Source organism: Streptomyces lasalocidi, assembly GCF_005280215.1.
Lineage (GTDB): Bacteria > Actinomycetota > Actinomycetes > Streptomycetales > Streptomycetaceae > Streptomyces > Streptomyces longwoodensis.
This window is the reverse complement of the sequence record NZ_SZNQ01000001.1, coordinates 2873565-2931235: the sequence shown is the minus strand read 5'-3', so window position 1 is coordinate 2931235 and position 57671 is coordinate 2873565. Positions and strand designations below refer to the sequence as shown.

Genomic DNA, 57671 nt, shown 5'->3' with positions numbered 1-57671 from the left:
CGATTCCGCACATGTAAGGGTGTTCCTCTTCAGTTCTCGGCTCGGTCCCGGCCGCCCGGGAGGCGGCCCACGGCTGCGGCTCAGCCGTAGACGATGCGCCGCAGCTGACGGAGCGTGAGCTCCGGCGGCGCCACCGCGCGGTACTTCAGGTCCGCCTCGATCCGTTCGAAGATCGTCGCGTTCACCAGTCCCTGGGCCTGGAGTTCGCGGTGGCGGCGACGGACGTATTGCTCGGTCGTCTCGTCGAAATAGGCCAGCACGTCCTGGACCACCCGCAGCGCCTCGCCCCTGCTGAGGGGCGTGGTGCGGGTCAGGTGATCAACAAGCTCGTCGTGCACCCGGTAGATCCTGGGGTACCGGAGCGACTTTCGCAAGGAACCTGCCCGATTTCGGGCAAGCGCCTGGGAACAAGTCTTGGCGGAACATTGAGACTCTCATGAGCCCTTGTTCGGCGCCCGTCCACCCGGCGTCCCGCGAATGGTCGCCCGAGGAGACGATTTTCAGTCGTCATGGACATTCCTCGCATGGGCGTACCCGACCAGCTCGCCGACCGCATGAGCATGGCCGAGCAGCACGAGTACCTGCGCTCCCGCTTCTCCCGGCGCACGATGATGCGCGGCGGCGCGGTCACCCTCGGTGCCGTGGTCGGCGGCGCCTTCGTCCCGGGCGCCACCGCCCGGGCCGCCGTTCCCATCCGCTCCACCGCGCCCTCGGCCCAGAAGATCGACGGCCGCCTCGTCGCCCCCTTCGGCCGGCACCTCGCCTACGGCAACGACCCCCGCACCGAGATGACCGTCTCCTGGCAGGTGCCGGTCGCCGTCGACAAGCCCTTCCTGCGCATCGGCGCCCACCCCTGGGACCTCTCCCACCGGATCGGCGCCGAGGTCCGCACCCTGTACACCCCGGCCGGCGTCGGCGCGAGCGCAGACCACACCCAGTACTACGTCCACGCCAAGCTGGCCGGCCTCAAGCCCGGCCGCACCTACTACTACGGCGTCGGCCACGCGGGCTTCGACCCGGCCGAGCCCCACCTGCTGGGCACCCTCGGCACGTTCACCACCGCCCCCGCCCACAAGGCGCCGTTCACCTTCACCGCCTTCGGCGACCAGGGCGTCAGCTACCACGGCCTCGCCAACGACGCCCTGATCCTCGGCCAGAACCCGGCCTTCCACCTGCACGCCGGCGACATCGCCTACGCCGACCCCTCCGGCGCCGGCAAGACCGCCGACACGGGCTTCGACGCGCGCACCTGGGACCAGTTCCTCGCCCAGACCGAGTCGGTCGCCAAGTCCGTGCCGTGGATGGTCTCCTACGGCAACCACGACATGGAGGCCTGGTACTCGCCCAACGGCTACGGCGGCGAGGAGGCCCGCTTCACCCTCCCCGACAACGGGCCCGACAAGAAGAACCTGCCGGGCGTCTACTCCTTCGTCCACGGCAACACCGCGATCATCTCCCTCGACCCCAACGACGTCTCCTTCGAGATCCCAGCGAACCTGGGCATCTCCGGCGGAACCCAGACGAAGTGGTTCGAGACCCAGCTGAAGAAGTACCGCGCGGCCAAGGACATCGACTTCGTCGTCGTCTTCTTCCACCACTGCGCCTACTGCACCTCCACCGCCCACGCCTCCGAGGGCGGCGTGCGCCAGGAGTGGGTGCCGCTGTTCGAGAAGTACCAGGTCGACCTCGTCATCAACGGCCACAACCACCAGTACGAGCGCACCGACGTCATCAAGGGCGACACCGTCACCAAGAAGCTCCCCATCGGCGGCACCGCCTACCCCGAGACCGAGGGCGTCGTCTACGTCACCGCCGGCGCCGCGGGCCGCAGCCTGTACGCCTTCACCGCCCCCGACTCCTACGAGGGCCACGAGCACGAGGTCGACGCGGTCGCCTCGTTCGTCAACACCAAGGACGGCAAGGTCAACGAGACCGTCGCCTGGTCCCGGGTGCGCTACCTCAACTACTCGTTCCTGCGCGTGGACGTCACCCCCGCCCCCAAGGGGCACTACACCACCCTGACGGTCCAGGGCATCGCCGAGACCGGCGACCGCATCGACCACTTCACGGTGGCCCGCCGGGCCAAGTAGCCCCAGGGGGCGCCGATCACGCCGGGCGGGCGGTCCTCACATCCGGTCGAGGACCGCCCGCTTGGCGCGGGTGAACTCCTCGTCGGTCAGCACGCCCGAGCGGTGCAGATCGCCGAGCTCGCGCAGCCGCCGCAGCAGCACGTCGTGGTCCCCGTCGTCCGCGGCCGGGGCCACGGGCGGCGCCGGCTCCGCCCGCACCGCCGCCGGGTGCGGCAGCCGCGCCTGCACGGCCGCCGCCACCAGCGCCATCAGCGGGTCCTTGCGGAACCCCCACAGCTCCACCGCGTTCGGGTCGTACTTCGGCGGCACCTTGGCGGGCGCGCCGCGCACCGTGAAGCGCAGGAACCCGTTCTGCAGGCGCAGCGACGGCCACCACTCCACGCCGACCACGTCGGCCAGCGCCAGCGTGCGCGTCCCGACGGACGTCTTGGCCTCCTCCGCCTTCCAGTTCCACTCCAGCTGCACGCGCTCCCCGTCGAAGCTCACCTTGCCGTCCCCGGCGGCGACCGACAGCGGCACCGCGGGCCCCGGCAGCAGGTAGGCGTCCACCGGGTCGGCCGGCACCCGGTCCAGGGTCAGCGCGGTGCGCACCTCGTCCACCAGGTACTCGGCGACGCCGTACCGGTCCGGCTCGACGACCAGCCGGTACGGGTCGTGCGGCTCGGCCAGGCGGCCGCCCGTCGCCAGGAGGAGGGGGTCGGCGCCGTCGCGGAGCCGCAGCCGCAGCCGGCCCGCCCTGCGGCCCCGCTCGAACGAGATCCCCGCCAACGCCTCCAGCGGGACGACGAGTTCACCCAGGGTGCCGCGCAGGAGGCTGACCCCTTTGTCCCGTCCCGGGGTCAGCCGCAGGGCGTCGCCGTCGAACGCCCACGTGCCGTCCTTCTGGAGGATCTCCGCCATGGGGCGATCCTCCCAGCCGCCCGGCTCGGGGGGATCAGTACCCGGCGATCGGGTTCTCCAGGGTGCCGACCAGCTGGAGCGCGCCGGACGGGTCCGCCAGGTCCACCATCTGCCGGTTGTCGCGCAGTTGCAGCCGGTTCAGGCAGGACAGCGCGAACTCGGGCGCGAACAGGTCGTACCGGGCGAACTTCTCGGCGAGCTGCGGCGTCGCCTCCTGGTACTCCCGGGTGACCTCGGCGACCGTGCGCCAGAAGCCGTCCTCCGCCAGGACGCCGTCGGCGGCGAGCTGGGCCGCCAGGAAGCGGAAGAAGCAGTCGAAGACGTCCGTGAAGACCGACAGCAGCTTCTGGTCCTCGGGCACCTCCACCCGGATCCGCCGCACCTCCGGCGGCAGCACCGCGTCCGGGTCCAGCACCGCGATCTCCTCGGCGATGTCCTTGTAGACGGCCCGCTGCACCACCCCGTCCCGCAGCACCAGGATCACGTTCTCCCCGTGCGGCATGTACACCAGGTCGTAGGCGTAGAAGCTGTGCAGCAACGGCGTGTAGTACGCCCGCAGGTAGCGCCGCAGCCACTCCGCCGGCGCCAGCCCCGAGCGCTCGATCAGCGCGCCCGCGAACGACGCCCCCTCGTGGTCCACGTGCAGCAGCGACGCCATGGTCGCGAGCGACTCGCCCTGCGCGAGCGACGGCACCGGGCTCTCCCGCCACAGCGCCGCCAGCATCTTGCGGTACGGCGAGTAGCGGTCCGTCGCCTGCTCGTACTCCAGGTGCCGGTAGCCGACCGCCGCCCGCTCCCGGATGATCGTCAGGCCCGTCGCCTTCAGCACCGGGTCGCCCTCGACGAGCCGGGCCAGCCAGTCGTTGATGGCGGGCGTCGCCTCCATGTACGCGGCCGACAGACCGCGCATGAAGCCCATGTTGAGCACGGACAGCGCCGTCTTCACGTAGTGCTTCTCGGGGTGCGAGGTGTTGAAGAACGTCCGGATGGACTGCTGGGCCAGGTACTCGTCCTCGCCCTCGCCCAGGCACACCAGGTGGCGCCGGGCGACCTCCGCGGCGAAGGTCACCGACAGCTTGTTCCACCACTGCCAGGGGTGCACCGGGATCAGCAGGTAGTCGGCCGGGTCCAGGCCCTGCGCGGTCAGCTGCCCGTGGAACCGCTCGACAGTCCCCTCGCCCAGCTCCTGCCGCAGGAACGACTCGTGGTCGATGCCCGCCCCGGCCGTGAACGCGGCCCGCGAACGGTGCGCCGCCAGCCACACCAGCCGCACCGGGCTCGCCGTCTCCGGGGCGTACGACAGGTACTCGTGGACGCCGAAGCCGAGCCGCCCGTTGTTCGCCACGAAACAGGGGTGGCCCTCGGTCATCCCCGTCTCGATCGCCTGGAACCCGGCGTGGACCAGCTCCGCGACCGGGACCTGCGGCTTGGTGAGCTTGTAGCAGGTCCCCGAGAGCGTCGAGGAGATCTCCTCCAGGTACACCGGCAGGATCTCGTCGCTCAGCCCCAGCGACTGCCGCAGCTCGATGCAGAAGTCCAATGCTGCCAGGGGCAGTTCCTCCCCGGCGCGGGTGCGGGTGATCGAGCCGGCGTCGACCTGCCAGTGGTCCAGCGCCCGGCGCACGGCGGTGAACCGGTACGCGGTCAGCCCGTCGTCGCTGCGCACGACGTACCCCTCGCCCTCCGGCTCGGGCGTGATCAGCCGCTCGTGCGCGAACTCGGCGAGCGCCTTGCGCACCAGCAGGCGGTTGGCCGACTCCCAGCGCTCGGGGGAGAGGTGGGCCACGGCGTCGGCGGGGCTCATGCGGACACCCCCGTCGCCGCGAGGAACTGCTCCCGGGTGCAGAAGCTCAGCAGCGCCCGCTTCTCCGGCTTCCGCACCTCCCGCTCGGGCACGAAGCCGACGGCCTCGTTGAGGGCGTGCACGGCCGTGTTCGCCACGTCCGGCTCGACGACCACCCGCCGCACCGCCGGGTCCGCGAAGAGGTAGGCCATCACCGCGGTGATGACGGCCCGCGTGAACCCGTGCTCCGGCCGGTCCGTCGCCGGCGTCAGGAAGTGCATCCCGACGTCCCCCGGCCGCGCCTCGTACAGCCCGACCAGCTCGCGGTGGGCCGGGTCGTACCGCTCCATCAGGAACGCCGGCACCCCGTCCCGCTCCCCGAGGAACGCGTCGTGGTGCTCGTCGGCCGCGATCTCCCTGTAGGCCCGCTCGACGTCCTCCAGCCGGGCGTCCTGCATCATCCAGAACGCGGCCTTGGGATGCGTGACCCAGGAGTGCACGAGCCGTCCGTCGCTCAGGGGGTCCAGGGGGCGGAAGGTGAAGGTGTGGGGGGTGGTCATGCGGAGAACTCCTGGAAGGCGATCGTCTTCTCGACCGGGTAGTACTCGGTGCCGAGCAGTTCGCTGATGATGTAGCTGTTGCGGTACGCGCCCATGCCCAGGTCGGGGGACGTGATGCTGTGGGTGTGGACGCCGGCGTTCTGCAGGAAGACGCCCCGGCCGGTGACGTCGATCGCGTAGTTGCGGGCGACGTCGAAGTTGCCGTGGGAGTCGTACACCAGGCGGTCGCGGACGGGGGCGAGGAACGCGGGCTCGGTGTAGTGGTAGCCGGTGGCGAGGACCAGGCCGTCGCCGGACAGCTCGAAGTCCTTGCCCTGCTCCTCCTGGCGGAAGGTGAGGGTGTAGGTGCCGTTCTCGTGGCGGGCCCCGGTGAGCGCGGAGTTGGTGAGCAGGCGGGTGGGGACCGGGCCGGCCAGGTTCTTCTGGTAGAGCAGGTCGAAAATGTCGTTGATCAGGTCGCCGTCGATGCCCTTGAACAGGCCCTTGTGCTGCTGGGTGAGCCGGTAGCGGGTGGCCTCGGGCAGGGCGCGGTAGTAGTCGACGTACTCGGGGGACGTCATCTCCAGCGTCAGCTTGGTGTACTCCAGCGGGAAGAACCGCGGGGAGCGGGTCACCCAGTTCAGGCGGTAGCCGTGGACGTCGATTTCGCTGAGCAGGTCGTGGTAGATCTCGGCGGCGGACTGGCCGGAGCCGACCAGGGTGATCGACTCCTTCTGCCGGAGCGCGTCGCGGTGCTGCACGTAGCGGGAGGTGTGGAGAAAGTCGCCGTCCAGTCCGCGCACGGCCTCGGGCAGGTGGGGGGAGGTGCCGGTGCCGAGGACCAGGTGGCGGCCGCGGTAGGTGTCGCCGCCCTCGGTGCGCACGGCGTACACGGCGTCGTCCTCGTCGTACGTCACCTCGGTGACCGTCGTGCCGAAGCGGATGCTGCCGAGCTGGTGGGCGGCCCAGCGGCAGTAGTCGTCGTACTCGACCCGCAGCGGGTAGAAGTTCTCGCGGATGTAGAACGAGTACAGCCGGCCCTTGTCCTTCAGGTAGTTGAGGAAGGAGTAGGGCGACGTCGGGTCGGCGAGGGTGACCAGGTCCGACATGAACGGCGTCTGGAGGTGGGCGCCGTCGAGGAACATGCCGGCGTGCCACTCGAAGTCGGGCTTGGACTCCAGGAAGACGCCGTCGAGTTCGGCGATGGGCTCGGTGAGGCAGGCGAGGCCCAGGTTGAACGGGCCGAGCCCGATGCCCACGAAGTCGTAGGTCTTCCCCGTGGCGTCGGTGGACTCAGGAAGCGCGGTCAAGGGACTCTCCCAGGTACTGCTCGGCGTGGCCGGCGATCAGGTCGAGGACGGCGGCGATGTCGCCGGTCGTCGTCTCGGGGTTGAGCAGGGTGAACTTCAGGTAGTGGCGGCCGCCGACCTTGGTGCCCGCGACCACGGCGTCCCCGGAGGCGAACAGGGCCTTGCGGGCGTGGAGGTTGGCGCGGTCGATCCCGGCGGGGTCGGTGACGGCGGCGGGGACGTAGCGGAAGACCAGGGTGGACAGCGAGGGCGCGACGACGACGTCGAAGCGCGGGTCCGCGGCGAGCAGTTCCCAGCCCTCGGCGGCGAGGTCGCACACCTCGTCGAAGAGCTGTCCGATGCCGTCGGCGCCCATGACGCGCAGGGTCGTCCACAGCTTGAGGGCGTCGAAGCGGCGGGTGGTCTGCAGGGACTTGTCCACCTGGTTGGGGATGCGCTCGTGCACCATGCGGCGGGGGTTGAGGTACTCGGCGTGGTAGGTGGCGTGCCGCAGGGTGGCGGCGTCGCGGACCAGGACGGCCGAGGAACTCACCGGCTGGAAGAAGGACTTGTGGTAGTCGACGGTGACCGAGTCGGCGTGCTCGATGCCGTCGATGCGGTCCCGGTGCTTCAGGGAGGTGAGCAGTCCGCAGCCGTAGGCGGCGTCGACGTGCATCCAGGTGCCGTACCGGGCGCACAGGTCGGCGATCTCGGGCAGCGGGTCGATGGAGCCGAAGTCGGTGGTGCCGGCGGTGGCGACGACGGCCATGGGGACGAGGCCGTCGCGGCGGCAGCGCTCCAGTTCGCGGGCGAGGGCGACGGTGTGCAGGCGCTTGTCGTGGTCGACGGGGAGGGTGACGACGGCGTCCGGTCCGAGGCCCAGCAGTTTCGCGGACTTCTGCACGCTGAAGTGGCTGACCTCGGAGGCGAAGATGCGCAAGGAGGCGAGGTCGTCGGTCTTGGCCTCCTCGCGGGCCAGCAGCAGGGCCTGGAGGTTGGACTGGGTGCCGCCGGAGGTGAACACGCCGTCGGCGGCGGGGCCGAGGCCGATGCGGGCGGCCGTCCAGTCGATGAGCTTGCGCTCGATGAGGGTGCCGCCGGCCGACTGGTCCCAGGTGTCGAGGGAGGAGTTGACGGCGGTGAGGACCGCCTCGCCGAGGAGGGCCGGGATGACGACGGGGCAGTTGAGGTGGGCGAGGTAGCGGGGGTGGTGGAAGTGGACGGCGTCGCGGAGGTAGACCTCCTCCAACTCGTCGAGCACCGCCGCGGTGTCGTACAGGGGCCGGTCGAGGTCGATGCCGTCGATGCGGGGCGCGAGGGCGTCGACCGTGATGCCGGTGAACGGCCGGTCGGTGGCGGCGAGGTGGGCGGCCACCCGCTCGACTCCTTCGGTCACGGTGCGGCGGTACCGCTCCGCGGTCGTGTCATTGAGCAGGTGCGAGCGCATGGTGGGGCCCTCCGGGGGTGGGGACGGTCCGCTGGGGGACGGATCAGGGGCGGAGCCTCGGTTGAACTTAGGTAAGCCTAACCTAAGTTCGTTTACCGGGACACCGCCCCTGCGTGATCGTTCTCACGTTTCCAACTCCGCTGTCACCCACGGGAGTTGGCGTCCGTCACTCCACCTCGCGCAGCTGCTCCTCGGTGAGTCCCTCGCGCCAGTACCCGACGAACGTGACCCGCCGCCGGTCGATCCCGCGCTCCGCGGTGAAGTGCCGGCGCAGCGCCTTGACGGACCCCGACTCGCCCGCGATCCAGACGTACGGACGGTGCGCGGGCGGCAGGTGGGCGGCCCGTACGGCGTCGACGGCCATGGGGGAGCCGTCGCGCCGTACGAGCCGGGTGACCTCGGCGTCCGCCGGGGTCGTCAGGTCCTGGACCGTCCCGCGGTCGCGCACCTCCAGCCAGGCGCGCACGCGCCGGCCGGGCGGCAGGGACTCCAGGATCGCGGCGACGGCGGGCAGCGCCGTCTCGTCGCCCCACAGCAGCACCAGGTCGGTGTCCCCGGGCGGCCGGAACCGGATCGCCCGGTTGTCGGCGACCGCGGGCCCGAGCAGGACCACCGGGTCGCCGGCGCGCGCGCCCGCGGCCCACCGGGAGGCGTGCCCGGCGGGCTCGTGCAGGACGAAGTCGACGTCGATCTCGTCGGGGTCCCGGCGCAGCGCCCGCAGGGTGTACGACCGCATCACGGCCCGTACGCCGTCGGGGAGTTCACGCCACGCCTGCCACCAGCCGTCGCCCAGCTCGACGGGGACGCGCGGGGCGTCCTGCCCCGGGTGCGGCAGGAACAGCGACAGCGACTGGTCGCGGCCGTCGGAGCGGAAGTGCCGCAGGTCCCCGCCCCCGAAGGTGACCCGGACCAGGGACGGGCCGAGCCGCCTCGTCGTCACGACCCGCAGGGAGAAGAAGCGGAACGGGGCGGCCACGGCTGTGGTCATCGGTGCTCCTCGGTCGGGAGGGGGGGTGACCCGCCAGGTGGTGCTCAGCTGACCTTCTTGGCCTTCTCCAGGGCCTCGGCGAGGGCGGTGAGCAGCGGCACGCACTTGTCGTAGGAGAGGATCGGCTCCGGCGAGCGGGCGATGACCTGGCCGGCCTTGACCGCGGGCAGCTGCTTCCAGGTCGCCTCGGTGATGTCGGCCGGCTGGATGGCCGAGGTGCGGTCGTCCATCATGATGATGTCCGCCGGGTACTTGTCGACGTTCTCCCAGCTCAGCGACTCGTACCAGCCGCCGCCCTGCTTCTTCGCGCTCTCCGGCGGCTCGACGAAGTTCACGCCGAGGGCCTTGAAGTACTCCAGGTCGATGGAGAGGTCGGTGCCGGAGACGTAGAACAGCTCCTGGCTCGCCGAGCCGGCCATCACCTTGATCTCCGGCTTGGCCTTGGCGGCGGCGCGCAGCCGGGTCGCCGCCTCCTCGAAGCGCTTCTTGGCGTCGGTGGCCTTCGCCGCGGTCAGGTCGGCGCCCAGCGACTCGGCGAGCTCCCACATGCGCTGCAGCGGCGCGGTGAGCTGACGGTCGTACACGGAGACGCCGACGCTCGGGGCGAGCTTGGCGATCTTGTCCTTGGACGCCTCGGGGACGTACCAGAGGGTGCCGGTGGCGTCGAACATCGTGGAGATCAGCACGTCCGGCCGCAGGGCCGCGTACTTCTCGACGTTGAACTCGTCCCAGACGTTGCCGAGGATCTCGACCTTGCTGATGTCCATGTCGCCGGCCTGGACGTCGGCCTTGCCGGCGGAGGTCCTGGTCGGCCCGAAGACGCCCTTGACCTGGATGCCGTAGTCGTACAGGGCGGCGGCGACGCCGGTGAAGGCGACGATGGCCGACGGGGCCTTGCCCAGCTTCACGGTGGTGCCGCGGTCGTCCTTGAACGTCCAGGGACCGGACTTGGCCGCCGCGGACGCCGTCGAGTCCGAGCCACCGCCGCTTTTCCCGTCGTCGTCCCCGCAGGCCGCGAGGACGGCCCCGAGGCCGAGGGCGCCGCCGGCGGCGAGGATGCCGCGGCGGGTGAGGTGGCTGGCTCTGGCGTTGGACATGGTTCGCTGCTTTCGAACAGGGCGGATCACCCGCCGGACAAGTCGAAGATAGGTTAGCCTAACCTCAGATCTTGTCCAGGGGTGGCCCGCCCCGAGCCCCTCGCCGGAGCCGCCCGCGCCGGACGGGGCGTCAGCCCACGAGGCCCAACTCCCGTGCGATCAGCAGGCGCTGCACCTCGCTCGTGCCCTCACCGATCTCCAGGATCTTGGAGTCCCGCCACATCCGGGCCACCGGGTACTCGTTCATGAAGCCGTAGCCGCCGTGGATCTGGGTGGCCTCCCGGGCGTTGTCCACCGCCACCGTCGACGAGTACAGCTTGGCCAGCGCCGCCTCCTTCTTGAACGGCGCGCCCGACACCAGCCGGGCCGCCGCGTCCCGCCAGGCGAGCCGGGCGGTGTGGGCCTTCATCTCCATGTCGGCGACCTTGAACTGGATGGCCTGGTTGGCGCCGATCGGACGGCCGAAGGCGTGCCGCTCCTTGGCGTACTTGACCGACTCGTCCACACAGCCCTGCGCCAGACCCGTGGCGAGCGCCGCGATGGCGATGCGGCCCTCGTCCAGGATGCGCAGGAACTGCGCGTAGCCGCGGCCCTCCTCGCCCAGCAGGTTCGCCGCCGGGACCCGCACGTCGTCGAAGTGCAGCTCCCGGGTGTCCGAGGCGTTCCAGCCGACCTTCGAGTAGGGCGCGGCGACCGTGAAGCCGGGTGTGCCGGAGGGCACGATGATCGCGGAGATGCGCGGCCGGCCGTCGGGCTTGCGGCCGGTGACCGCGGTCACCGTGACCAGCCCGGTGATGTCCGTGCCGGAGTTGGTGATGAAGCACTTGGTGCCGTTGATCACCCATTCGTCGGTGTCCGGGTCCAGCCGGGCCGTCGTGCGGGTGGCGCCCGCGTCCGAGCCGCCGTCCGGCTCGGTCAGGCCGAAGGCACCGAGCATCTCGCCCGCGCACAGCCGGGGCAACCAGGTGCGCTTCTGCTCCTCGGTGCCGAACAGGTGCAGCGGCATCGCGCCCAGCGAGACGCCCGCCTCCAGGGTGATGGCCACCGAGGAGTCCACCCGGGCCAGTTCCTCCAGGGCCACGCCGAGCGCCAGGTAGTCGCCGCCCATGCCGCCGTACTCCTCGGGGAAGGGCAGCCCGAACAGGCCCATCCGGCCCATCTCCCGGACGATCTCGTACGGGAACTCGTGCCGCTCGTAGAAGTCGCCGATCTTCGGCGCGACCACGTCGTGCGCGAACGCCTCGACCGTGCGGCGGAGTTCTTCCAGTTCGGGGGAGAGCTTGAAGTCCATGGTGCTCAGTGCTCCTCGGTGTCCTCGTGGGACAGGGCTCGGACGGTGCGGGACGGGCTGGGTCGGCCCAGGTGGCCGGCCATCCACGTGCTGGTGGCGACGAGGCGGCCGAGATCGACTCCGGTGTCGATGCCGAGACCCCGCAGCATCCACACGAGGTCCTCCGTGGCGAGGTTGCCGGTGGCGGACTTGGCGTACGGGCAGCCGCCGAGGCCGCCGGCGGAGGCGTCGACGGTGCTCACGCCGTGCAGCAGCGCGGCGTGGGTGTTGGCTAGGGCCTGGCCGTAGGTGTCGTGGAAGTGCACACCGATGACGTCCGTCGGCACGCCCGCGGCGTTCAGCCCGGTCAGCAGCGCGCGCACGTGGCCGGGTGTGGCGACGCCGATGGTGTCGCCCAGGCTCAGCTCGTCGCAGCCCATGTCGCGCAGCGCGCGGCAGACCCGGACGACCTGGTCGAGCGGCACCGCGCCCTCCCAGGGGTCGCCGAAGCACATCGACACGTAGCCCCGCACGTGCGCGTCCGCGTCCTTGGCCTGCCGCACCACCGGCTCGAACACGCTGAGGGACTCGTCGAGGGTGCGGTTGAGGTTGGCCCGGGCGAAGGTCTCCGTGGCGCTGGCGAAGACGGCGACCTCGCGGGCGCCGAGGGCGAGCGCCCGGTCCAGTCCGCGCCGGTTGGGCACCAGCACGGGCAGCCGCACCCCGCCGAGTCCGCTGACCATCGGGAACAGCTGCTCGGCGTCGGCGAGCTGGGGCACCCACTTGGGGTGCACGAAGCTGGTCGCCTCGATGGTGGTCAGGCCCGCGTCGGCCAGTCGGCGGATGAACTCCGCCTTGACCTCCGTCGGCACGGCCGTCTTCTCGTTCTGCAGGCCGTCGCGCGCGCCGACCTCGTGGATCCGCACCCGTGCGGGCAGGCCCTCGGCCGGCACGGTCATGGGCAGCTGGTCGTGGCTCACCCGTCCGCCTCCTCCGTCGGTGCGATCACGGCCAGCACCTGGTCCATGGCGACCGTGGCACCGGGCGTGACGTCGAGCTCGGTGACCGTGCCGGCGTGCGGCGCGGAGACGACGTGCTCCATCTTCATCGCCTCCACCACCAGCAGGCTCTGGCCCGCGGTCACTTCGTCGCCGACCGCGACCTTCACGACGGTGACCGTGCCCGGCATGGGCGCGGTCAGCGAGTCCGCGCCCGCGTGCGCCGCCCGGCCCAGTGAGGCGGCGACCGGGTCGTGGTCGCGCACCTGCCAGGCGTCGCCGTCGCGGCCCAGCCAGTCGGCGGCGCGGTGGAAGGTGTGGCGCACCCCGTCCAGCGTCACGCCGACCCGGTCGGGTCCCACGTGGGCGTCGCCGGCGCACGCGTGCGTGACCGGGTCGAGGCCCGGGACCCGCAGCGGGAACGCGACCGGCTTGGGCCGCCCGCCCAGCCGCCAGCCGCTCGGCACGGAGAACGGGTCCACCCAGCCGCCGGTCCGCGGCCGCAGCGCGTCGAGCCGGACGGCCGCTGCGGCCTCGTACACCTCGTCGGGGACCTCGGTGGTCACCAGGTCGTCCACCACCCGCTCCACCAGGCCGGTGTCCAGCTCGCCCGCCACGACCGCCGGATGGGCCAGCAGCCGGCGCAGGAACCCGGCGTTGGTCGGCACGCCCAGCGTGACCGTCTCCGCGAGGGCCGCCCGCAGCCGGCGCAGCGCGGTCTCCCGGTCGGGGCCGTGGGCGATCACCTTGGACAGCATCGGGTCGTACAGGCTGCCCACCTCCGTGCCCTCGCTGAGCCCGGAGTCGGTGCGCACGCCCTCGCCCTGCGGCTCGCGCAGCAGCAGCACGGTGCCGCCCGAGGGGAGGAAGCCGCGCGCCGGGTCCTCGGCGCAGATCCGCGCCTCGACGGCGTGCCCGGTCAGCGTCACGTCCTGCTGACCGAAGCCCAGCCGCTCCCCGGCCGCCACCCGCAGCTGCCACTCCACCAGGTCGAGCCCGGTGACGAACTCGGTGACCGGGTGTTCCACCTGGAGGCGGGTGTTCATCTCCATGAAGTAGTACGACGACGGGTCGCCGCCCGGCACGATGAACTCCACCGTGCCCGCGCCCCGGTAGCCGCAGGAGCGGGCCGCCTGGACGGCCGCCTCGCCCATCGACGCGCGCGTGGCCTCGTCGAGGAGCACGCTCGGCGCCTCCTCGATGATCTTCTGGTGGCGCCGCTGGAGCGAGCACTCGCGCTCGCCGAGGTGGACGACGTTGCCGTGGCCGTCGGCCAGGACCTGGATCTCGATGTGCCGGGGCCGGTCCACCCACCGCTCCACCAGGAGCGTGTCGTCGCCGAAGGAGGCGCGGGCCTCACGGCGGGCGGCGGCGATCTCATCGGCCAGCGCGGCGGCGTCCCGCACCAGCCGCATGCCCTTGCCGCCGCCGCCCGCGGACGGCTTGAGCAGCACGGGCATGCCGATCTCCCGGGCCGCCTCGGCGAGCTGGGCGTCCGTCAGGCCGCTGCCGCTGGAGCCGGGCACGACCGGCACGCCGGCCGCGCGCACGGTCTCCTTGGCGCGGATCTTGTCGCCCATCAGCGCGATCGCGTCCGCGGGCGGACCGATGAAGACCAGCCCCGCTTCCTCGCAGGCGCGGGCGAAGCGGGCGTTCTCCGCGAGGAAGCCGTAGCCCGGGTGGACGGCCTGGGCGCCGGTGCGGGCGGCCGCCTCCAGCAGCCGCTCCACGGACAGGTAGCTCTCGGCGGCCGGCGGCGGGCCGATCCGGACGGCGGTGTCGGCCTCCCGGACGTGCCGCGCGTCGGCGTCCGCGTCGGAGAAGACGGCGACCGAGCGCACGCCCATCGTCCGCAGCGTACGGATCACGCGCACGGCGATCTCGCCCCGGTTGGCGACGAGCACGGTGTCGAACATGGTCGGGCAGCCCCTCTTACATCCGGAAGACGCCGAACTGGGGGTCACCCAGGGGCGCGTTGGCACAGGCGGTCAGCGCGAGACCCAGCACCTGCCGGGTCTCCAGCGGGTCGATGACCCCGTCGTCCCACAGGCGGGCGGTGGCGTAGTAGGCGTTGCCCTGGCGCTCGTACTGCGCGCGGACGGGCGCCTTGAACGACTCCTCCTCCTCGGCGGACCACTCCTCGCCCCGGCCCTCCAGCTGGTCGCGCTTGACGGTGGCGAGGACGGAGGCGGCCTGCTCGCCGCCCATCACGGAGATCTTGGCGTTGGGCCACATCCACAGGAAGCGGGGCGAGTAGGCCCGGCCGCACATGGAGTAGTTGCCCGCGCCGTAGGACCCGCCGACCACGACGGTCAGCTTCGGCACGCGCGCGCAGGCGACGGCGGTGACCATCTTGGCGCCGTGCTTGGCGATGCCGCCGGCCTCGTAGTCCTTGCCGACCATGAAGCCCGAGATGTTCTGCAGGAACACCAGCGGGATGCCGCGCTGGTCGCACAGCTCGATGAAGTGGGCGCCCTTCTGGGCGGACTCGGAGAACAGGATGCCGTTGTTGGCGACGATGCCGACCGGGTGGCCGTGGACGTGGGCGAACCCGGTGACCAGGGTCTGCCCGAACTCCGCCTTGAACTCCGCGAACCGGGAGCCGTCGGTGATCCGGGCGATGATCTCGCGCACGTCGTAGGGGGTGCGGGAGTCGACCGGGACGGCGCCGTACAGCCCGAGGGGGTCGACCTTCGGCTCGACGGGGGTGCGCACCTCCCAGGGCGGGGCGGGGCGGGCCGGGAGAGTCTCGACGATGGTCCGCACGATCCGCAGCGCGTGCGCGTCGTCCTCCGCGAGGTGGTCGGTGACGCCGGAGACCCGGGAGTGGACCTCGCCGCCGCCCAGTTCCTCGGCGGTGACGACCTCACCGGTGGCGGCCTTCACCAGGGGCGGGCCGCCGAGGAAGATCGTGCCCTGGCCGCGCACGATCACGGCCTCGTCGCTCATCGCCGGGACGTACGCCCCGCCGGCCGTGCAGGAGCCGAGCACGGCCGCGATCTGCGGGATGCCGGCGCCCGACATCCGCGCCTGGTTGTAGAAGATCCGCCCGAAGTGCTCGCGGTCAGGGAAGACCTCGTCCTGCATCGGCAGGAAGGCGCCGCCGGAGTCCACCAGGTAGACGCAGGGCAGCCGGTTCTCCAGGGCCACCTCCTGCGCGCGCAGGTGCTTCTTCACGGTCATCGGGTAGTACGTGCCGCCCTTGACCGTGGCGTCGTTGGCCACGACCACGCACTCGCGCCCGGAGACCCGGCCGATCCCCGCGATCACCCCGGCCGCCGGGGCCTGCCCCTCGTACAGCCCGTCGGCCGCCAGCGGGGCCAGCTCCAGGAACGGCGAACCGGGGTCGAGCAGGGTGTCCACCCGGTCCCGGGGCAGCAGCTTGCCGCGCGCGGTGTGCCGGGCGCGGGCCTTCTCCCCGCCGCCCAGCGCCGCCGCGGCCAGCTTGGCGCGCAGCTCCTCGACGAGCGCCAGGTGCGCCCGCTCGTTGGCCCGCCAGGCCTCCGACGCGGGGTCTGCCGCGCTCGTCAGCTCCGGTGCCTCGTGCATCCTTGCGAACCCCTCACCTTGTTAATGAGCGTTAACGCATTTCTCTCAGGTTAACGACCGCTAACCTCCCTGTCTAGAATCGATCCATGACCACCAGGACCGACGCCCCCACGCGGCGCGAGCAGATCCTCAAGGAGGCCGCCCGGCTCTTCGCGGAGCGCGGCTTCCACGGTGTCGGCGTCGACGAGATAGGCGCGGCCGTGGGCATCAGCGGGCCCGGTCTGTACCGCCACTTCGCGGGCAAGGACGCGATGCTCGCCGAGCTGCTGGTCGGGATCAGCGGCCAGCTGCTGACGGGGGCCAGGCGGCGCCTGGCGGAGGCCGACGGCGTGGCCGGCGCCGAGGAGGTCCTCGACTCGCTGATCGAGGGCCACATCGACTTCGCCATCGACGACCGTCCCCTGATCACCTTGCACGACCGGGAGCTGGACCGCCTCCGGGACAGCGACCGCAAGCTGGTGCGCCAGCTCCAGCGCCAGTACGTCGAGCTGTGGGTCTCCGTCGTCCGCGAGGTCTACCCGGCCCTGACCGAGCCCTCGGCCCGCTCGGCCGTGCACTCCGTCTTCGGCCTGCTCAACTCCACCCCGCACCTGGGCCGCACCGGCACCCTCCCCGGCCGCACCGCCACGGCGACCCAGCTCCACCGCATGGCCCGCGGCGCGTTCGCGGCGGCAGGCGGGGAGTAGCCGGCCGCCGTCGCCCGGCCACTCGTCCAGCCCGGACTGTTCACGCAGGTCAGCCGCATGATCTGATGCCCCCTGCACCGAGTGGAGGGGGGAGCCGTGGGAACCGACGCGGCTGCGACATCGAAGGGCCGACGCGTGCTGCGCGGGCTGGCGGCACTCGCCGTGACGGCGGCGCTGACGGCCGCCGCCGGGGGCGACCGGGCGCGGGACTACCCGCAGGGGGACGGGATCGCGCTGCCGGCGCAGGCCTCCTTCCTCGTCGGCTACGAGCACGCGCAGGTCGGCGACGAGTACTGGGTGGGCGGACCGCTCCCGGAGAACGGCACGGACCGGCCGCTCACCGTGCTGCGCATGCGCATGCAGCGGGTGCCCGAAGGGCTGGAGGTGGTGCGCTACGGCACCGCCACCCTCCGGCAGACCGGCGGCTACGCCCTCGGCGTCATCCAGGACCTCGCCGTCGGACCCGCCCGGCCGTTCGTCGTCGCCCCGCACGGGCAGGCCGGCGCCTACGTCTGGACGCGCGTCCGGGTGACCGGGCCCGTGCGCGGCAGGCTCTCCGGGTGCCGGTTCTGGTACCGGCAGGGTGTCGTGGAGTTCCGGCAGGACGTGGGCTGCGAGACGGTGCTGCGGCTGGGGCCGTCCGTGCGGTGAGCGTGACGAGCGTTACGGCGGGGGGCCTCTGGACGGTTCGGCTACCCGTCGGTACGCTCGACTCTGAGCAAGCGCTTAGACAGGGCCCGGCTGAAGGTACGTGGAGGTGGCGGCGTGCGCCGTACGGTGTTCAACGAGGATCACGAGGCGTTCCGGGAGACCCTTCGCGCCTTCATCGAGGCCGAGGTCGTACCGGTGTACGACGACTGGTTCGCCGCGGGCCAGGCGCCGCGCGACTTCTACTACAAGCTCGGCGACCTGGGCGTCTTCGGCATCAGCGTGCCCGAGGAGTTCGGCGGCGCGGGCCTGGACACCCACAAGTTCGAGGCCGTCCTGTACGAGGAGACGGCCCGCGCGGGCGTCCAGTTCGGCGGCTCCGGCGTGCACGTGCTGCTCGCCCTGCCGTACATCAAGATGCTGGCGACGGACGAGCAGAAGAAGTGGTACCTGCCGAAGTTCGTCACCGGCGAGGAGATGTGGGCCATCGCCATGACCGAGCCGGGCACCGGCTCCGACCTGGCCGGCATGAAGACCACCGCCAGGCTCTCCGAGGACGGCACGCACTACGTCCTCAACGGCTCCAAGACCTTCATCACCGGCGGTGTGCACGCCGACAAGGTCATCGTCTGCGCCCGCACCGCCGCGCCGACCGCCGAGGACCGCCGCCACGGCATCTCCCTGTTCGCCGTGGACACCAAGTCCGAGGGCTACTCCATCGGCCGCAAGCTGGACAAGCTGGGCCTGCGCACCTCCGACACCGCCGAGCTGGCGTTCGTCGACGTCAAGGTGCCCGTGGAGGACCTGCTCGGCGAGGAGAACAAGGGCTTTTACTACCTCGGCCACAACCTCGCCTCCGAGCGCTGGGGCATCGCCTTCGGCGCCTACGCGCAGGCCAAGGCCGCGGTCCGGTTCGCCAAGCAGTACGTGCAGGACCGCACCGTCTTCGGCAAGCCCGTCGCGCACTTCCAGAACACCAAGTTCGAGCTGGCCGCCTGCCAGGCCGAGGTCGACGCCGCCGAGGCCGTCGCCGACCGCGCCCTGGAGGCCCTGGACGCCGGGGAGCTCACCCCCGCCGAGGCCGCCTCAGCCAAGCTGTTCTGCACCGAGGTCGCCCACCGCGTGATCGACCGCTGCCTCCAGCTGCACGGCGGCTACGGCTACATGAACGAGTACCCGATCGCCCGCCTGTACGCGGACAACCGCGTCAACCGCATCTACGGCGGCACCAGCGAGATCATGAAGACGATCATCGCCAAGGACATGGGCCTGTAGGACGCCCGTCATCACTGGCGGGTACAACTACTCCTCATGAGCCAGGCACTCCAGGACCTCCTCGATCTGCTCGACCTCGAGCAGATCGAGGAGAACATCTTCCGCGGCCAGTCCCGCTCCGCCGTCGTGCCCCGCGTCTTCGGCGGGCAGGTCGCGGCGCAGGCGCTGGTCGCCGCCGGGCGGACGGTCCCCGGGGACCGGCACGCCCACTCCCTGCACGCGTACTTCCTGCGCCTCGGGGACCCCGGCGCGCCGATCGTCTACACCGTCGAGCGCATCCGCGACGGCCGCTCCTTCACCACGCGGCGCGTGGTCGCCGTCCAGCACGGGCGGCCGATCTTCTTCCTGTCGGCGTCGTTCCAGACGCACGAGGAGGGGCTCGACCACCAGGTGCCGATGCCGCCCGCCCCCGACCCGGCCACGCTGCCCACCTCGCAGGAGCGGCTGCGCGGCTACGACCACCTCGACCCGGACGTGGTCGAGCGGTTCCTGGAGGCGCGCGAGGCGATCGACCTGCGCTACGTCGACGAGCCGCCGTACGGACGGTTCGGCGCACCGCGCGAGCCGCACTCGCAGGTCTGGTTCCGCACCAACGGCAAGCTCGACGGCGCGGTCGACGTCCCGCTCCTGCACGTGGTGCTCGCCACCTACGTCTCCGACATGACGCTGCTCGACTCGGTGCTGCTCGCCCACGGGCGCGGCGGCTGGGCGGTCGGCGACGTCGTCGGGGCCTCGCTGGACCACGCCATGTGGTTCCACCGCCCGTTCCGCGCCGACGAGTGGCTCCTGTACGACCAGGAGTCCCCCTCGGCCCACGGCGGCCGCGGCCTCGGCCAGGCCCGCATCTACACCCAGGACGGCCGCCTGGCCCTCTCGGTCATCCAGGAGGGCGTGGTCCGCGTCCCCCGGACCGACTGAGGCGCCGGGGGCGGACGGTCAGGCGTCCGCCGCGGCCGGTTCGATGTCGCCCGCGAAGACGATCATCTGGTCGATCAGGCCCCGCCGCAGGTGGACGACGTCCGTGCCGGCCAGGCGCGGTCCGTCCCCGGGCGTGGTGAAGGCCCACCGGTAGCGGGCCCACTCGCCGGGCATGTCGACGCCCGAGCAGCGGATCATGGTGCCGGGCCCGGCCGGGTGGCGGCGCAGCTCGCGCACGAACCGCTCGACCGCCGCCACGCCCTCGCTGCGCCCCAGCGGCCCGAAGAACACCACGTCGGAGGTGAGGGCCTGGGAAAGCAGCTCGGTCACGTGGCGGTCGTCCGGGACGTTGAACGCGGACAGGAACATGTCGATGGCCGACTCGGCGGCTGCTTCCTCCATGCCCCCAGTCATACCAGCCGCCGTCGTCCCGTCCTCAGCCCTCGCCGTCCTCGCCACCCTCGGCCAGGCCCGCCCGGTCCAGCAGGTACGCCGTCATGGGGTCGTAGTAGCGGGGGCTGACCACGTGGTCGTCCAGGGGGACCGCCACCTGGAGGGTGCCCTCGGACTCGGCGAGGAACAGGGCCGGGTCGTTGCAGTCGGCGTAGCCGGCGGCGTCCACGCCGTGCTGGGCCGCGTAGCCCGCCCAGCCGTGGTCGGCGACCACCAGGTCGGGCAGCGGACGGCCCTCCAGCTCCAGCGCGGTGAGGATCGCCTTCATCGGCTCGCCCGAGTGGGTGTGCCACAGGGTGGCCCCGTGCTCCAGCACCGCCACGTCCGCGAACTGCATGACGTAGCCCTCGTCGGTCTGCAGCCGGTCCGGGATCACCACGATCTCGCAGCCCGCGGCGCGCAGCGCGACGGCCGTGCGGTGGTGCACCTCGAGCAGCCCGCCCGGGTGGCCGGTGGCGAGCAGCACCCGCTGCCGGTCCTCGGCCGCCTTGCGCAGCCGCCCCGCCAGCCGCTCCAGGGCGTCCACGGTCAGCTCGGCGTCGATGGTGTCCTGGCCGTACCGGTACTCGGGGTCGTCGTTGACGCCGACCCGCTCGGCCATCACCGCCAGGACGTCCTGCTCGTCGGTCCAGCGGTCGCCGAACTCCAGCCCGAACCAGAAGTGCCGGTTGCCGTTCGCCAGCTGCCGGTAGTGGGAGAGGTTGTTCTCGCGGGGCGTGGCGACCTCGCCCGCGATGCGGGTGCGCACGAGGTGGTCGACGAGCTCGGCACGGCTGGGTGTCCCGGATATCGGCATGGTGTCCATTGTGGGGCAGCGGGCCGGGGAGGTCAGCGCGGTTCCGGACGCTGGGACACGGCTCACGCGCCGTCCGGTGCGCGGTCCCGCAGCGCGAACCACAGGTCCATCCGCACGTCCGGGTCGTCCAGGTCCGCCCCGAGCAGGGCCGCGCACCGCGCGATGCGCTGCCGCACGGTGTTGCGGTGCACCGACAGCGCCACCGCCGTGCGGTCCCAGCTGCCGTGCAGCGACAGCCAGGTGCGCAGCGTCTCCGGCAGCGCGGGCGTGGCCGCGATCGGCGCGAGCAGGGCCCGCGCGTGGGCGGCCGCCTCGTCCGGCGGGACCAGGTCGGCGAGGGCCGCCCGGGCGCCGTGCCGCAGCAGCGGGACCCGCGTCGCCCGCGCCCGGGCCAGCGCCCGGGCGGCCTGCGCGTCGGCGGCCGGCCACTGCGCCGGCTCCGCCGCCGCGCTGACGCCCAGCGTCCAGCCCGGGTACGGCTCCGGCTCCCGCCCCTGCGGCACCAGGACCCGTACGACCCCGTCGGCGAGGTCGACCAGCGGCGAGCCCAGCGCGGCGCCCAGCGCGGAGGCGGCCACCGGGTCGGCGGCGTGGGCGTCGGGACGGGCGTGCACGACGGCCCAGCGCCCGGCGCCGAGCAGCGGCGCCACCTCCTCGGGGGCCGCCCCGAGCAGCAGCCGGACCAGGGCGGAGGAGCGGGCCGCGCCCGTGCCGCTCTGCTGCTCGCCGGTGAGCAGGGAGAGCAGCACGGCGGCGACGGAGGCGATGGTGTGGTCGCCCGGCTCGCGGTGCGGGGTGGCGAGACCGAGGACGAAGTCGTGTCCGGCGCCCAGGGCGTAGGCCGCGAGGTGGGTGCCGGCGGCGGTGTCGGTGGCCGAGGTGGGCGTGCCGGGACCGCTCGGGCGGACCACCTCCGCGAGCGCGGCCAGCGCCTGGCGGGCCGCGTTCCCCGCCGGGCGTCCGGCGGCGGCGACCTCCGTCGCCTCGGGCCCGTACAGCACCGCCCGGCCCGCCACCCGCTGGGCGAGCTGACGCAGCACCGACGGCACCGGGTCGGGCCGGGAGGCGGCGGCCGCGAGGCTCTGCTGGGCCTCCGTGACCCGGCGCAGCTCGGCCAGCCGGGCCTGGGCCATCAGCTGCCAGACCGCGCGGGCCACGCCGGAGAACGTGGTCCGCGGCGGGACCTCGACCAGCGGCAGGGCGTGCGCCGCGCAGGCCGCTACCAGTGCCGGCGGCACGGTGTCGTGCACCGGCGCCACCCCGAAGCCGAGGGCGGCGCCGCCCGCCGCGACGATCCGCGCCACGTAGGCGTCGAAGTACGTCCCCGGGTCCGCCTCCCGCGGGACGTGCACCCCGGCCGTCAGCAGCAGCTCACCGCCCAGCAGGTACGGGTAGGGGTCGCTCATCTCCGAGGTGTGCGCCCAGTGGACGACGACGTCCGGGCCGGTCGGCCCCGCGAGCTGCCGCAGGGCGAGGTCCTCCCGGGCCAGGAGCGCGGCGAGCGGCACCGGCGGGGTGGGCGGGACGGCGGGGTCCGGCATGGTGTGCGTTTCCTCCACTCCGTACGGCGTGAATGGAGGGAACGTACACTTCGCAGTCGCTTTTCGGCCACCTAGGGTCGAGGGACCGGCGACCGGTGAGCGGGTACGGGCGGATGTCCCCGCGCCGAGTCGCCGCACACCCCCCGTTCCCTGCACGACACGCCACCGAGAAGTGTGCGAAGGAGGCCCCATGGCCGTCGACTACGTGGTGATCGCCGTCTATCTGGCCGGCATGCTGGCCATGGGCTGGTGGGGCATGCGCCGCGCCCGGTCCAAGAGCGAGTTCCTGGTGGCCGGCCGGCGCCTGGGACCCGCCCTGTACTCCGGCACCATGGCCGCGATCGTCCTGGGTGGCGCCTCCACCATCGGCGGCGTGGGCCTCGGCTACCAGTACGGCCTGTCCGGCGCCTGGATGGTCTTCACGATCGGCCTCGGCCTGCTGGCGCTGAGCGTCTTCTTCTCGGCGCGCATCGCCCGCCTGAAGGTCTACACGGTCTCCGAGATGCTCGACCTGCGCTACGGCGGCCGGGCGGGCCTGATCTCCGGCGTCGTCATGTGGGCGTACACGCTGATGCTCGCGGTCACCTCGACCATCGCGTACGCCACGATCTTCGACGTGCTGTTCGACGTCGACCGCACCCTGGCGATCGTGCTGGGCGGCTCCATCGTGGTCGCCTACTCCACGCTCGGCGGCATGTGGTCGATCACGCTGACCGACATGGTGCAGTTCGTGGTCAAGACGATCGGCGTGCTGCTGCTCCTGCTGCCCATCGCGGTGGTCAAGGCGGGCGGCTTCTCCGGCATGAAGGCCGAGCTGCCCACCTCGTACTTCGACCCGCTGGGCATCGGCGGCGAGACGATCTTCACCTACGTGCTGATCTACACCTTCGGCATGCTCATCGGACAGGACATCTGGCAGCGCGTGTTTACCGCGCGCAGCGACCGCACCGCCCGCTGGGGCGGCACCGTGGCGGGCACCTACTGCCTCGTCTACGCCCTCGCCGGCGCCGTCATCGGCACCGCCGCCAAGGTGCTCTACCCGAAGCTCGGCAGCCCGGACGACGCCTTCGCGACCATCGTGAAGGACGAACTGCCCGTCGGCGTGCGGGGCCTGGTGCTGGCCGCGGCGCTCGCCGCCGTGATGTCGACCTCCTCCGGCGCGCTGATCGCCTGCGCGACCGTCGCCAACAACGACATCTGGTCACGTCTGCGCGGCATCGTGCGGCCGTCCGCCCAGGAGCACGACGAGGTCCGCGGCAACCGGGCGTTCATCCTGCTCATGGGGGTCGCGGTGATCGGCACGGCGATCGCGCTGAACAACGTCGTCGAGGCGCTGACGGTGGCGTACAACCTGCTCGTCGGCGGTCTCCTGGTGCCCATCCTCGGCGGGTTGCTGTGGCGGCGCGGCACCGTGCAGGGCGCGCTCGCCGCGGTCGTCGTCGGCGGCGTCGCGGTCATCGGCCTGATGGCGGCCTACGGCATCCTCGCCAACGAGCCCGTCTACTACGGCCTGCTGGCCTCCCTGGCCGCCTACGCGGCCGTGTCCCTCGCCACCCGGCCGACCGACGAGGCGGTCCTGACCGCCTGGCGGGAACGGCTCGCCGGCCGGGGGAAGCCCGAACTCGTGTCCGAACCGGTCCCGGCTCCCCGGTAAAGTCCCCGGGGAAGCAGCACATACGCGACGAAGCGTAGGAAAGAAGGCATTGACCATGAGCAGCAACGAGACGCCCCGCGGCCCCGTCGACTCCTCCCGCGTCCCGCGGTACGCCGGCCCCGCGACCTTCGCCCGGCTGCCCCGCCTGGACGAGGTCGGCACCGCCGACATCGCCGTGGTGGGCGTGCCGTTCGACTCGGGCGTCTCGTACCGGCCGGGCGCCCGCTTCGGCGGCAACGCCATCCGTGAGGCGTCCCGGCTGCTGCGCCCTTACAACCCCGCCCAGGACGCCTCCCCGTTCGCCCTCGCGCAGGTCGCGGACGGCGGCGACATCGCGGTGAACCCGTTCAACATCAACGAGGCCGTCGAGACCATCGAGGCCGCCGCCGACGACCTGCTCGGCACCGGGGCCCGCCTGATGACGCTGGGCGGCGACCACACCATCGCGCTGCCGCTGCTGCGCTCGGTCGCCAGGAAGCACGGCCCGGTCGCGCTGCTGCACTTCGACGCCCACCTGGACACCTGGGACACCTACTTCGGCGCCGAGTACACCCACGGCACCCCGTTCCGCCGCGCGGTGGAGGAGGGCATCCTCGACACCTCCGCCCTGTCCCACGTCGGCACCCGCGGCCCCCTGTACGGCAAGCAGGACCTCACCGACGACGAGAAGATGGGCTTCGGCATCGTCACCTCGTCCGACGTCTACCGCCGGGGCGCCGACGAGGTGGCCGACCAGCTCCGCCAGCGCATCGGCGACCGCCCGCTGTACATCTCCATCGACATCGACTGCCTGGACCCCGCCCACGCCCCCGGCACGGGCACGCCCGAGGCGGGCGGCATGACCTCCCGCGAGCTGCTGGAGATCCTGCGCGGGCTGGCGTCCTGCAACCTGGTGTCCGCGGACGTCGTCGAGGTGGCCCCCGCCTACGACCACGCCGAGATCACCTCGGTGGCCGCGTCCCACACGGCGTACGAACTGACCACGATCATGTCCCGGCAGATTGCGGAGGCACGCGCGAAGTGACCCACGACCACGACCTGGTGCTCCGCCCGACGGACGCCCAGACGACGGCCGCCCTGAACCCGCCCGCCGGCCGCAACGGCGGGGACCTGGTCGTGGAGACGCTGGCCGGGCTCGGCGCGACGACGGTCTTCGGGCTGCCCGGCCAGCACGCGCTCGGCATGTTCGACGCGCTGCGCCGCTCGGACCTGCGCTACGTGGGCCTGCGCGTGGAGAACAACGCCGGCTTCGCGGCCGACGCCTACGGCCGGGTCACCGGCGAGGCGGCCCCGCTGCTGCTGTCGACCGGCCCAGGGGCCCTCACCTCCCTGGCCGCGCTCCAGGAGGCGGCGGCCGCCTCGGCGCCCGTCCTCGCGATCAGCAGCCAGGTCCCGACCGCGGGCCTGGGCGGCGGCCGCCACGGCTACCTGCACGAACTGCCCGACCAGGCGGCCTCGTTCCGGGGTGTGGTCAAGTCGGTCCACACCGTGCGCACGCAGTCCCAGATCCCGTCCGCGATCGCGGCGGCCTGGAAGTCGGCGCTCACCGCCCCGCACGGCCCCGTCTGGGTGGAGATCCCGCAGGACGTGCTGCTGGCGCCGACCGCGCTGCCGGGGGTGACGGCTCTCGACGCCACCCCGGAGGAGCTGGTCCCGCGCCCCGAACTCACCGCCCTCGCGGCCCACGTGCTGTCCCGCGCCGAACGCCCGGCGATCATCGCGGGCGGCGGGGTGGTCCGCGCGGACGCCGCGGGCAAGCTCAGGGCGCTGGCCGAGAAGCTGGACGCGCCCGTGGTGACCACGTTCGGCGGCAAGGGCGCCTTCCCCTGGACGCACCCGCTGTCGCTGCAGTCCTGGCTGGAGGACCGCCACACCACCGACTTCCTGGAGGACGCCGACGTCCTGCTGGTGGTGGGCTCCGGACTGGGTGAACTCTCCTCCAACTACCACACGTTCGCGCCGCGCGGCCGCGTCGTGCAGATCGAGGCGGACCTCGGCAAGCTGGAGTCCAACCATCCGGCGCTGGGCATCCACGCCGACGCCCGCCTCGCCCTCCAGGCCCTGCTGGAGACCGTCGAGGAGCGCACCGACCCCACGGCCCCCGAGCGGGTCCGGGACGTCCTCGCGGCGGTCGCCGCCCGCATCGACAGCCAGCGACTCACCCTGGAGCAGGAGGTGCTGGCCTCGGTGCGCCGCGCCCTGCCGGCCGGCGCCCCGTCCTTCTGGGACATGACGATCCTGGCCTACTGGGCCTGGTCCGCCTTCGACGCCCACGCCCCGAACCTGATGCACTCGGCCCAGGGCGCGGGCGGCCTCGGCTACGGCTTCCCCGCGGCGCTCGGCGCGGCGGCCGCCGACCCGACCCGCCCGGTGCTGGCCGTCTCCGGCGACGGGGGCGCGCTGTACTCCGTCGCGGAGCTGGCCACGGCCCGGCAGTACGGCCTGGACGTCACCTGGCTGATCGTCGACGACGGCGGCTACGGCATCCTGCGCGAGTACATGACCGACGCGTTCGGCCAGGCCACGGCCACCGAACTGACCCGCCCCGACTACGTGGCCCTCGCGGAGTCCTTCGGGGTGCCCGGCGTCCGTACGACACCGGACACCCTGGAGGAGGACCTCGCCGGGGCGCTGGCGACGCCCGGGCCCTCGGTGGTCGTGCTCCCGGCGGTGCTGCGGATGTTCGCCCCGACACACCTGGGGTGAGCGGGGCCCCGCCGCACGGGACCTACCAGATCGCCTCGACCCACTCCGGGTGGTCGATGAACGGGTTGCGGTTGTGCTGGTAGGTGTCGTAGATGACCTGGTTGCGGCGCTCCTCGAAGGCGCTGGGCGGGTCCGCCTCGTTCCACGCCTTGAGGACGGACAGCTTGCCGATGTACGGGTTGGAGCCGTTGGCCACCTTCTCGTTGGGCTCCAGGTCGGCGAAGCCGTCGCCGCCGTCGTAGCGCACGGCCATGTAGAGGATCATGCGGGCGACGTCACCCCGGTCCGCGGGGCGCGGCGCGAAGGAGTCGGAGTCGACGGTGCTGCCGCCGCCGTTCGTCACGGCGCTGCCGCCGTTGTCGAAGTCCAGGTTGCCCCGGGTGCTGTTGACCTGGACGTCGCAGGCACGCAGGTGGTGCAGGTCGGTGCCGGGGCCGGTCACCTCGCCGAAGTCGCCGTGGGACTTGGCCCAGGTGTGCTCGCGGTTCCAGTCGCCGAGGTCGCCGCCGTTGAGGGACTTGCTGCGCGAGGCGCCGCTGTAGAGCAGCAGGACGTTGCTGCTGTTGTTCGGGTCCTGGTCGGTGACCTTCAGCGCCTCCCAGACCGCGGAGTACGAGATCTTCGACTGGCTGCTGATGATGGTGTGCAGCGAACTCTTCAGGCTCGCGCCGGTCTTGCCGACCGCGCTCTTGTAGTACGTGGAGTCGTACGCCGTCGTCGTCGCCGCGGCCGGGGTTGCCGTCAGGGCGGGGGCCGCGAGGCCCACCAGTACGGCGGCGGTGGTCAGCGCCACCGGCTTCCAGCGGCGTATGCGTGTCGCCAGCATAAAGGTCGTCCCATCTACGCGGGTTGAGTGGAGGCGGCACTCGGGAGCGTGACATGGACATGCGACGACGTAAAGGGACGGCGGGTGTCCATCAGGTGACGCGGACCGGCAAAAGCGCCGGTTCTCGTACAACCTTTCGGTCGAACTCATGAGTCAACCCGGTCATGACTCAAGGGACTTCCGCCCGCCGTGCCGCCCCGGCCGTCGTCGCGCTCACCACCGGCCTGCTGATATCCGGCGCGGCCGTCGCCACCCCGGCCGCCGCGACCGCTCCGGCCGTCAGCTGCACCTCGGCGAAGCCGACCCTCGCGGCCAAGCTGAAGAAGGACATCACCGCCGCCCTGGCCACCCGCAAGGGCACCGTCGCCGTCGGCGTGTACGACCGGACCACCGCGACGACCTGCACCCTGCGCGCCTCGACCGCCTACGACTCGGCCAGCGTCGTCAAGGTGACCGTCCTGGCCGCCCTGCTGTACGACGCGCAGGCGGCGCACCGCGCGCTCACCACCCGCGAGAAGACGCTCGCCACCAACATGATCACCAAGTCGGACAACGCCTCCACCTCGACCCTGTGGAAGCAGCTCGGCCCGACGAAGATCAAGAAGTTCCTCACCGCCGCGGCCATGACCCAGACCAAGCCGGGTGCCAACAATTACTGGGGCCTGACCCAGATCACCGTCACCGACGAGCAGAAGCTGCTCCGCCTCGTCACCGCCCGCAACGCCGTCCTCACCGACGCCTCCCGCTCCTACGTCAGCACCCTGATGGGCAAGGTCGTCGCCGACCAGCGGTGGGGCACGCCGTACGGCCGGTCGGCGAACGTGTCCTGGCACGTCAAGAACGGCTGGCTGCAGCGCGCCACGCAGGGCTGGCGGGTGCACAGCGTCGGCACCTTCACCGGCGGCGGCCACGACTACACGATCACCGTGCTCACCCACGGCAACAGCACCATGAGCTACGGCATCACCACCATCCAGGCCGTCGCCAAGGTGGTCCACCGCGACCTCGCCGCCAGCTGACCCCCGCGGCCGAAAACCTCCGCCCGGGGACCCCCCGATTGTTACGGCGGGATGAAATCGCACCTCATCGGCGTTGGTGCCTTCCGGCAGACCAGGTTCGCAGGAAGGCACCGGCGTGAGCGCACAACGGGGATGGGCACGACGACTCGCGGGATACGCGTGGCGCTACCCCAAGGACGTGGTCCTCGCCCTCGGCGCCTCGCTCGCCGGCATGGCCGTCATGGCGGTCGTCCCCCTGATCACCAAGGTGATCATCGACGACGTGATCGACGCCCACACCCGCGCCATGGCCCCCTGGGCGGCCGCCCTGATCGGCGCCGCCGTGCTCGTCTACGCCACCGCCTACGTCCGCCGCTACTACGGCGGCCGGCTCGCCCTGGACGTGCAGCACGACCTGCGCACGGAGATGTTCCGCACGATCACCCGCCTCGACGGCCGCCGGCAGGACGAGCTGTCCACCGGCCAGGTCGTCGGCCGCGCCACCAGCGACCTCCAGCTGATCCAGGGCCTGCTGTTCATGCTGCCCATGACGATCGGCAACTTCGCGCTGTTCCTGGTGTCCCTCGTCGTCATGGCGTGGCTGTCCGTCCCGCTCACCCTGGTCGCCGTCGCCGTGGCGCCCGCGCTGTGGTTCATCGCCAAGCGCAGCCGCACCCGGCTGCACCCGGCCACCTGGTGGGCGCAGGCCCAGGCCGCCGCCGTGGCGGGCGTGGTCGACGGCGCGGTCAGCGGGGTGCGCGTGGTGAAGGGCTTCGGGCAGGAGGACCAGGAGACCGGGAAGCTCCGCGAGGTGGGCCGGCGGCTGTTCGCCGGACGGCTGCGCACCATCCGGCTGAACGCCCGCTACACCCCCGCGCTCCAGGCCGTCCCCGCACTCGGCCAGGTCGCCATGCTGGCGCTCGGCGGCTGGCTCGCCGTGCACGGCCACATCACCCTGGGCACCTTCGTGGCGTTCTCCACCTACCTGGCCCAGCTGGTCGGCCCGGTCCGCATGCTCGCCGTGGTCCTCACCGTCGGCCAGCAGGCCCGCGCGGGCACCGAGCGCGTGCTGGAGCTGATCGACACCGAGCCGACCCTGCGCGACGGCACCCGGGAGCTGCCCGCCGACGCCCCGGCGACCGTCGAGTTCGACGACGTGTCCTTCGGCTACGACCCCGCCCGCCCGGTCCTGGACGGCCTCAGCTTCGAGATCCGCCCGGGCGAGACCCTCGCGGTCGTCGGCTCCTCCGGTTCCGGCAAGTCCACCGTCTCCCTGCTGCTGCCGCGCTTCTACGACGTGACGCGCGGCGCGGTCCTGGTCGGCGGCCGGGACGTGCGCGAGCTGACCCTGGACTCGCTGCGCGCCGCGATCGGCCTGGTCCCGGAGGACTCGTTCCTGTTCTCCGACACCGTCCGCAACAACATCGCCTACGGCCGCCCCGACGCCACCGACGAGCAGATCGAGCAGGCCGCGCGCACCGCCCAGGCGGACCGCTTCATCGCGGAGCTCCCCGACGGCTACGACACCACGGTCGGCGAACACGGCCTGACCCTGTCCGGCGGCCAGCGCCAGCGCATCGCGCTCGCCCGCGCGATCCTCGCCGACCCCCGGCTGCTGGTCCTCGACGACGCCACCTCGGCGGTCGACGCGCGCGTGGAGCACGAGATCCACGAGGCACTCGGCCAGGTCATGGAGGGCCGCACCACCCTGCTCATCGCCCACCGCCGCTCCACCCTCAACCTCGCCGACCGCATCGCCGTCCTCGACCAGGGCCGCCTCGCCGACATCGGCACCCACGACGAACTCCAGCGGCGCTCGGCCCTGTACCGCCGGCTGCTCACCGACCCCGACGAGCTCGGCGGCGTCTCCCCGGGCCACGCCCGGCCCGAGGCACCGGCCGAGGACACCTCCGTACGCGACGAACTGGACGCCGAGTTCGACGCCGAGCGCGGGGTGACGCCCCGGCTGTGGACCGGCGACCGCGCGCCCAAGGACACCGCGCTGGCCGGCACCCCGGCCACCCCTGAGCTGCGCGCGCAGGTCGAGGCGCTGCCCCCGGCCACCGACGTCCCGGACGTCGACGAGGCCCGGGCGGTCCGCGCGGAGGAGTCGTACGGCCTGCGCCGGCTGCTGCGCGGCTTCCGCGCGCCCCTGCTGATCAGCCTGGGGCTGGTCGCCGTCGACGCGGGCATGGGGCTGCTGCTGCCGATCCTGATCCGGCACGGCATCGACCAGGGCGTCAGCCGCATGGCGGTCGGCGCGGTGTGGACGGCCTCGCTGCTGGGGCTGCTGACCGTGCTGGTGCAGTGGGCGGCGCAGACCGGTGAGATCCGGATGACGGGCCGTACCGGCGAGCGGGTGCTGTACTCCCTGCGCCTGAAGATCTTCGCGCAGCTCCAGCGGCTCGGCCTGGACTACTACGAGCGCGAGCTGACCGGCCGGATCATGACCCGGATGACGACGGACGTCGACGCGCTGTCCACGTTCCTGCAGACCGGCCTGGTCACGGCGTTCGTCGCGGTGGTCACCTTCTTCGGCATCATGGTCGCGCTGCTGGTGCTCGACGTGCAGCTGGCGCTGGTCGTGTTCGCCACCCTGCCGCCGCTGGTCGTCGCCACCTTCTTCTTCCGCCGGGCCAGCGTGAAGGCGTACGAGCTGGCCCGCGAGCGGGTCTCCGCGGTCAACGCCGACCTCCAGGAGTCGGTGTCGGGGCTGCGGATCGTGCAGGCGTTCCGCCGCGAGCGCGACGGCCGGGCCCGGTTCGCCGAGCGCAGCGACAGCTACCGCCGGGCGCGGATCCGCGGCCAGTGGCTGATCTCGGTGTACTTCCCGTTCGTGCAGCTGCTGTCGTCGGTCGCGGCGGCCGCGGTGCTGGTGGTGGGCGCCGGCCGGGTGGACGCCGCCACGCTGACCACGGGCGCGCTGGTGGCGTACCTGCTGTACATCGACCTGTTCTTCGCACCCGTGCAGCAGCTGTCCCAGGTGTTCGACGGCTACCAGCAGGCCACCGTCTCGCTCGGCCGCATCCAGGAGCTGCTGCGCGAGCCGACGTCCACCTCGGCGGCGCGCGCGCCGCGGACGGTGACCTCCCTGCGGGGCGAGATCGCCTTCGAGGACGTCCACTTCGCCTACGGCGCCGACGACGACGCGGCCCTGCGCGGCATCGGCCTGCGCATCCCCGCCGGGCAGACCGTGGCGTTCGTCGGCGAGACGGGCGCCGGCAAGTCGACCCTGGTCAAGCTGGTGGCGCGGTTCTACGACCCGACGTCCGGCCGGGTCACCGTCGACGGCACGGACCTGCGCGAGCTGGACCTCACGGCGTACCGCCACCGCCTGGGCGTCGTGCCGCAGGAGGCCTACCTCTTCCCCGGCACCGTCCGCGACGCCATCGCCTACGGCCGCCCCGACGCGAGCGACGCCGAGGTGGAGGCGGCGGCCCGCGCGGTCGGCGCCCACGAGATGATCGCCACGCTGGAAGGCGGCTACCTCCACGAGGTCGCCGAGCGCGGACGCAACCTCTCCGCGGGCCAGCGCCAGCTGATCGCGCTCGCCCGCGCCGAACTGGTCGACCCCGACGTGCTGCTGCTCGACGAGGCGACGGCGGCCCTGGACCTGGCCACCGAGGCGCAGGTCAACCAGGCCACCGACCGCCTCGCGGGCCGGCGCACCACGCTGGTCGTCGCCCACCGCCTCACCACGGCGGCGCGGGCCGACCGGGTGGTGGTCATGGACCACGGCCGGGTGGTCGAGGACGGCACCCACGACGAACTCCTCGCCTTCGACGGCCGCTACGCACGTCTGTGGCGGACGTTCGTCGGCGAACCGGTGGGCGTCGAGTCGGCCTGACGGCGCGCGGGCGCCGAGCGGGGGCGCCGAGCGGGGGCGGGCCGAACGCAACCGCGGGGCCCGCGTCCGGCGTCCGTACACCAGTACGGCGAGCGACATGGCGGGCGACTCGGGGAGACACGGACGTGGGCAGCGGAACGAGGGGTGTCATACGGCGGCTGGCGGCGGGCGTGGCGGTGCTGACCGCCTCCGGGGTCCTCGCGCTCGCCGCGCCCGGCAGCGCGCAGGCCGCGGCCGTCCACGCGTGCGCGGGCCGCAAGGTGCGCACGCTGTCCTTCACCACCGGCTCGGTGCAGGTGTTCAGACAGGGCCGCTACGTCTGCGCCGTCACCTACGCGAAGAACCCGCGCGGCACGAAGCCGATGTCGGTCAGCGTGCAGGCCCGCGGCGGGCGGCCCTGGCGGATCCAGGCGCGCACCACGCGCCAGGTCGGACCGGTCACCGTGTACGCCGGTCACCGCTGCGTGTGGGTGAAGGGCTCGGTGGGGAGCAAGGCGGTCAGTTCCGGCTGGATTCTGTGCTGACGTCCTGAAACCTCCGTAACAACCCCCCCTGGTGCGAACCGAGTTGCTCCGATAGCTTCCGGCGCACATCTGTCTCACAGGGAGGGTGCACGCGCATGCGCAAGGCGCTCAGATGGCTGCTGGCGCTCACCGTGCTCATAGGCACGCTGACCACGGCGGGAGCAGCGACCGCTGCCGAGCCGGGGGCCACGGACATCAAGGACCGGCTGCTCTCGATCCCGGGCATGAGCCTGATCGAGGAGAAGCCGTACCCCGGCTACCGCTACTTCGTCCTGAACTACACCCAGCCGGTCGACCACCGGCACCCCTCGGCGGGCACGTTCCAGCAGCGGATCACCGTGCTGCACAAGGACGTCAGCCGCCCGACGGTGTTCTACACCGGCGGCTACAACGTCTCCACCAACCCCAGCCGCCGCGAGCCGACCCAGATCGTCGACGGCAACCAGGTCTCCATGGAGTACCGCTACTTCACCCCCTCCCGCCCCAGCCCCGCCGACTGGTCCAAGCTGGACATCTGGCAGGCGGCCAGCGACCAGCACCGCATCTTCACGGCGCTGAAGCCGATCTACACGAAGAACTGGATCGCCACCGGCGGCTCCAAGGGCGGCATGACGGCGACGTACTTCGAGCGCTTCTACCCGCGGGACATGGACGGCGTGGTCGCCTACGTGGCCCCCAACGACGTGGTCAACGACCAGGACGCCGCCTACGACCGCTTCTTCGCGACCGTCGGCACCGAGGAGTGCCGCGACCGGCTGAACGCGGTGCAGCGCGAGGCGCTGGTGCGCCGCGCCGCGCTGGAGGAGAAGTACGCGGCGTACGCCGCCGAGAACGGCTACACCTTCACCACGATCGGCAGCCTGGACCGCGCCTACGAGGCGGTCGTCCTGGACTACGTGTGGGGCTTCTGGCAGTACAGCCTGCTCTCCGACTGCGAGACCATCCCGGCGAACGCGGCCACGGCGACCGACGACGAGATCTGGACCTCGGTCGACACCATCTCCGGCTTCTCGGCGTACACCGACCAGGGCCTGGAGCAGTACACCCCGTACTACTACCAGGCGGGCACCCAGCTGGGCGCGCCCACCATCCACTTCCCGCACATCGAGAAGCAGTACATCCGCTACGGCTACCAGCCGCCCCGGAACTTCGTGCCGCGCTCGATCCCGATGAAGTTCCAGCCGTGGGTCATGCGGGACGTCGACGGCTGGGTCCGGCACAACGCCCGGCACATGCTCTTCGTGTACGGCCAGAACGACCCGTGGGGCGCGGAGCGCTTCCGCGTCGACAAGGGCGCCAGGGACTCCTACGTCTTCACGGCCCCCGGCCTCAACCACGGCGCGAACGTGGCCGGTCTGGTCGCCGACCAGAAGGCCCTCGCCACGGCCCGCATCCTCGACTGGGCGGGCCTGCCCGCCGCGACGGCGTCGGCGGCCAAGCCGCTGGCGAAGTTCGACAGCAAGCTGGACGTCCGGGACGTGGAGCGGGAGCCGGCCCTGCGCCCGTGACACACCCACGAAGCTGACGGCGGCGGGCCCGGGGAGTTTCCCCGGGCCCGCCGTGCTGTGCGCGCTAGGGGGTGTCTTGCCGATCAGGCCGGGCTCGCGGCGCCTGGCACCGCGCCTCGCCGCGTTGTCGTCAGTCGCCGATGCGCCGCATCGACTCCCTCCTCCGCCTTGCGATGCACGGCACCAGACGCCGCTCCCTGATCCGGCCCGATCGACAAGACACCCCCTAGTACGTCAGCCCGTGGCCGATCGGGAGCAGCACCCGCGTCGGGTCGTCGGCGCGCTGGACCGGCACCGGCAGCTTCCCGCGGGGGCGGACGCGGCCCGCGATCACCCGGGCCGCGGCGCGCAGTTCGACGTCGGTCCAGGAGTAGGTCGCCAGGTACGCGGCGACGCCGGGCAACTGGGCCACGTCGTACGGGTTGCGGACGGCGACCGCGACCACCGGCCGCCCGGTGGCGAGGAGTTGCTCGACGAGGGTCTTCTGCGGACTGGTCGCGGTGACGTTGTACGTCGCCACCACGACCGCGTCCGCCTCGCCGGCCGCGGCCACCGCGCGGGCGATCGTCGCCGCCGAGGGGGCCGTGCCGGTGGACAGGGCCGTGGCCGTGAAGCCGAGGCCGGTCAGGGCGGCGGCGAGGACACCGGTGGGCGGGCCGGTCGTGCCGGACGGGGACGCCGGGTCGGCGCCGACGACCAGCAGCCTGCGCCGGGTGTCCGGCGCCAGCGGCAGCAGCGCGCCCTCGTTGACGAGCAGCGTCGTGGTCCGCTCGGCGACGCGGTCGGCGGCCGCCAGGTGCGCCGGGGTGCCCACGGTCCGGTCCACGCCCGCCTGCCCGGCGTACGGGTCGTCGAGCAGTCCGAGCTTCGCCTTCAGCCGCAGGATGCGCAGCACCGACTGCTCCAGCCGCTCCTCGGTGAGCTCCCCGTCGTGGACGGCCCGGAGCACCGCGTTCCACGCCACGTCCAGTTTCGGCGGGTTGAGCAGCTGGTCGACGCCCGCCTTCAGGGCGAGCACCGGGACCCGGTCGTCGCCGTACTTGGTGCGCACGCCCGCCATGTCGAGCGCGTCGGTCACCACGACCCCGTCGTAGCCGAGGCGTTCGCGCAGCAGACCCGTGACGATCGGCCGGGACAGGGTGGCCGGGTCGCCCGAGTCGTCGAGGGCCGGGACCAGGATGTGCGCGGTCATGATCGAGTCGATGCCGGCCGCGATCGCCGCGCGGAACGGGACCGCGTCCAGCTCCTCCCACACCTCGCGGCTGTGGGTGATGACGGGGAAGCCGTAGTGGCTGTCGACCGCGGTGTCGCCGTGCCCGGGGAAGTGCTTGGCGGTCGCCGCCACCCCCGCGGACCGGTACCCGTGCACCTCGGCGGCGACGAGGGCGGCCACCGCGTCCGGGTCGGCGCCGAAGGACCGCACGCCGATGACCGGGTTGGCGGGGTTGACGTTGACGTCCGCCACGGGGGAGTAGTCCTGGCGCACGCCCATCGCGCGCAGCTCGGCGCCCGAGATCCGGCCGAGGGTACGGGCGTCGGTGCGCGAGCCGCCGGCGCCGATCGCCATGGCGCCGGGGAAGAGGGTCGCCGGGGCGCCGATCCGGCAGACGATGCCGTGCTCCTGGTCGGTGGAGACCAGCACCGGCAGCCCGCGCGGCAGGTCCAGCGAGGCGCGCTGGAGGCCGTCGGACAGGGCGGCGATCTGGTGCGGCTCGCGGGTGTTGTGGGCCCAGGCGAAGTAGATGATCCCGCCGAGCCGGTAGCGCTCGAGCAGTTCGGCCGCCGTGCGGACGCCCAGCTCCGCGAGGTTGGCGTCCACGTCGGCCTGGTCCGGGTCGGTCGCCGAGTGGCCGTACACGCGGGAGACGAAGACCTGGCCGACCTTCTCCTCGAGCGTCATCCGGGAGACCAGCCGGCGCAGCCGCCGGTCGTCCGGTGCGCGTCCGGCGCCGGCGTGGGCGGTGCCCGCGCCGACGGCGAGGGACGCGGTGAGGCCCGCGGTGGCGGCGAGGACGGTGCGTCTGGAGGGCACGTGCGCTCCTTCCGGAGGTGATCCACTGAAGGAAACTTCCGTCGGGTCAGCAGTATCCGGAAAGTTATTGCCGGTCAAGGGAGCGCGCAGGCACGGCGCGCGAGTGGTGGACCGGGGGCGCCCGTCACGGGCTCACGCCGGGCCGGTGCCGACGCGCTCCCCCCAGTGGGCCTGGAGCGTGCGGACCGTCTCGGCGATCGCCGGGCGCCGGGCCGCCCCCTCGCGCCACAGCGCGTACAGCCGCCGTACGGGCAGCGGGTCCAGCCGCACCTCCACCACCCCCTCGGGCAGCGGGCCGCGCCCCAGGCGGGGGATCAGGGCGATGCCCAGGCCCGCCGCGACCAGCGCGACCAGCGTCGGGTTCTCCTCGGCGGTGTGGACGAGGTCCGGCTCGTGCCCGGCCGCGCGCAGGGTGCGCACCAGCCAGTCGTGGCACACCCGCCCGGGCGGCTGGCACACCCACCGCTCACCGCCCAGCTCCTCGCGCCGCACGGCCGTGCGCCCCGCGAAGGGGTGGCCCACGGGGACGAGCAGGTCGCACAGGTCGTCGCCGATGACCGCCTGCTCCACGCCCGCCGGCGCGGGCAGCGGCGCGATGTCCCAGTCGTGGGCGACGGCCAGGTCGACCGCGCCCTTGGCGACCAGGTCGACCGACAGGTGCGGGTCGACCTCGGTCAGCCGCGCGTCCAGGGCGGGGTGCCGCCGCGCCAGCTCGGCCAGCACCCCGGGCAGCAGCCCGCGCGCCGCCGACGGGAACGCCGCGAGGGTCAGCCGGCCGGACGGCAGCCCGCGCCGCCGCTCCAGGTCGGTCTCGGCGCGCTCCACGATCGCCATCAACTGCTGGGCTGTGGCGACCAGTTGCCGGGCCTCGGCGGTGAGCCGCACGCCCCGGCCCTCCCGTTCGAGCAGCACCGTGCGGGTCTCCCGCTCCAGCTTGGCGATCTGCTGGGACACCGCCGAGGGCGTGTACCCGAGCGCGGCGGCGGCCCGGCCGACCGTGCCGTGGACGGAGACGGCGTGCAGGGCGCGCAGGCGCTGGAGGTCGAGCATCGGGGTCCCCCTCGGACGGCGGCGGGCGGCCGTGAGCCATCGACTCATCAGTTCTGCTTCATCCCACCATGCACGAATCATCGCTGGTGCTGCACGGTCCGGGCCGGTGATCCTCGACGCATGCGACCCGCACACCTCCTGCTCGCCGTCCTCGTCGCCGCCGTCTGGGGCGTCAACTTCACCGTCATCGAGATCGGCCTCGGCCACTTCCCGCCCCTGCTGTTCTCCGCGCTGCGCTTCCTGGTGGCGGCGCTGCCCGCGGTGTTCTTCGTCGGCCGTCCCAAGGTCGCCTGGCGGTGGATCGTGGCGGTCGGACTGGTGCTGGGCGTCGCGAAGTTCGGGCTGCTGTTCGTCGGGATGGACGCGGGCATGCCGGCCGGCCTGTCGTCCCTGGTGCTGCAGATCCAGGCGGTGTTCACCGCGGTCGTCGCCGCCGTCGTCCTCGGCGAACGCCCCTCCCGCACCCGGGTCGTCGGCATGGCGGTCGCCCTCGGCGGGATCGTCGTCGCCGCCGTCGACGAGGGCACCACCGGCCCGCTCGGCGCGTTCGCCCTGGTCGTCGCCGCGGCCGCCTGCTGGGGCGTGTCCAACGTGCTGACCCGCAGGGCGGCCCCGCCCGACGCGCTCAACTTCATGGTCTGGGTGAGCACGGTCCCGGTGCTCCCGCTGCTCGCCCTCTCCCTGCTCCTGGAGGGGCCCGGCCGGGACCACGACGCGCTGCGCGCCCTCGACTGGCAGGGCGCCGGCACCGTCGTCTACGTCGCCTGGGTCACCACGGTCTTCGGCTTCGGTGCGTGGGGCCTGCTGCTGCGCCGCCACCCGGCCTCCACGGTCGCGCCCTTCTCCCTGCTGGTGCCCGTCTTCGGGATGTCGTCGGCCGCGCTGTTCCTGGGCGAACCGGTGAGCGGGCTGCGCTGGTGCGCGGCGGCCCTGCTGGTCGGCGGGGTGGCCATCACCTCGCTCGCCCCCGGGCGCGCGGCCCGGGTCCACCCCGTGGACGTGGCCCCGGCGGAGGCGGCCGGCGCGCGATCATGACGGGCATGGCCCTCGTCGACCTCCCCGGTTCCAAGTCCCTCACCGCCCGCGCCCTCTTCCTCGCGGCGGCGGCCGACGGCGTCACGACCCTCGTACGGCCCCTGCGCTCGGACGACACCGAGGGCTTCGCCGAGGGACTGGCCCGCCTCGGCTACCGCGTCGGCCGCACCCCGGACACCTGGCAGGTCGACGGCCGGCCGGACGGACCCCCGGCCGGCGCGGCGGACGTGTACTGCCGGGACGGCGCGACCACCGCGCGCTTCCTGCCGGCGCTCGCCGCCACCGGCCACGGCACCTACCGCTTCGACGCCTCCCCGCAGATGCGCCGCCGCCCGCTGCTGCCCCTCACCCGCGCCCTGCGCGACCTGGGCGTGGACCTGCGCCACGAGGACCGGGAGGGCCACCACCCGCTGACCGTCCGGGCGAACGGCGTGGAGGGCGGCAAGGTCACCCTCGACGCCGGCCAGTCCTCGCAGTACCTCACCGCGCTGCTGCTGCTCGGCCCGCTCACCCGCACCGGCCTGCACATCGAGGTCACCGACCTGGTCTCGGCGCCGTACGTCGGCATCACGCTGGCGATGATGCGGGCGTTCGGGGTGGAGGTGGAGCGGGAGGGCGACGTGTTCCGGGTGCCGCCCGGCGGCTACCGGGCGACGACGTACCCGATCGAACCGGACGCCTCCACGGCGAGCTACTTCTTCGCGGCCGCCGCCGTCACCCCGGGCGCCGAGGTCACCGTGCCGGGCCTGAGCGAGGGCGCCCTCCAGGGCGACCTGGGCTTCGTGGAGGTGCTGCGCCGGATGGGCGCCGAGGTGACGGTGGCCGCCGACCGCACCACGGTCCGCGGCACCGGCACCCTGCGCGGGCTCACGGTGGCCATGCGGGACGTCTCCGACACCATGCCGACCCTCGCGGCCGTCGCCCCCTTCGCCGACGGCCCGGTCCGCATCGAGGACGTGGCCAACACGCGCGTGAAGGAGTGCGACCGGCTGGAGGCCTGCGCGGAGAACCTGCGCCGCCTCGGGATCGACGTCGCCACCGGCCCCGACTGGATCGAGATCCGCCCCGGCCGGCCGTCCGGCGCCGAGATCCGCTCCCACGGCGACCACCGCATCGTCATGTCGTTCGCGGTGACCGGGCTGCGCACCCCGGGCATCTCCTTCGACGACCCGGGGTGCGTGCGCAAGACGTTCCCCGGTTTCCACGAGGCGTTCGCGGCGCTGCGGGCGTCGTTCGTGGCCCGGGCGGACCCACCGGGCGGGGCGGCGTCCGGCCCGGCGGACGAGGAGCCGGGCCGATGAGCTTCGTCCTGCGCGGACCGGTCCTGGAGGGCGAGTTCGTCCGCCTGGAGCCGCTCGGCCACCACCACGCCGCCGACCTGGCCCGCGCCGCCGAGGAGGACCGCGGCTCCTACGCCTTCACCTGGGTGCCCCGGGCCGAAGAGGTCGGCGCCTACGTCGACGCCCAGCTCGCCCGCGCGGCCACCGGCCGGCTCGCCCCCTACGCCCAGGTCTCCCGGGCGACCGGGCGGGCGGTCGGGGCCACGGCGTACTGGGAACCGCGCTGCTGGCGGGACGACGACCGGCTCGACGCCGTCGAGGTCGGCTTCACCTGGCTCGCCGCCTCCGCCCAGGGCACCGGTGTGAACGCCGAGGCCAAATTCCTGCTCTTCCGGCACGCCTTCGAGGAGTGGGACGTGGCCCGCGTCGACCTGAAGACCGACGCCCGCAACGCCCGCTCCCGCGCCGCCATCGAGAGCGTCGGCGCCCGCTTCGAGGGCGTCCTGCGCAACTGGTCCCGCTCCTGGGCACCGGGCGAGGAGGGCCGCCTGCGCGACTCGGCGATCTTCTCGGTCACGGCCGGGGAGTGGCCGGCGTGCCAGGCACGGCTGGAGGAGCGGGTGGCGCGGTACCGGGCGCGGAGCGGGGAGGCATAAGGCGGGCGGGGTCAGCGCTCGGGGAGGGGAGTGGGGGAGGCCTCGGGGACGGGGAGTGTGGCCGGGTCCCCCGTGACCCCCTCGTCCCCGCCGGGACCGGCCGGCGCCGCCCCCCTGAGCTCCGGTGTGGACGCGCCCACCGTCGTCACCGCCGCCAGGCACAGCAGACCGCCGGTTACCAGGGCCGTCGCGCCCGAGGACCAGCCGGCGACCACACCGGCGCGCAGGTTGCCCAGGTGCGGGCCCGCCTGGCCGACGACCAGCTCGGCGGCGGTGACCCGGCCCAGCAGGGCGTCCGGGGTCAGGGTCTGCACGATCGTGCTGCGGGACAGGACGGCCACCGCGTCCGCGGCCCCGGCCAGCACCAGCATCGCCAGCCCCGCCCACGCGCTGGTGGTGAGCCCGAACCCGGCGAGGGCCAGGCCCCAGGTGCCGGACGCGCACAGCATGACCGGGCCCGGCCGGCCCCGGCGGGTGACGGCGCCGGACAGGGCGGTCGCCGTGACCCCGCCGACGGCGAGCGCGGACAGGAACAGCCCGAGGGTGCGTGGATCGCCGCCGAACCGCTCGGTGTTGACCAGCGGGAAGAGGCTGACCGGCATCGACAGCACGGTCGCCGCGAGGTCGGTGACCAGCGCGCCGCGCACCACCCGGTGCCCGGTCAGGAACCGCAGCCCGTCCAGCACCCCGTGCAGTCCGGGCCGGGCCCCCTCGCCCTGCGGCGGCAGCGCGGGCAGCCCGAAGGCGCCGTAGAAGGACAGGCCGAAGCTGAGCGCGTCGAACAGGTAGCAGACGCCGATGCCCCACCAGCCGAGGACCACCCCGGCGACGGCCGGGCCGAGCAGCATCATGGCCTGCCCGGTGACCTGGTGCAGGGCGAGCCCGGCGGCCACCTGGTCCTTCGGCAGCAGCCGGGGCACGAACACCCCGGCCGCGGGGGCGGAGACCGCCGCGAACGACGCCTGCACGGCGACGAGGACCAGCACGAGCGCCACGGGCACGTGCCCGGTGAAGCCCTGCACGGCCAGCAGCGCCGAGCACACCGCCTGACCGACGGTCGACGCCAGGTACACCCGCCGCCGGTCGACCCGGTCCACCCAGGCCCCGGCGAACAGCCCGACACCGACCATCGGCAGCGCCTGCGCCAGACCGACCGCGCCGCTCCAGACGGCGCTGTGGGTGGTGTCCCACACCTGGTAGAGGACGGTGACCATGGTCATGAAGCCACCGAGCGTGGACACCGTGCGCCCGAACAGCAGCCGCCGGAAGACGGGGGAGGTCCGCAGCGGACGGAGGTCGACGAGCGTCCCGGCGAGCCTCATGAGGCCGGGACGGCGGCTGACGCGGGGGCCGCGGGGCGAGCGACCGCGGAGAGCGGCGACACGCGGGGCGGCGACGAGGAGGGCGGGGGCACGGGGGGCGGGGGCACGGCGCGGAGGCTAACCCGCGCCGTAGACGCCCCGCCAGTGGATTAGCAGCCGAGGGGCCGACCACGCACAGGTCAACCCGCCTCGCCCCGGCCCCGGACCCCGGCGGTCCTCAGGCCGAGTCGTTGAGCAGCCGGCCCAGGTGCGCGCGTCCCGCCGTGAGCAGGCCGGGCAGCGGCTCGGCGGACTCGTACCAGCGCTTCTCGTACTCCCAGCACAGCCAGCCGTCCCAGCCGTGCCGGGACAGCACCTCCACGCACTCGCCGAGCGGCAGGATGCCCGCGCCGAGCGCCAGGGGAGTGGTGTCGTCGGCCGAGACGATGTCCTTGACCTGGACGTAGCCGAGGTACGGGGAGAGCGCCGCGTAGCTGTCGAGGGGCTGCTCGCCGCCGAGCCAGGTGTGCATCACGTCCCAGAGGGCGCCGACCTGGCGGTGGCCGACCTGGCCGATGATCCGGGTGACGTCGGCGCCGGTGGGGTGCGAGTCGTGGGTCTCCACCAGGACGCGCACACCGAGGTCGGCGGCGTCCCGGGCGACGGTGCCGAGCCGCCGGGCGGCGATCGCGTCGGCCTCGTCGGAGGAGGCGGCGTCCGAACCGCCGGGGAGGACCCGTACGAAGGGGGCGCCCAGGTCGTGGGCCAGCCCGAGCAGCGAACGGATCTCCTCCAGCACCGCTTCGTCGTCGCCGGGCGCGGCCACGCGTGCGTAGCCGGCGAGGCCGAGCAGTTCGACGCCGGCGTCCTTGAACCGGGCGGCCACGTCCTCCCGTTCACCGGTGCCGAGCCCTGGATGGACCGGCTCCTCGGGGTGGGCGCGCAGTTCGACACCGTGGTATCCGTGCGCGGTCGCGAGCCGCAGCACTTCGGGCAGGGGAAGACCGGGAACACCGAGCGTGGAGAAGGCGAACTTCATGCCCCGGACCCTACTCGCGCGGACCGGACGGCGCCGCTCCACACCCACCCCCTGCCCCGGGATCGCGTCACCACACCCGTGCCGGACCGCCTAGTGTTCGGCCCCGGCGGCGCGGTACACGCACACCTCGGCGCCCGTCCCGGCCGTCGTGCAGGACACCAGCTCGAAACCGCGCCGGCCGCCGTCCTCGGGGAAGATCGACTTGCCGCCGCCGAGCACCACGGGCATCCGCATCAGGACGAGTTCGTCCACGAGCCCCGCACCGATCAGCGTGCGCGCGAGGGTGGGGCTGCCCATGACGAGCAGGTCACCGCCCGCACGGCCGCGCAGCTCCCGCAGCCGCGCCACGGCGTCGGCGCCGGGCACCAGCACCGAGTTGTCCCACGCCGGCAGGTCCTCGCCGAGCGTCGCGGACACGACGTACTTGCGGATCGAGTTCATCCGGTCCGCGAACGGGTCCCCGGCCCGCTCGGGCCAGGCCGCGGCCATCGCCGTCCAGGTCCGCCGCCCGAACAGCAGGGCGTCCGCCTTCTGCAACGCGGCGTCGAAGGCACCGCCGACCACCTCCGGGTCGAAGTACGCGTGCGTCCACCCACCGTGCGCGAACCCCCCGTCGGTGTCCTCCTCCGGCGCGCCGGGCGCCTGGACGACCCCGTCGAGACTGATGAACGAACTGATGACGATCCGCATGGGACTCACTCCTGGGGGCTGGGGTGCTGCGCCGTACGGCAGGGGAGACGGCGCCGGAGGTGAAAACTCATCGGGGTGACCGTGAATCAGCCCGTCCGGCGTTTGAGGACGAGGCCCGTCCAGGGCCGGAGCGGGGGTCTGGGGGCGCAGCCCCCAGCACGCCGGCACCAGCCCAGGGCCACCCCATGAAAACGAACGCCCGCACTAACCCCGCGGCACCCCGGAGGACTCCCGCGGCACCCCGGAGGACCCCCGCACCATCAACTCCCCCCGGATCATCGCGATCCCCCCGGGTGGCGGCTCCTCCCGCCCCATCGCGATCCGCCCCGCCCGCGCCCCCGCCTCCGCCAGCGGCAACCGCACCGTCGTCAGCGACGGCACCGCGTCGATGCTGAACGGCAGGTCGTCGAACCCGGCGACCGACACGTCGTCCGGGATGCGCCGTCCCGACTCCCGCAGCGCCGCGCACGCCCCCAGCGCGACGGAGTCGTTCGCGGCGACCACGGCCGTGAGCGTCGGGTCGCGCCGCAGCAGCTCCAGCGTGGCCTCGTAGCCCGCGCGCCGGTCGTAGGGGCCGTGCACGGTCCAGCGCGGGTCCTCCTCGATGCCGGCCGCGGCGAGGGCGGCCCGGTGGCCCTCGAGCCGGTGCCGGGTGGTGGTGCGCTCCTCGGGCCCGGCGATGTAGCCGAGCCGGCGGTGGCCGAGCCGGACGAGGTGCTCGGTGAGTTCGCGGCCGCCGCCGCGGTTGTCGAAGGTCAGCGCGACCGCGTCGGTGTCCGGCGCGGGCGGCCGCCCGCACAGCACGATCCTGGTCCCGGCGGCGGCCAGCTTGCGCAGCTTGGCCGCGACGGCCGCCGCGTGGGGCTGGTCCTCCACGGCGCCGCCGGTGAGCACCACGGCCGCCGCCCGCTGGCGCTGGAGGAGGGTCAGGTAGGTGAGTTCGCGTTCCGGTGACCCGCCGGTGTTGCAGACCACCGCGAGCCGTTCGCCGCCGGCCCGGCCGCCGGGCCCGCCGATCTCGGACTGGATCGCGCCGGCCATGATCCCGAAGAACGGGTCGGCGATGTCGTTGACCAGGATGCCCACCAGGTCGGAGGTGGCCGCGGCGAGGGCGCTGGCGGGGCCGTTGAGCACGTAGTCGAGCTCGTCGACGGCGCGCAGCACCCGTTCGCGGGTGGAGGCGGCCACGGGGTAGTTCCCGTTCAGCACGCGCGACACCGTCGCGGGGGAGACCTGGGCGCGGGCCGCCACGTCCGCAAGGGTCACCGTCATCTCGTCGTCCTCCGGTCGCGCATCTGGTCGTACGGCGTCGAGCGTCGCCGTACGGGTCGTACGGGTCGTACGGATCCCCGAGGGGTGCCCGCAGGTACGTGTACGCCCTCGTAGACAGGCCGCGCGGCGCTCAGGTTCCGCGCGTGTGGAGCAGACCCTACGACCGTCGACCCCCGTTGTTCGCCCGCTCGAACAACTCAGGTCTGGACACGGTCTTGTCCGGACCGCCGTGCAGAGGTTAGCTTCTCCTCGGATAGAAAGCGCTTGCTGTCGTGCTGATCAGGAAGAGGCGTACGCGGCGCGCACGCCTGCGGACGACCGCGTACGACTTCGACGAAGGGACCGACGTGACACGCAAGACGGTGCGGATCGCCATGAACGGCGTGACCGGGCGCATGGGCTACCGCCAGCACCTGGTCCGCTCCCTGCTGGCCCTGCGCGAACAGGGCGGGCTCGCCCTCGGCGACGCCACCGTGCTGTGGCCGGAGCCGGTCCTGGTCGGCCGCCGCGCACCCGCGCTGAAGGCGCTTGCCGAACGGCACGGCCTGGAGCACTGGACCACCGACGTGGACGCGGTCCTCGCCGACCCGGCCGTCGACATCTACTTCGACGCCCAGGTGACCTCGGCCCGCGAGGAGGCGATCAAGCAGGCGATCGCGGCGGGCAAGCACGTCTACACCGAGAAGCCGACCGCCACCGGACTGGACGGCGCCCTGGAGCTGGCCCGGCTCGCCGCGGCGGCCGGCATCAAGCACGGGGTGGTGCAGGACAAGATCTTCCTGCCCGGGCTGCTGAAGCTGAAGCGGCTGATCGACGGCGGCTTCTTTGGGCGGATCCTGTCCGTGCGCGGCGAGTTCGGTTACTGGGTCTTCGAGGGCGACTGGCAGGAGGCCCAGCGCCCGTCGTGGAACTACCGCGCCGAGGACGGCGGGGGCATCGTCGTCGACATGTTCCCCCACTGGGAGTACGTGCTGCACGAGCTGTTCGGCCGGGTGCGGTCCGTGCAGGCCCTCGCCACCACCCACGTCCCGCAGCGCTGGGACGAGAACGGCAAGCCCTACGACGCCACGGCCGACGACGCCGCCTACGGCATCTTCGAGCTGGAGGGCGGCGCGGTCGCCCAGATCAACTCCTCCTGGACGGTGCGGGTCAACCGTGACGAGCTGGTCGAGTTCCAGGTCGACGGCACGGAGGGCTCCGCGGTGGCCGGCCTGCGCACCTGCCGTGCCCAGCACCGCTCGGCAACGCCGAAGCCGGTGTGGAACCCCGACATCCCCGCCACCGAGGTGTTCCGCGACCAGTGGCAGGAGGTCCCGGACAACGGGGAGTTCGACAACGGCTTCAAGGCCCAGTGGGAGCTGTTCCTCAAGCACGTCTACGCCGACGCCCCCTACCACTGGGACCTGCTCGCCGGCGCCCGCGGCGTCCAGCTCGCCGAGCTGGGCCTGAGGTCCTCGGCGGAGGGCCGCCGCCTCGACGTACCGGAGATCCAGCTGTGACGATCCGACTCCCCGACGCCCAAGGCGGGTTGCGGGCCTACGAGCCCCGCGCCGAGCCCTTCGCGGTGACGGCCGGCACCCCCTTCACCTCCCGTACGGTCTTCTCGGCGGCGCACGTCGTGGCGGACCCGTTCGCCGACACCACGCCGGACGGGCCCGCCGCCGTGGACTGGGAGGCGACGCTCGCCTTCCGTCGTCACCTGTGGTCCCACGGGCTGGGCGTCGCCGAGGCGATGGACACCGCGCAGCGCGGCATGGGCCTGGACTGGGCGGGCGCGGCGGAGCTGATCCGCCGCTCGGCGGCCGAGGCGCACTCGGTGGGCGGCCGCATCGCCTGCGGGGTCGGCACCGACCAGCTCACGGCCGGCACCCCGGCCGAGGTACGGGCGGCGTACGAGGAGCAGCTCGCGGTCGTGGAGGAGTCGGGCGCGCAGGCGATCCTGATGGCCTCCCGCGCCCTGTGCGCGGCCGCGTCCGGCCCCGACGACTACCTGGAGGTCTACGGCCACCTCCTGCGCCAGGCCGCCGAGCCGGTGGTCCTGCACTGGCTGGGCCCGATGTTCGACCCCGCGCTGGAGGGTTACTGGGGCGCGTCCGACCTGGACGCGGCGACGGAGGTGTTCCTGGAGGTGATCGCCGCGCACCCGGACAAGGTGGACGGCATCAAGGTGTCGCTGCTGGACGCCGGGCGCGAGGTGGCCCTGCGCCGCCGGCTCCCGGACGGCGTCCGCTGCTACACCGGCGACGACTTCCACTACCCCGAACTGATCGCGGGCGACGAACAGGGCTTCAGCCACGCCCTGCTCGGCATCTTCGACCCGTTGGGCCCGCTGGCGGCGCAGGCGGTACGGGTGCTGGACACGGGGGACGTGACGGGCTTCCGCGCCCTCCTGGACCCCACGGTGGAGCTCTCCCGCCACCTCTTCCGGGCCCCCACGCGCTTCTACAAGACGGGCGTGGTGTTCCTCGCCTGGCTCGCGGGCCACCAGACGCACTTCACGATGGTGGGCGGTCTGCAGTCGGCCCGCTCCCTGCCCCACCTGGCCCGCGCCTACGAACTCGCTGACGGCCTCGGCCTGTTCCCCGACCCGAAGCTCGCGGAGGACCGCATGAAGACCCTCCTCTCCCTCCACGGGGTGGACCGGTGAACGGCGTCGGGGACCTGTCCCGCTTCTCCGTCAACCAGATGACGGTCAAGCAACTGCCCCTGCCCGACCTCGTGGACGCCTGCCTCGACCTGGGCGTCCCCGGGGTGGGCCTGTGGCGCGACCCCGTGCGGTCCTACGGCGTGGAGGCGACGGCCAAGCTGGTGCGCGACGCCGGCCTGGCCGTGACCACCCTCTGCCGGGGCGGCTTCCTCACGGCGACCGACCCGCGGGAGCGGGCGGAAGCGATCGCCGACAACCGCCGGGCGGTGGAGGAGGCGGCGGCCCTCGGCACCCAGGTGCTGGTCCTGGTCTCGGGCGGCCTCCCGGCCGGCTCCAAGGACCTGCACGGCGCCCGCGAACGCATCGCGGACGCGCTGGCCGAGCTGGGCCCGTACGCCGAACAGCACGGCGTGCGCCTGGCGATCGAGCCCCTGCACCCCATGTTCGCCTCGGACCGCTGCGTGGTCTCGACCCTCACCCAGGCCCTCGACCTCGCGGAACGCTTCCCCGCGCACCAGGTGGGCGTCACCGTCGACACCTACCACCTCTGGTGGGACGACACGGCCCCCGCCCAGATCGCCCGCGCGGGCGCCCAGCACCGCATCCACACCTTCCAGGTCGCCGACTGGACCACCCCGCTCCCCGAGGGCGTCCTCAACGGCCGCGGCCAACTCGGCGACGGCGCGATCGACTTCCCCACCTGGAAACACCACGTCGACTCGGCCGGCTACACGGGCCCCATCGAGGTCGAACTCTTCAACGAGACCCTGTGGTCGAGGGACGGCCGCGAGGTACTGAGGGAAACGGCGAAGCGTTTCGTGACCCACGTCCTCACGTGACGACCGCCCCGGCGGACGACGACAATGGCCGTGCGAACGGTCGCGGCACGGGGGCCCCACCCCCACCTGATCATTAACGAACACCCCCGAAAATCTTCGAACCCCGTGCAACCCACCCCCCACCCCCACGTGTCGTACAGGGCATCAGGACTTCTGGAGGGGGATCCGGGGGGATCGCAGGGGGTTCTGATCAGAGGGGGGAACAGGAGGGGCCCGGTCGACGACCGGGCCCCTCCCATCTGTGCGCCGGGGGTCAGAAGAAGACCCCGCAGCGGAGCAGGACGTTGGCGTACGGGCGGGCCTCGCCCGTGCGGACCACCAGGCGGGCGTGGCGCGAGAGGCTCTTCAGGTCGTCGTGGGGGACGTAGGCCAGGGCAGGGAAGTGGCGGGACAACAGGGCCGCCGCGGCCGGGTTGGCCTCGCGCACCTCCGTCGCCGCCGTCGCCCCCTCCACCACCAGTTCCGCCAGCAGCCCCTCCACGACCTCCGCGAACGACGGCACCCCGGCCCGGAAGGCGAGGTCCACCACGCGCGGCCCGTCCGGCACCGGCATGCCCGCGTCGCAGACCAGCACCCCGTCGCCGTGCCCCAGTTCGGCCAGCGCGCCCGCGAGGTGGCGGTTCAGGATCCCCGCCTTCTTCACGCGGCACCGCCTCCCCGCAACGCCTCGACCTCGTCCGCCGTCGGGAACGACTCCTGCGCGCCCCGCCGGGTCACCGCCACCGCCCCGACCCGCGCCGCGTAGGCCGCCGCCTCCGCCAACGACGCCCCCGCGCCCAGCCGCCAGGCCAGCGCCGCCGTGAAGGAGTCGCCCGCGCCCGTGGTGTCCACCGCGTCCACCGCCACCGCGCCGACCCGGACCACACCCTCGGACGACGCCACCAGCGCCCCGCGCGCGCCCAGCGTCACGACCACCGACCGCGGTCCCTTCGCCAGCAGCAGCCGCGCCCAGTCCTCGGGCCCTGACGCCACGTCGTACGCCTCGCCCAGCAGCACCTTCGCCTCGTGCTCGTTGACGATCAGCGGGTCGCAGGCCGCCAGCACCTCGGTGTCCAGCGGCCGCGGCGGCGACGGGTTCAGCACGAACCGCGTGTCCGGCGGCAAGGTCCGTACGACCTCCTCCACCGTCTCCAGGGGGATCTCCAGCTGCGCCGACACCACCCGGGAGGCGTGGAAGAGGCTCGTCGCCGCCCGCACGTCCCGGGGAGCGAGCCGCGCGTTCGCGCCGGGGGAGACCACGATGCTGTTGTCGCCCGACGGGTCGACCGTGATCAGCGCGACGCCGGTCGGCGCCCCGCCCACCAGCACACCCACCGTGTCGACGCCGGCCGCCCGCTGCGACTCCAGCAGCAGCCGGCCGTACGCGTCGTCGCCGATCCGCGCCAGCAGCGCCGTACGGGCACCGAGCCGGGCCGCCGCCACCGCCTGGTTGGCGCCCTTGCCGCCCGGGTGGACGGCCAGGTCGGAGCCGAGCACCGTCTCCCCGGCCCCCGGCCGGCGCTCGACGCCGATCACCAGGTCGGCGTTGGCCGACCCGACGACCAGCAGGTCGTAGTCGTACATGAGAGAACTCCCCTGGAACCTGGAACCCTGAAGAAGCGGACCGGGCGGACGGCCCCCGCGAGGGTGACCGCCCGCCCACTCACCTGTGTCGGCTCACCTGTCGGCTCACCTGTCGGCTCACCTGCGTCAGCCGTGGAAGCCGGCCACGTTCTCCTTCGTGACCACCTTCACCGGCACCTTCACCGTCGCCGGCACGTCCTTGCCGTCGAGCGCCCGCAGCGCGTTGTCCACGGCGATCCGGCCCAGCTGGGACGGCTGCTGCGCCACCGACGCGTACAGCGTGCCCTGTTCGACGGCCTTGAGGCCGTCCGGGGTTCCGTCGAAGCCGACGACCTGCACCGACTTCCCCGCCTTCGTCCCGAGCGCCTTGATCGCGCCGAGCGCCATCTCGTCGTTCGCGGCGATCACGCCCTGCACGTCCGGGTGGGCCTGGAGCAGGTTCGACATCACGTCGAGGCCCTTGGTGCGGTCGAAGTCGGCGGGCTGCTGGGCCACCACCTGGATGCCCGGGTAGGCCTTCAGGCCCTTGGCGAAGCCCTCGGCGCGCTCCCGGGCGGCGGAGGTGCCGGCCTGCCCCTGGAGGATCACGATCCTGCCGTTACCGCCCAGCTTCTCCGCGACGGTCTTGGCGGCCAGTTCGCCGCCGGCCACGTTGTCCGACGCCACCAGCGCGTTCACGTCCGCCTTGTTGACGCCGCGGTCGACCGCGATGACGGGGATCTTCGCCTTGTCGGCCGCCCGCACGGACGGGCCCGCCGCGTCGGAGTCCACCGGGTTGACGATGATCGCGCCCAGGCCGGAACTGGTGAAGTTCTGCAGTTGGTTGGCCTGCTGCGAGGCGTCGTTCTGGGCGTCGGTGACCGTCAGGTCCACGCCCCGCTTCTTCGCCTCGGCCTGGGCGCCGGAGCGGATCTGCACGAAGAACGGGTTGTTCAGCGTCGACAGCGACAGTCCGACCTTCGGGTTCGCCGACGACGAGGAGCCGCCGTGCAGGAAGGACGTCGCCCCGACGATCGCCACCGTGACGACCGCGGCCAGCGCGTACGTCGCCGTCTGCCGGCCCTTGCCGCCGGGGCTGTGCGTGGGCGTGGCGCCCGCCTTGCGGCGCACCGTGTCGAGCAGCACCGCCAGCGCGATGACCACGCCGATCACGACCTGCTGCCAGAACGCGGACACCGACAGCAGGTTGAGGCCGTTGCGCAGCACCGCGAGGATCAGCGCGCCGATCAGCGTGCCGGACGCCTTGCCGGTGCCGCCCGCCAGGGAGGCGCCGCCGATGACGACGGCGGCGATGGCGTCGAGTTCGTAGCCGTCGGCGGCCTGCGGCTGCGCGGACGACAGCCGCGCGGCGAGCACGATGCCCGCGGCGGCCGCGAACACGCCGGACAGGGCGTAGATCGCGAGCTTCTGCTTCTTCACCCGCAGCCCGGACAGCCGCGCGGCCTCCTCGTTGCCGCCGATGGCGTACATCGACCGGCCGATGTAGGTGCGGCCGAGCACGAAGGCCGCGATCAGACCCATGACCACCATGACCAGCACCGGTACCGGCAGCCAGCCGCCGAGCGTGTCGCCGAGGTGGGAGACGGAGTCGGGGAAGGCGATCGGGGAGCCCTCGGAGATCACCAGCGACAGGCCGCGGCCCACCGACAGCATGGCGAGCGTCGCGATGAACGGCGGCAGCTTGCCGTACGCGATGAGGAAACCGTTCACCAGCCCGCACACGATGCCCGTGGCCAGCGCCAGCACGACGGCGAGGACGACCGGCACGCCGCGCGAGGTGGCGCTCCAGGCGAGGACGGTGGCCGACAGGGCCGCCACCGAGCCGACCGACAGGTCGATGCCCGCGGAGACGATCACGAAGGTCACGCCGAAGGCGAGGATGGCGGTCACGGCCGCCTGGACACCGACGTTGAGCAGGTTGTCGGTGGTGAGGAAGTCGCCCGACAGCGCCGACATGGCGATGACGAGGACGATCAGCGCGGTGAGGGCGCCGTTGTCGAGCAGCAGGCGGCGCACGGCCGCGGCGCCGCCGGCGCCCGTGGTGCCGCCCTTGAGCGTGTCAGTGGCCACGAGCGGCCTCCTTGTCGGTCGGGTCGGTCGGGTCGGTCGGGTCGATCGAATCGGTCGGGTCGGTGGACCCGGTCGGGTCGGCGGGGTCGGCGGGGGTGTCGGTGGCGCTGGCGGAGCCGACGGCGAGGGCCATCACGGAGTCCTGGGTGGCCTCGTCGGCGGACAGCTCGCCCGCGATGCGGCCCTGGGCCATCACCAGCACCCGGTCGCTCATGCCGAGCACCTCCGGCAGGTCGCTGGAGACCATCAGCACCGCGGCGCCGACGGCCGTCAGCCGGTTGACCAGCTGGTAGATCTCGACCTTGGCGCCGACGTCGATGCCGCGCGTCGGCTCGTCGAGGATCAGCACCCGGGTGTCGGCCAGCAGCCACTTGCCGATGACGACCTTCTGCTGGTTGCCGCCGGACAGGGTGCGCACCTGCTGGCCGAGGCCCGCCATGCGCACGCCGAGCTGGCGCGCGATGCGCTCCGCGGCCTCGTGCTGTCCCTTGCGGTCGACGAGCCCCGCGCGCGTGGCGGCCCGCAGGGTGACCAGGCCGAGGTTCTCCTCGACGGTCTGGTCCAGCACCAGCCCCTGGCCCTTGCGGTCCTCGGGCACCAGCCCGACCCCGGCCGCCAGGGCCGCGTTCACGTCGTGCCGGCGCAGGGCCCGGCCCTCGACGTGCACGGCGCCCCGGTCGTACGGGTCGGCGCCGAAGACCGCGCGGACCACCTCGGTGCGCCCGGCGCCGACCAGTCCGGCGATGCCGACGACCTCACCGGCGTGCACCTGGAAGCTGACGTCGTGGAAGACGCCGTCCCGGGTGAGGCCCTCGACGGTGAGCAGCGCGGGGCCCCGGTCGGGCCGTTCGCGCGGGTACTGCTGCTCGATCGAGCGGCCGACCATGAGCCGGACCAGCTCGTCCTCGGGCGTGGAGGCGGGCACCTGCCCGACGCTGCGGCCGTCGCGGATGACGGTGACGCGGTCGCCGAGGGCGGCGATCTCCTCCAGGTGGTGGGTGATGAAGACGATGCCCACGCCGTCCGCGCGCAGGGTGCGCACGATCGCGAAGAGCTTGTCGACCTCCTCGGAGGTCAGCACGGCGGTCGGCTCGTCCATGATGAGCACGCGCGCGTCCAGGCTCAGTGCCTTGGCGATCTCCACCATCTGGAGCCGGGCGATGCCGAGTTCCCGCACGCGTGCGCGGGGCGACACGGTGAGGCCGACCCGCCGCAGCAGCACCTCGGCGTCGGCTTCCATGCGCTTGCGGTCGATCATGCCGAGGCGGCGCGGCTGGCGGCCCAGGAAGATGTTCTCGGCGACCGTCAGGTCGGGCACCAGGTTGAACTCCTGGTAGATGGTGGCGATGCCGAGGCGCTCGGCGTCCTGCGCGCCGTGGATGCGCACCTCCCGGCCGTCGGCCAGGATGCGGCCGGCGTCGGGGCGGTAGGCGCCGGAGAGCATCTTGATCAGGGTGCTCTTGCCGGCCCCGTTCTCACCGAGCAGCACGTGCACCTCGCCGCGGCGCAGGTCGAAGTCGACGCCGTCGAGCGCGACCACGCCGGGGAAGGTCTTCCGCAGGCCCTCGATGCGCAGCAACTCGTCCGGGTTGCTCACGACTGGCTCCTGTTCGTTGCGGTCGGGGTGACCGGCGGTTCGCCGCACGAACGCCGTACGACGAGCCGGGCGGGCAGGGTGACGGACGCGCCGGGCCGGCCCTCGATGCGGTCGACGAGCGCCCGTACGGCGGCCCGGCCCAGCTCGTCGGTCGGCTGGGCGACGGCCGTGACCGGCGGGTCGGTGTGCACGAACCACCGGATGTCGTCGAACGCGGCCAGCGCCAGGTCGTCCGGCACGCGCAGCCCACGCGCGCGTACGGCGTCCAGGGCGCCGAGGGCCATCAGGTTGTCGGCCGCGAAGACGACCTCGGGCGGCTCGGGCAGGTCGAGGAAGCCCTCGGTGACCCGCCGGCCGCTCTCGGCCTGGAAGTCGCCCTGGCCGATGTAGGCGTCGGGCAGGGGGAGCCCGTGCTCGGCGAGCGCCGCGCGGAACGCCTCGACGCGCTCGCTGCCGGTGGTGGTGGCCGCCGGTCCCGCGATGATGGCGAGCCTGCGGTGGCCGAGGCCGTACAGGTGGGCGACGAGGTCGCGCACGGCCGCGCGGCCGTCGGCGCGCACGACGGGCACGTCCACGCCGGGGATCCAGCGGTCGACGAACACCATCGGCGTGCCCGCGCGCGCGGCGTCCAGCATCAGCGGGGAGCCGCCGTCGGTGGGGGAGACGAGCAGCCCGTCGATACGCCGGTCCAGCAGCGTCCGCACGTGGTGGTCCTGGAGGTCGGGCCGCTCGTCGGCGTTGCCGATGATCACGCTGTAGCCGAGCGCGCGGGCCTCTTCCTCGACCGCGCGGGCCAGCTCGGTGAAGTAGGGGTTCAGCACGTCGCTGATGACCAGGCCGAGGGTGCGGGTCTGGTCGGTGCGCAGCGACCGGGCGACCGCGTTGGGGCGGTAGCCCAGCGCCCGGACGGCGGTCAGCACGCGCGTGCGTGCGTCCTCGCTGACCGACGGATGGTCGTTCAGGACCCGCGACACCGTGGCGACGGACACCCCCGCCTCGGCGGCGACGTCCTTGATGCTCGCCATCGCCCCACCACCTCCTCGTGGCTCGAACGGCACGCCATGGAATCGATTACATCGGCGCGTACGGAGGATTGGAATCGATTACACGCCGGTTAATCAACCCCTCAACCAGATGTCGAGACCGGATCGTGACCCGGCAGGCGGGGGTCGAGCTGACACCAGACGTATTTCCCCCGGGCCCCGAACCGGGCTGACGGCTGCCAGCCCCAGAGGTCCGCGCAGGCCGTGACGAGTCCCAGTCCCCGGCCGTCCTCCTGGAGCAGGTTCCGGTCCTGCCCTTGGTCCAGCGGCTACGTGCCGGGCCTGTTGCAGACGGAGGACTACGCGCGGGCGGTCTTCTCCTCAAGGGTGCCGGAACTGACCGGGGAGGAGCTGGAACTCCGCGTACGCCACCGGCTGCACCGGCAGCGGCTCACCGTCCCGTACGACGTGGTGATCCACGAAGCGGCCCTGCGCATCCGGGTGAGCGACCGCGCGGCTGCCAGGGCGCAACTCGCCAGGATCCTGGAGGCTTCGGAGACGGACCACGTCAGCGTCCGCGTCGTCCCGTTCGACCTGGACGGCTTCGCCGGTGCCGCGAGCGCCATGACGTACGCGGGCGGCGCCGTGCCGAAGCTGGACACCGTCGTACGCGACGGTCCACATGGTGCTGCGTTCATCGACTCCGCAGCCCAACTCGGGGCTTGTCGAACGCTCTTCCGTAAGGTTGAGGCCGCGTCGCTCGACCCCGAGCGCTCGCGCGACTTCATCAACCGGCTGGCGAAGGAGCTGTGAGGCGATCCATGGACACCAACTGGCGGAAGTCGTCCTACTCCGGACCTGGCGACGGCGACTCATGCGTGGAGATAGCCACCACCCCCACCCGCACCGCCGTCCGAGACTCCAAGGACCCCACCCGCGCGACCCTCACCTTCCCCACCGTCTCCTTCGCCGCGTTCCTGCGGGCCCTCCCCCCGCTCACCCCCCGGTAGGGCCCCGCCCTGTCACACCCCCCGAGTACCGTCGGACCATGGCTCAGCAGGAGGGGACCCCCGGCGGGGAGCGGCGGCTCGCCACGCTCGAAGGCGTGCTGGAGCGCATCACCTACGCCAACGAGGAGAACGGCTACACCGTCGCCCGCGTCGACACCGGCCGCGGGGCCGGCGACCTGCTCACCGTCGTCGGCGCGCTGCTCGGCGCCCAGGTCGGCGAGTCGCTGCGGATGGAGGGCCGCTGGGGCTCCCACTCGCAGTACGGCAAGCAGTTCCTGGTGGAGAACTACACGACGCTGCTGCCCGCCACCGTCCAGGGCATCCGCCGCTACCTGGGGTCCGGCCTGGTCAAGGGCATCGGACCGGTCTTCGCCGACCGCATCACCCAGCACTTCGGGCTGGACACGCTGAAGATCATCGAGGAGGAGCCGAAGCGGCTGATCGAGGTCCCCGGGCTCGGCCCCAAGCGCACCAAGAAGATCGCCGACGCCTGGGAGGAGCAGAAGGCGATCAAGGAGGTCATGCTCTTCCTCCAGACCGTCGAGGTCTCCACCTCCATCGCCGTGCGCATCTACAAGAAGTACGGCGACGCCTCCATCTCGGTCGTGAAGGACCAGCCGTACCGGCTCGCCTCCGACGTCTGGGGCATCGGCTTCCTGACCGCCGACAAGATCGCCCAGTCGGTCGGCATCCCGCACGACAGCCCGGAGCGCGTCAAGGCGGGCCTGCAGTACGCCCTGTCCCAGTCGGCCGACCAGGGCCACTGCTACCTGCCCGAGGAGCGGCTGATCGCCGACGCGGTGAAGCTGCTCGGCGTGGACACCGGGCTGGTCATCGAGTGCCTGGCGGAGCTGGCCGGGCCGGCCGAGGACGGCGAGGACCCGGGCGTGGTCCGGGAGAAGGTCCCGGCCCCGGACGGCGGCGAGCCGGTCACCGCGGTCTACCTGGTCCCCTTCCACCGCGCCGAACTCTCCCTGTCCGCCCAGCTGCTGCGCCTGCTGCGCACCGGCGAGGACCGGATGCCGGGCTTCCGGGACGTCGCCTGGGACCGGGCGCTGACCTGGCTGAAGGGGCGCACGGGCGCGGAGCTCGCCCCCGAGCAGGAGGCCGCCGTGAAGCTGGCGCTCAGCGAGAAGGTGGCGGTGCTGACCGGCGGTCCCGGCTGCGGCAAGTCCTTCACCGTGCGCTCGATCGTGGAGCTGGCCCGCGCCAAGAAGGCGAAGGTGCTGCTGGCCGCGCCCACGGGCCGCGCCGCCAAGCGGCTGGCCGAGCTGACGGGGGCGGAGGCGTCCACCGTGCACCGGCTGCTCGAACTCAAGCCCGGCGGCGACGCGGCGTACGACCGGGACCGGCCGCTGGACGCCGACCTGGTGGTGGTCGACGAGGCGTCCATGCTGGACCTGCTGCTCGCCAACAAGCTGGTCAAGGCCGTCCCGCCGGGCGCCCACCTGCTGTTCGTGGGCGACGTGGACCAGCTGCCCAGCGTGGGCGCGGGGGAGGTGCTGCGGGACCTGCTGGCCGAGGAGAGCCCCGTGCCCGCCGTGCGCCTCACGCGCGTGTTCCGCCAGGCCCAGCAGTCCGGCGTGGTCACCAACGCCCACCGGATCAACGCCGGGCAGTATCCCGTCACCGACGGCATGAAGGACTTCTTCCTCTTCGTCGAGGACGACACGGAGGCGGCCGGCCGGCTCACCGTGGACGTCGCGGCCCGGCGCCTCCCGGCCCGCTTCGGGCTCGACCCGCGCCGGGACGTGCAGGTGCTCGCGCCGATGCACCGCGGCCCGGCCGGCGCGGGCACGCTCAACGGGCTGCTCCAGCAGGCCATCACCCCGGGCCGCCCGGAGCTGCCGGAGAAGCGGTTCGGCGGCCGGGTCTTCCGCGTCGGCGACAAGGTCACCCAGATCCGCAACAACTACGACAAGGGCGAGAACGGCGTCTTCAACGGCACGGTGGGCGTGGTCACCTCGCTCGACCCGGTCGACCAGCGCCTGACGGTGCTGACGGACGAGGACGAGGAGGTGCCGTACGACTTCGACGAGCTCGACGAGCTGGCCCACGCCTACGCGGTGACCATTCACCGCTCGCAGGGCAGTGAATATCCCGCGGTGGTGATCCCGGTCACCACGGGCGCGTGGATGATGCTCCAGCGCAACCTGCTCTACACGGCGGTCACGCGCGCCAAGAAGCTGGTGGTGCTGGTCGGTTCGCGCAAGGCGATCGGTCAGGCCGTGCGCACGGTGTCGGCCGGCCGGCGCTGTACGGCCCTCGACTTCCGTC

48 protein-coding genes and 1 pseudogene (2 of these 49 cut by a window edge) are annotated in these 57671 nt (G+C 72.9%); 21 read left to right on the top strand and 28 right to left on the bottom strand.

Annotated elements, in window-relative coordinates; translation table 11 throughout:
* Both glmS and E4U91_RS12970 read right to left on the bottom strand, forming a co-directional pair.
* Positions 1-13, bottom strand: partial view of a glutamine--fructose-6-phosphate transaminase (isomerizing) gene (gene glmS / locus E4U91_RS12975; protein WP_137307001.1) — the 5' portion only. 1805 nt of this gene lie to the left of the window's left edge; only the first 13 of its 1818 coding nucleotides appear in the window; it begins with the start codon at positions 11-13; the stop codon falls past the left edge of the window.
* A gap of 67 nt (positions 14-80) precedes the next feature.
* Complete coding sequence (locus E4U91_RS12970; RefSeq protein WP_137307000.1) at positions 81-338, bottom strand: hypothetical protein; 258 nt, start codon at positions 336-338, stop codon at positions 81-83.
* A gap of 186 nt (positions 339-524) precedes the next feature.
* On the opposite strand from E4U91_RS12970, the gene E4U91_RS12965 reads away from it, so the two are divergent.
* Complete coding sequence (locus E4U91_RS12965) at positions 525-2090, top strand: fibronectin type III domain-containing protein (protein ID WP_137306999.1); 1566 nt, start codon at positions 525-527, stop codon at positions 2088-2090.
* A 36-nt stretch (positions 2091-2126) separates the two neighbouring features.
* On the opposite strand, the gene E4U91_RS12960 is transcribed toward E4U91_RS12965, so the two are convergent.
* The 11 genes from E4U91_RS12960 to E4U91_RS12910 all read right to left on the bottom strand — a co-directional run bounded on the left by E4U91_RS12960 (position 2127) and on the right by E4U91_RS12910 (position 15950).
* Positions 2127-2990 carry a DUF4429 domain-containing protein gene (locus E4U91_RS12960; protein WP_137306998.1) on the bottom strand — a complete coding sequence of 288 codons (864 nt, stop codon included), beginning with the start codon at positions 2988-2990 and terminating at the stop codon, positions 2127-2129.
* A 34-nt stretch (positions 2991-3024) separates the two neighbouring features.
* Complete coding sequence (locus E4U91_RS12955; RefSeq protein WP_137306997.1) at positions 3025-4794, bottom strand: IucA/IucC family protein; 1770 nt, start codon at positions 4792-4794, stop codon at positions 3025-3027.
* Positions 4791-5333 (bottom strand): GNAT family N-acetyltransferase, encoded by a 543-nt coding sequence (locus E4U91_RS12950; protein WP_137306996.1) that lies wholly within the window; start codon positions 5331-5333, stop codon positions 4791-4793. The genes E4U91_RS12955 and E4U91_RS12950 overlap by 4 nt, the downstream gene beginning before the upstream one ends.
* A complete protein-coding gene (locus E4U91_RS12945; protein ID WP_137306995.1) occupies positions 5330-6622 on the bottom strand; it encodes a lysine N(6)-hydroxylase/L-ornithine N(5)-oxygenase family protein in 1293 nt (430 codons plus the stop codon). Before E4U91_RS12945 ends, E4U91_RS12950 begins: the two co-directional genes overlap by 4 nt.
* On the bottom strand, positions 6606-8048 hold the full coding sequence (gene desA / locus E4U91_RS12940) for a lysine decarboxylase DesA (protein ID WP_137306994.1): 1443 nt from the start codon (positions 8046-8048) through the stop codon (positions 6606-6608). Before desA ends, E4U91_RS12945 begins: the two co-directional genes overlap by 17 nt.
* A 166-nt stretch (positions 8049-8214) precedes the next feature.
* Positions 8215-9036, bottom strand: coding sequence for a siderophore-interacting protein (locus E4U91_RS12935; protein WP_137306993.1), 822 nt, complete (start codon positions 9034-9036; stop codon positions 8215-8217).
* A 44-nt stretch (positions 9037-9080) separates the two neighbouring features.
* Positions 9081-10133 (bottom strand): ABC transporter substrate-binding protein, encoded by a 1053-nt coding sequence (locus E4U91_RS12930; protein WP_137306992.1) that lies wholly within the window; start codon positions 10131-10133, stop codon positions 9081-9083.
* A 130-nt stretch (positions 10134-10263) separates the two neighbouring features.
* A complete protein-coding gene (locus E4U91_RS12925) occupies positions 10264-11424 on the bottom strand; it encodes an acyl-CoA dehydrogenase family protein (protein WP_137306991.1) in 1161 nt (386 codons plus the stop codon).
* A gap of 5 nt (positions 11425-11429) precedes the next feature.
* Positions 11430-12362 (bottom strand): hydroxymethylglutaryl-CoA lyase, encoded by a 933-nt coding sequence (locus tag E4U91_RS12920; RefSeq protein ID WP_174867928.1) that lies wholly within the window; start codon positions 12360-12362, stop codon positions 11430-11432.
* 17 nt (positions 12363-12379) lie between these two features.
* Entirely contained in the window at positions 12380-14317 is a 1938-nt protein-coding gene (locus E4U91_RS12915) for an acetyl-CoA carboxylase biotin carboxylase subunit (RefSeq protein ID WP_137306989.1), read from the bottom strand.
* Between the two features lie 16 nt (positions 14318-14333).
* Positions 14334-15950: a carboxyl transferase domain-containing protein gene (locus E4U91_RS12910; RefSeq protein ID WP_137306988.1), complete on the bottom strand. Its 1617-nt coding sequence runs from the start codon at positions 15948-15950 to the stop codon at positions 14334-14336.
* A gap of 86 nt (positions 15951-16036) precedes the next feature.
* Between E4U91_RS12910 and E4U91_RS12905 the strand changes: the two genes are divergently transcribed.
* The 4 genes from E4U91_RS12905 (at position 16037) to E4U91_RS12890 (ending at position 19477) form a co-directional block, all read left to right on the top strand.
* Positions 16037-16636, top strand: a complete 600-nt coding sequence (locus tag E4U91_RS12905) for an SACE_7040 family transcriptional regulator (RefSeq protein ID WP_137306987.1) — start codon at positions 16037-16039, stop codon at positions 16634-16636.
* A gap of 96 nt (positions 16637-16732) precedes the next feature.
* Positions 16733-17287 carry a hypothetical protein gene (locus E4U91_RS12900; protein WP_137306986.1) on the top strand — a complete coding sequence of 185 codons (555 nt, stop codon included), beginning with the start codon at positions 16733-16735 and terminating at the stop codon, positions 17285-17287.
* A gap of 114 nt (positions 17288-17401) precedes the next feature.
* Complete coding sequence (locus tag E4U91_RS12895; protein ID WP_137306985.1) at positions 17402-18559, top strand: acyl-CoA dehydrogenase family protein; 1158 nt, start codon at positions 17402-17404, stop codon at positions 18557-18559.
* 36 nt (positions 18560-18595) lie between these two features.
* Positions 18596-19477 carry an acyl-CoA thioesterase gene (locus tag E4U91_RS12890; protein ID WP_137306984.1) on the top strand — a complete coding sequence of 294 codons (882 nt, stop codon included), beginning with the start codon at positions 18596-18598 and terminating at the stop codon, positions 19475-19477.
* An 18-nt stretch (positions 19478-19495) separates the two neighbouring features.
* Here E4U91_RS12890 and E4U91_RS12885 read toward each other — a convergent pair whose 3' ends face one another.
* The 3 genes from E4U91_RS12885 to E4U91_RS12875 all read right to left on the bottom strand — a co-directional run bounded on the left by E4U91_RS12885 (position 19496) and on the right by E4U91_RS12875 (position 22267).
* Complete coding sequence (locus tag E4U91_RS12885) at positions 19496-19879, bottom strand: nuclear transport factor 2 family protein (protein WP_137306983.1); 384 nt, start codon at positions 19877-19879, stop codon at positions 19496-19498.
* A 34-nt stretch (positions 19880-19913) separates the two neighbouring features.
* On the bottom strand, positions 19914-20726 hold the full coding sequence (locus tag E4U91_RS12880; RefSeq protein ID WP_137306982.1) for a phosphatase: 813 nt from the start codon (positions 20724-20726) through the stop codon (positions 19914-19916).
* 62 nt (positions 20727-20788) lie between these two features.
* Entirely contained in the window at positions 20789-22267 is a 1479-nt protein-coding gene (locus E4U91_RS12875; RefSeq protein WP_174867792.1) for a PucR family transcriptional regulator, read from the bottom strand.
* 190 nt (positions 22268-22457) lie between these two features.
* On the opposite strand from E4U91_RS12875, the gene E4U91_RS12870 reads away from it, so the two are divergent.
* Genes E4U91_RS12870 through E4U91_RS12860 form a run of 3 tightly spaced genes read left to right on the top strand, consistent with a single transcriptional unit; the run spans position 22458 to position 26627 of the window.
* Entirely contained in the window at positions 22458-23921 is a 1464-nt protein-coding gene (locus E4U91_RS12870) for a sodium:solute symporter family protein (protein WP_137306980.1), read from the top strand.
* A gap of 55 nt (positions 23922-23976) precedes the next feature.
* Positions 23977-24945, top strand: coding sequence for an agmatinase (gene speB / locus E4U91_RS12865; protein WP_137306979.1), 969 nt, complete (start codon positions 23977-23979; stop codon positions 24943-24945).
* A complete protein-coding gene (locus E4U91_RS12860; protein WP_137306978.1) occupies positions 24942-26627 on the top strand; it encodes a thiamine pyrophosphate-binding protein in 1686 nt (561 codons plus the stop codon). The genes speB and E4U91_RS12860 overlap by 4 nt, the downstream gene beginning before the upstream one ends.
* A gap of 22 nt (positions 26628-26649) precedes the next feature.
* On the opposite strand, the gene E4U91_RS12855 is transcribed toward E4U91_RS12860, so the two are convergent.
* Positions 26650-27453 (bottom strand): endonuclease I family protein, encoded by an 804-nt coding sequence (locus E4U91_RS12855; RefSeq protein WP_137306977.1) that lies wholly within the window; start codon positions 27451-27453, stop codon positions 26650-26652.
* A gap of 164 nt (positions 27454-27617) precedes the next feature.
* On the opposite strand from E4U91_RS12855, the gene E4U91_RS12850 reads away from it, so the two are divergent.
* The 4 genes from E4U91_RS12850 to E4U91_RS12835 all read left to right on the top strand — a co-directional run bounded on the left by E4U91_RS12850 (position 27618) and on the right by E4U91_RS12835 (position 34330).
* Entirely contained in the window at positions 27618-28472 is an 855-nt protein-coding gene (locus tag E4U91_RS12850; RefSeq protein ID WP_137306976.1) for a serine hydrolase, read from the top strand.
* A gap of 115 nt (positions 28473-28587) precedes the next feature.
* Positions 28588-32298, top strand: coding sequence for an ABC transporter ATP-binding protein (locus tag E4U91_RS12845; protein WP_137306975.1), 3711 nt, complete (start codon positions 28588-28590; stop codon positions 32296-32298).
* A 125-nt stretch (positions 32299-32423) separates the two neighbouring features.
* Positions 32424-32822, top strand: a complete 399-nt coding sequence (locus E4U91_RS12840; RefSeq protein WP_174867791.1) for a hypothetical protein — start codon at positions 32424-32426, stop codon at positions 32820-32822.
* 95 nt (positions 32823-32917) lie between these two features.
* On the top strand, positions 32918-34330 hold the full coding sequence (locus E4U91_RS12835; RefSeq protein ID WP_137306974.1) for a S28 family serine protease: 1413 nt from the start codon (positions 32918-32920) through the stop codon (positions 34328-34330).
* Between the two features lie 226 nt (positions 34331-34556).
* On the opposite strand, the gene E4U91_RS12825 is transcribed toward E4U91_RS12835, so the two are convergent.
* Together E4U91_RS12825 and E4U91_RS12820 are read right to left on the bottom strand one after the other, a co-directional pair.
* A complete protein-coding gene (locus E4U91_RS12825) occupies positions 34557-36362 on the bottom strand; it encodes a glycoside hydrolase family 3 protein (RefSeq protein WP_137306973.1) in 1806 nt (601 codons plus the stop codon).
* Between the two features lie 132 nt (positions 36363-36494).
* Positions 36495-37412, bottom strand: a complete 918-nt coding sequence (locus tag E4U91_RS12820) for a LysR family transcriptional regulator (RefSeq protein WP_137310794.1) — start codon at positions 37410-37412, stop codon at positions 36495-36497.
* Between the two features lie 120 nt (positions 37413-37532).
* Here E4U91_RS12820 and E4U91_RS12815 point away from each other — a divergent pair, with 120 nt between their 5' ends.
* Genes E4U91_RS12815 through E4U91_RS12805 form a run of 3 tightly spaced genes read left to right on the top strand, consistent with a single transcriptional unit; the run spans position 37533 to position 40383 of the window.
* Positions 37533-38447: an EamA family transporter gene (locus E4U91_RS12815; RefSeq protein ID WP_137306972.1), complete on the top strand. Its 915-nt coding sequence runs from the start codon at positions 37533-37535 to the stop codon at positions 38445-38447.
* A gap of 5 nt (positions 38448-38452) precedes the next feature.
* A complete protein-coding gene (aroA, locus tag E4U91_RS12810) occupies positions 38453-39748 on the top strand; it encodes a 3-phosphoshikimate 1-carboxyvinyltransferase (RefSeq protein ID WP_137306971.1) in 1296 nt (431 codons plus the stop codon).
* The gene (locus E4U91_RS12805) at positions 39745-40383 is read left to right on the top strand and encodes a GNAT family N-acetyltransferase (RefSeq protein WP_137306970.1); all 639 of its coding nucleotides are present in this window, start codon (positions 39745-39747) and stop codon (positions 40381-40383) included. The genes aroA and E4U91_RS12805 overlap by 4 nt, the downstream gene beginning before the upstream one ends.
* A gap of 11 nt (positions 40384-40394) precedes the next feature.
* Here the strand turns inward: E4U91_RS12805 and E4U91_RS12800 are convergent, their stop codons facing one another.
* From E4U91_RS12800 to E4U91_RS12785, 4 genes are all read right to left on the bottom strand, one after another.
* Positions 40395-41705, bottom strand: coding sequence for an MFS transporter (locus E4U91_RS12800; RefSeq protein WP_137306969.1), 1311 nt, complete (start codon positions 41703-41705; stop codon positions 40395-40397).
* A gap of 217 nt (positions 41706-41922) precedes the next feature.
* A complete protein-coding gene (locus E4U91_RS12795; RefSeq protein WP_137306968.1) occupies positions 41923-42723 on the bottom strand; it encodes a sugar phosphate isomerase/epimerase family protein in 801 nt (266 codons plus the stop codon).
* Between the two features lie 90 nt (positions 42724-42813).
* Positions 42814-43413 carry a dihydrofolate reductase family protein gene (locus tag E4U91_RS12790; protein WP_137306967.1) on the bottom strand — a complete coding sequence of 200 codons (600 nt, stop codon included), beginning with the start codon at positions 43411-43413 and terminating at the stop codon, positions 42814-42816.
* Positions 43414-43617: 204 nt separating this feature from the next.
* Complete coding sequence (locus E4U91_RS12785; protein ID WP_137306966.1) at positions 43618-44685, bottom strand: LacI family DNA-binding transcriptional regulator; 1068 nt, start codon at positions 44683-44685, stop codon at positions 43618-43620.
* Positions 44686-45032: 347 nt separating this feature from the next.
* Between E4U91_RS12785 and E4U91_RS12780 the strand changes: the two genes are divergently transcribed.
* The 3 genes from E4U91_RS12780 to E4U91_RS12770 are packed head-to-tail and all read left to right on the top strand — an operon-like array spanning position 45033 to position 48171.
* A complete protein-coding gene (locus E4U91_RS12780; protein WP_137306965.1) occupies positions 45033-46184 on the top strand; it encodes a Gfo/Idh/MocA family protein in 1152 nt (383 codons plus the stop codon).
* Positions 46181-47332, top strand: a complete 1152-nt coding sequence (locus E4U91_RS12775) for a dihydrodipicolinate synthase family protein (protein WP_137306964.1) — start codon at positions 46181-46183, stop codon at positions 47330-47332. Before E4U91_RS12780 ends, E4U91_RS12775 begins: the two co-directional genes overlap by 4 nt.
* A 38-nt stretch (positions 47333-47370) precedes the next feature.
* A complete protein-coding gene (locus E4U91_RS12770) occupies positions 47371-48171 on the top strand; it encodes a sugar phosphate isomerase/epimerase family protein (protein WP_137310793.1) in 801 nt (266 codons plus the stop codon).
* A 253-nt stretch (positions 48172-48424) separates the two neighbouring features.
* Here E4U91_RS12770 and rbsD read toward each other — a convergent pair whose 3' ends face one another.
* The 5 genes from rbsD to E4U91_RS12745 form a co-directional block, all read right to left on the bottom strand.
* The gene (gene rbsD / locus E4U91_RS12765; RefSeq protein WP_137306963.1) at positions 48425-48814 is read right to left on the bottom strand and encodes a D-ribose pyranase; all 390 of its coding nucleotides are present in this window, start codon (positions 48812-48814) and stop codon (positions 48425-48427) included.
* Positions 48811-49734: a ribokinase gene (locus E4U91_RS12760; protein ID WP_137306962.1), complete on the bottom strand. Its 924-nt coding sequence runs from the start codon at positions 49732-49734 to the stop codon at positions 48811-48813. The genes rbsD and E4U91_RS12760 overlap by 4 nt, the downstream gene beginning before the upstream one ends.
* A gap of 126 nt (positions 49735-49860) precedes the next feature.
* Positions 49861-51804: an ABC transporter permease/substrate-binding protein gene (locus E4U91_RS12755; protein ID WP_137306961.1), complete on the bottom strand. Its 1944-nt coding sequence runs from the start codon at positions 51802-51804 to the stop codon at positions 49861-49863.
* On the bottom strand, positions 51794-53401 hold the full coding sequence (locus tag E4U91_RS12750; protein WP_137306960.1) for a sugar ABC transporter ATP-binding protein: 1608 nt from the start codon (positions 53399-53401) through the stop codon (positions 51794-51796). Before E4U91_RS12750 ends, E4U91_RS12755 begins: the two co-directional genes overlap by 11 nt.
* Positions 53398-54426 carry a LacI family DNA-binding transcriptional regulator gene (locus tag E4U91_RS12745; RefSeq protein ID WP_137306959.1) on the bottom strand — a complete coding sequence of 343 codons (1029 nt, stop codon included), beginning with the start codon at positions 54424-54426 and terminating at the stop codon, positions 53398-53400. The genes E4U91_RS12750 and E4U91_RS12745 overlap by 4 nt, the downstream gene beginning before the upstream one ends.
* A 288-nt stretch (positions 54427-54714) precedes the next feature.
* On the opposite strand from E4U91_RS12745, the pseudogene E4U91_RS12735 reads away from it, so the two are divergent.
* The 3 genes and pseudogenes from E4U91_RS12735 to recD2 form a co-directional block, all read left to right on the top strand.
* A pseudogene (locus E4U91_RS12735) lies at positions 54715-55197 on the top strand (DUF5753 domain-containing protein); the annotation flags it as partial.
* An 8-nt stretch (positions 55198-55205) separates the two neighbouring features.
* The gene (locus E4U91_RS12730) at positions 55206-55394 is read left to right on the top strand and encodes a DUF397 domain-containing protein (RefSeq protein ID WP_137306958.1); all 189 of its coding nucleotides are present in this window, start codon (positions 55206-55208) and stop codon (positions 55392-55394) included.
* A gap of 38 nt (positions 55395-55432) precedes the next feature.
* Positions 55433-57671, top strand: partial view of an SF1B family DNA helicase RecD2 gene (gene recD2 / locus E4U91_RS12725; RefSeq protein ID WP_137306957.1) — the 5' portion only. 14 nt of this gene lie beyond the right edge of the window; 2239 of the gene's 2253 nt are visible here — the first part of the coding sequence; its start codon is at positions 55433-55435; the stop codon falls past the right edge of the window.

Bases quoted from the DNA above. Each gene is read 5' to 3' on its own strand.
- E4U91_RS12965 (WP_137306999.1), top strand. From the start codon at position 525: ATGGGCGTACCCGACCAGCTCGCCGACCGCATGAGCATGGCCGAGCAG.
- E4U91_RS12960 (WP_137306998.1), bottom strand. From the start codon at position 2,990: ATGGCGGAGATCCTCCAGAAGGACGGCACGTGGGCGTTCGACGGCGAC.
- E4U91_RS12955 (WP_137306997.1), bottom strand. From the start codon at position 4,794: ATGAGCCCCGCCGACGCCGTGGCCCACCTCTCCCCCGAGCGCTGGGAG.
- E4U91_RS12950 (WP_137306996.1), bottom strand. From the start codon at position 5,333: ATGACCACCCCCCACACCTTCACCTTCCGCCCCCTGGACCCCCTGAGC.
- desA (WP_137306994.1), bottom strand. From the start codon at position 8,048: ATGCGCTCGCACCTGCTCAATGACACGACCGCGGAGCGGTACCGCCGC.
- E4U91_RS12935 (WP_137306993.1), bottom strand. From the start codon at position 9,036: ATGACCACAGCCGTGGCCGCCCCGTTCCGCTTCTTCTCCCTGCGGGTC.
- E4U91_RS12930 (WP_137306992.1), bottom strand. From the start codon at position 10,133: ATGTCCAACGCCAGAGCCAGCCACCTCACCCGCCGCGGCATCCTCGCC.
- E4U91_RS12925 (WP_137306991.1), bottom strand. From the start codon at position 11,424: ATGGACTTCAAGCTCTCCCCCGAACTGGAAGAACTCCGCCGCACGGTC.
- E4U91_RS12920 (WP_174867928.1), bottom strand. From the start codon at position 12,362: ATGACCGTGCCGGCCGAGGGCCTGCCCGCACGGGTGCGGATCCACGAG.
- E4U91_RS12915 (WP_137306989.1), bottom strand. From the start codon at position 14,317: ATGTTCGACACCGTGCTCGTCGCCAACCGGGGCGAGATCGCCGTGCGC.
- E4U91_RS12910 (WP_137306988.1), bottom strand. From the start codon at position 15,950: ATGCACGAGGCACCGGAGCTGACGAGCGCGGCAGACCCCGCGTCGGAG.
- E4U91_RS12905 (WP_137306987.1), top strand. From the start codon at position 16,037: ATGACCACCAGGACCGACGCCCCCACGCGGCGCGAGCAGATCCTCAAG.
- E4U91_RS12890 (WP_137306984.1), top strand. From the start codon at position 18,596: ATGAGCCAGGCACTCCAGGACCTCCTCGATCTGCTCGACCTCGAGCAG.
- E4U91_RS12885 (WP_137306983.1), bottom strand. From the start codon at position 19,879: ATGGAGGAAGCAGCCGCCGAGTCGGCCATCGACATGTTCCTGTCCGCG.
- E4U91_RS12880 (WP_137306982.1), bottom strand. From the start codon at position 20,726: ATGCCGATATCCGGGACACCCAGCCGTGCCGAGCTCGTCGACCACCTC.
- E4U91_RS12875 (WP_174867792.1), bottom strand. From the start codon at position 22,267: ATGCCGGACCCCGCCGTCCCGCCCACCCCGCCGGTGCCGCTCGCCGCG.
- E4U91_RS12870 (WP_137306980.1), top strand. From the start codon at position 22,458: ATGGCCGTCGACTACGTGGTGATCGCCGTCTATCTGGCCGGCATGCTG.
- speB (WP_137306979.1), top strand. From the start codon at position 23,977: ATGAGCAGCAACGAGACGCCCCGCGGCCCCGTCGACTCCTCCCGCGTC.
- E4U91_RS12855 (WP_137306977.1), bottom strand. From the start codon at position 27,453: ATGCTGGCGACACGCATACGCCGCTGGAAGCCGGTGGCGCTGACCACC.
- E4U91_RS12850 (WP_137306976.1), top strand. From the start codon at position 27,618: ATGACTCAAGGGACTTCCGCCCGCCGTGCCGCCCCGGCCGTCGTCGCG.
- E4U91_RS12835 (WP_137306974.1), top strand. From the start codon at position 32,918: ATGCGCAAGGCGCTCAGATGGCTGCTGGCGCTCACCGTGCTCATAGGC.
- E4U91_RS12820 (WP_137310794.1), bottom strand. From the start codon at position 37,412: ATGCTCGACCTCCAGCGCCTGCGCGCCCTGCACGCCGTCTCCGTCCAC.
- E4U91_RS12815 (WP_137306972.1), top strand. From the start codon at position 37,533: ATGCGACCCGCACACCTCCTGCTCGCCGTCCTCGTCGCCGCCGTCTGG.
- aroA (WP_137306971.1), top strand. From the start codon at position 38,453: ATGGCCCTCGTCGACCTCCCCGGTTCCAAGTCCCTCACCGCCCGCGCC.
- E4U91_RS12805 (WP_137306970.1), top strand. From the start codon at position 39,745: ATGAGCTTCGTCCTGCGCGGACCGGTCCTGGAGGGCGAGTTCGTCCGC.
- E4U91_RS12800 (WP_137306969.1), bottom strand. From the start codon at position 41,705: ATGAGGCTCGCCGGGACGCTCGTCGACCTCCGTCCGCTGCGGACCTCC.
- E4U91_RS12795 (WP_137306968.1), bottom strand. From the start codon at position 42,723: ATGAAGTTCGCCTTCTCCACGCTCGGTGTTCCCGGTCTTCCCCTGCCC.
- E4U91_RS12790 (WP_137306967.1), bottom strand. From the start codon at position 43,413: ATGCGGATCGTCATCAGTTCGTTCATCAGTCTCGACGGGGTCGTCCAG.
- E4U91_RS12785 (WP_137306966.1), bottom strand. From the start codon at position 44,685: ATGACGGTGACCCTTGCGGACGTGGCGGCCCGCGCCCAGGTCTCCCCC.
- E4U91_RS12770 (WP_137310793.1), top strand. From the start codon at position 47,371: ATGACGGTCAAGCAACTGCCCCTGCCCGACCTCGTGGACGCCTGCCTC.
- E4U91_RS12760 (WP_137306962.1), bottom strand. From the start codon at position 49,734: ATGTACGACTACGACCTGCTGGTCGTCGGGTCGGCCAACGCCGACCTG.
- E4U91_RS12745 (WP_137306959.1), bottom strand. From the start codon at position 54,426: ATGGCGAGCATCAAGGACGTCGCCGCCGAGGCGGGGGTGTCCGTCGCC.
- E4U91_RS12730 (WP_137306958.1), top strand. From the start codon at position 55,206: ATGGACACCAACTGGCGGAAGTCGTCCTACTCCGGACCTGGCGACGGC.